A 56,513-nucleotide genomic window follows, 5' to 3' on the forward strand; every position below is an offset into this window, starting at 1 on the left:
CGCGGACGAGCGTCATCGACGGATCGACGCGATCGAGCACGGTCGGCGCATACAGCGCGCCGCGGCGAATGTTGCCGGTGAGCAGGCGCGCGCCATGCGCGAGCGCGTCGGCGACGCGCGCTTCGAACAGCCGCGCCGCCGCATCGTCGATCACCGTGCCCATTTCGTTCGTCGGATCGAACGGATCGCCGTACCGCCACGCGCGCGTCTTCTCGACGAGCGCCTCGGTAAACGCCGGCGCGATCGAGCGCTGCACGAGAATGCGCTTGACCGCCGTACAGCGCTGCCCCGAATTCCGGTACGAGCCGAGCGCCGCGAGCGACGCCGCGCGTTCGGCATCGGCATCGTCGAGCACGATCAGCGGATCGTTGCCGCCGAGCTCGAGCACGACGCGCCGGTAGCCGGCCTTCGCCGCGATCGCCTTGCCGATCGCCACGCCACCCGTAAACGTGATCAGCGAGGCCTGCGCGTGCGTGACGAGTTCGTCGGCGATCTCGCGCGGGTCGCCGGTCAGCACCTGCAGCATCGGTTCGGGCAACCCGGCTTCGTACAATAGGTCCGCGAGATAGAACGCCGACAGCGGCACCTTCTCCGACGGCTTCACGATCACGCGATTGTTGGTCGCGATCGCCGGCGCGATCTTGTGCGCGACCTGATTCATCGGGTGATTGAACGGCGTGATCGCGACGATGACGCCCTCGAGCGGCTGTCGCTGCGAGAACACGCGCCGCGCCTTGCCGTGCGGCGTCAGATCGCACGAGAAGCTCTGCGCGTCGTCGCGCAGCGCCTCGACCGCCGCGAACTTCAGCACGTCGGCGACGCGGCCGATCTCGTAGCGCGAGTCCTGCTTCGACAGGCCCGACTCCAGCGTGATCAGATCGGCCCCCTCTTCCGCACGTTCGCGCAGCAGCGCGGCCGCCCGCTCGAGAATCTGCGAGCGTTCGTAGCGCGTGAGCGTCGGTCGGTAAGCGACGGCATAGTCGAACGCGGCGCGCACGTCGTCGACGCTCGCGAGCGGCGCGGTGCCGACGCGCGTGCCGGTATACGGGTCCCTCACGTCGAACGTGCGCTCACGCGGCGCGCGCGTGCCGCACCAGCGCAGCGCCTCGGCGCGAAACGCGGGGTGGTCCTGTCGCGGATGGGCCATCATCGCGCGACCCGGTTCAGCACGAAATCGAACACGTCGAAATTTCGCGGACGGCGCTCGACGTCGCGCCGCACGATCCGACGGTTGAACAGCAGCGGCACTTCCTGCTCCGACACACCGCCGTGCGAACGCAGCGGCACGGTCAGCCCCGACAGGTCGTGGTCGCGCTCACGCGTGCCGAGCGTCGTGTCGCGGCGCGCGATCACGACGAGGTCGCCGATCCGGTCGGCCGGCAGCGAGAAGCGTGCGACGGCTTCCGCGTTGTCGAGCACGCATTCGACGCCGTCCAGGCCGCCGACACGCCACATCGCGTCGGTGCGATTGATGGCGGGCGCCAGATAGACGGTCGCGAACGACCCAAGCGCGCCGTGATGCACGACATACGGATCGGTGATCGGCAGGATCACGCGTGCGGCACGCGCGCCGAACCAGCCGTCGAGCGCATCCTGCAGATAAACGACGTTCGGCCGGCCCGTCGCCGGATCGTGCTTCGCGTTCATCCCGTGATCGGCCGTGACGCCGATTGCCCAGCCGAGCGCGTCGAGTTGCGCGAGATAGCGGTCGGTCATCGCATAGAACGCATTCGCGCCGACACTGCCGGGCGCGCACTTGTGCTGCACATAGTCGGTCGTCGACAGATACATCAGATCGATCTGGCGCGTCTGCGCGAGCCGCACGCCGGCGGCGAACACGAATTCGGACAGTGCGGCGCTATAGACGTCCGGCGACGGCAGCCCGACCCAGTCGAGCACGTCCGCTATGCCGTTTTCCGCGAGATTCGCCTGCGCGGCCTTCTCCGCCGAAAAGCACACGCCGTTCAGCTGCCAGCCGAGCAGCCGGCGCAGCTTGTCCTTCGCGGTGACGACGGCCACGCGCGCACCGGCGTCCGATGCGGCCGCGAGCAGCGTGCCCGCGCGCAGATAGGCCGGGTCGTTCATCATGACCTCGGCGCCGCGCCCGCCGTCGGCGTCCGGATCCCAGAAATAGTTGCCGCAGATCCCGTGTACCGAAGGCGGCACGCCGCAGACGATCGATACGTTGTTCGGGTTCGTGAAGGTCGGCACGACGCAGTCGGCGCGCCATGCGCTGCCTTCGGCGATCATCCGGCCGATGAACGGCGCAACGCCGGCGTCCACCGCGCGCACCAGATCGTCGTACCCGCAGCCGTCGATGCAGACGACTGCCGTCGGCTCGGACGGCAGGCGGTAGCGGCGGCCGTTGACGTCGACGAACCGACCGGCGAGATCCGCCGGCGCGCCGCACCCGGCGGGCGCCGCACCCGGCGCGCGCAACGCGAACGCGGCGTTCATGCGGCGCTCCGCGTGCCGCGCGGTACGCGCGCGGCGATCAGCAGCAGCGCCGCGAGCGACGCGCCGAGCATCAGCAGCGACAGCGCCGACGCAGGCAGGTAATAGCCGCGCTCGACCTGACCGATCACGACGATCGGCACGGTCGCGAAGCCGGGCGGATAGACGGTCAGCGTCGCACCGAGCTCGCCGAGCGACAGCGCGAAGCCGAGCGCGAGGCTCGCGCGCAGCGCCGGCACGAGCTGCGGCAGCAGCACGCGGCGCAGCACCATCGCGGGCGGTGCGCCGAGACTGGCGGCGGCTTCGCGCAGCACCGTCAGCTCCGGACGCAGCGCCGCAGCCGCGCAGCGATAACAGAACGGCAGAATCAGCGCGAGCTGCACCAGCACGACGATCGCCGCCGAGCTCGACAGATCGACGGGCTTCTGGTGATACGCGATCAGCACCGCGAGCCCGAGCACGACGCTCGGTACGCCGTTCGGCACCATCACGAGCGCATCGACGACCGCGCCGATCCCGCGCCGGTCGCGCCCTTCCAGCGCGAGCGCGAGCCACAGCCCGAGCAGCGTGCCGAGCGCCGCTACGCCGAAGCCGATCTCGAGACTCGTCAGCAGCGCGTCGTATTCCGGCGATCCGAGCCGCGCGAACCAGCGCAGGCTGTAGCCGGCCGGCAGGATCGTGCCGGACCACTGGGTCGCCACGCTCGACAGCGCGACGACGATCACCGGCAGCACGAACAGCCAGAAGCAGGCGAATGCAGCGAGCGCGAGCGCGGCGCGCGCCGCATGTTTGAGCAGCGCATCGCGCCAGTCGGCGCGGCGCCGCGGCACCGCGTGCGCGACGTGGATTTCAGCGGACATCGTTTCCTCCCGTCGCACGACGGTTCACGCGGCGATAGACGGCATAGAGCGCAAGCGACAACGCAAGCATCGCGACCGCGCCGGCCGAGGCGGTCGGCAGGTCGAGATCGACGGTCGCGCTGCTGTAGATCGCGACCGGCAGCGTGACGAGCCTTGCGCTGCCGAGCACGAGCAGAATCCCGAATTCGTTCAGCGTCAGCAGGAAGCACAGCACGGTGCCGGCCGCGATGCCGGGCCACGCGATCGGCAGCACGACGCGACGCGCGAGCATCCAGCCGGACGCGCCGAGGCTGCGCGCCGCTTCGATCAGCCGCAGGTCGAGCGTCGCGAGCGACGCGAGCGTCGGACGTACCACGAACGGCGTATAGAACACCGTCTGCGCGAGGATCACGCCGCCGATGCCGAACAGGAAATCGAGCGGCGGCGCCTCGAGATGGAACAGCTGCTGCAGCGCGATGCTGACCGAGCCCTGCGAGCCGTACAGGAAGATCAGCGTGAACGCGACGAGGAACGACGGGAACGCGACATAGAGCTCCAGGAATCGCGTCACGAGTGCCGCGCCGGGGAACGGCCTGAAAAACAGCAGCGCGGCCAGCATCACGCCGAGCAGCGATGCGGTGCCGGCGCTCGCGAACAGCACGCCGAGCGTCGTCAGCAGCACCTGGCGCGTGTCGGGGTTGCCGAAGAAAGTCCGGTACGCGGCGAAACTCAGCCCGTGATCGCCGGACAGGCTCAGCAGCACGAGCCGCACCAGCGGATAGACGACGAGCGGGCCGAGCACGACGATCGCAAGCGCGAGCAAATGGAAATCGGCGATGCGCTTGCGGCGCTTCGCCGCGGCCGCGTGCGCGGCGGCCGACGCGCGCACTTGCGGCGGCAGTCCGGCTTCAGGGGTCGATAAGGACGACATCGTCTGCCTCGCAATGCAGGGAAACGCGCGCGCCGCGCGTCGGCGCCGCCGCACGGCCGCGTTGCATCGTCACGCGCACCGGTTCGTCCGGCGCGGCGTCGAGCACGACCGCGATCGACAGGTCCGCGCCCTGCCATTCGACCGACGCCACGGTGCCGTGCAGCCCACCCGCGGCAAGCGGCATCACGGTCAGGCGCTCGGGCCGTACGCAGGCGACCTTGTCGCGCGCGTCGTGGCGCGCATCGCCGAGCGGGAAAATCACGTGCGGCGGCAGCAGGTTCGCCGGGCCGAGATAGCGCGCGACATAGCCGTCGTTCGGCGCGTCGTACAGCTGTTGCGGCGTACCGAGCTGGGCGATGCGTCCGTCGCGCAGCAGCAGCGCGCGATCGGACAGCACGAGCGCATCGTCGCGGTCGTGCGTCACGCAAACGACGGTCAGATTCGGCAGCCGCTCGTGCAGCGCCTTCAGTTCGCTGCGCACCGACGCGCGCAGGTTCGCATCGAGTGCGGACAGCGGCTCGTCGAGCAGCAGCACGTCGGGCTCGATCACGAGCGCGCGGGCCAGCGCGACGCGCTGCTGCATCCCGCCCGACAGCTGCGCCGGCAGATGATGGCCGGCATCGCCGAGCTGCACGAGCTTCAGCGCGTCGGCGACGCGCCGCGTGACCTCGGGCGACGCCATCCGGCGCGCGCGCAGCCCGAATGCGACGTTCTCGAACACCGACAGGTGCGGAAACAGCGCGTAATTCTGGAACAGCAGACCGAGATTGCGCTTGTGCGGCGGCGCATCGGTCAGATCGCGGCCGGCAACGGTCAACGTGCCGGTCAGGCCGTCGGCCTTCACGAACCCGGCGATGAAGCGCAGCAGCGTCGTCTTGCCGCAGCCGCTCTTGCCGAGCACGGTCAGAAATTCGCCGGCGCCGATCGACAGCGACAGATCCTCGAGCACCGTGCGCGCGCCGTAGCGCACGCTCAGATGCTCGATCTGCACGCCGCCCGGCGCGCCGGACCGCAGCGTCGTGCGCGGCTCGGCGGCGCCGAATGCGCCGGGATGGGTCAGGGCGGTATCCACCAGGGTCATCCTCTTGCTCACGGGAACGGGCAGCGCGCGCCGCTCACTTCGGCTTCACGACGTCGAGCGGCTTGCCCGAGCTGCCGATCACATCCTTCTTCCAGCGCTCGAGCCACACCGGCTTCTTCGCCATCACCTGGTTCCAGTCGACCGGAATCAGCTTCACGCCCGCAATCGCCTTTTTCACCGCCTCGCCGTTCTTGCCGGTCAGCGGCACGTCGGTGCGGCCCGGAATGCCGTACATGTCCGGCACCTTCGACTGCACGTCGGTCGACATCAGATAGTCGATCAGCTTCTTGCCGGCGTCCTGGTTCGGGCCGCCCTTGATCAGACCGATGCCGTACGGGAGCTGGAACGTCGTCGGCTGGTCGCCTTCCTTCGCCGCGAGAAAGATCGGCTTGACCGACAGCGCGCCGTGCTCGGCGTCGTCGAGATCCATCTGCAGATCGCCGTTCGCGACCGCGATCTCGTTGCGCGACAGCAGCACGTTCAGGTAGCCCGTGCCCTTCGTGTGGAACTTCACGCTCTGCGACAGCTTCGCGAGATAGTCGAACGCCTTGTCCTCGCCCATCAGCGACGTCGTCAGGATCAGCACGGCCATCCCGTCGCCGGCCGTCGCCGGGTTCGAGTACGCGACCTTGCCCGCATAGCTCGGCGACAGCAGATCGGCAAACGTCTTCGGCTGGTTCTTCACGACTTCCGGGTTGATCGCGAACGAGAAGTAGTTGTTCACGAACGTCGCCCACGTGCCGTCCTCGGCCTTCGCGATCGCCGGCACGTTCTTGTAGTTCACGCTCTGATATGCCTGCAGCAGCCCCATCTGGCCCGCCTGCTGGATGAACGGCGGCAGCGTGACGATCACATCGGCCTTCGGCGAATTCTTCTCGATGTTCGCGCGGTTCACGACCTCGCCGCTGCCGGCCGTCACGATGTTCACGCGCACGCCTTCCTTCTTCTCGAAGGCAGGAAGCACGTCGCGATACAGGTTCTCGAGGCCGTCGGCCGTATACAGCACGACCGCGCTCGCCGCATGCGCGGGCAGCGCCGCGCCTTGCAGCAGGCCCGCCGCGCACGCGGCCAGCGCCAGCTTGCGGAACGCGCCGGCAGCGGCGCGCGTGGAATTCTGCAGTGTCATCTCACTTCTCCGTAGGCGGTACACCAAACGGCCGGGGCACGTCCGGCTCTGCTCTGCGCGCCGGCCGCGCGCCATGCGGCGGTTCCGGCCCGAGCGGTTGTCGATCGGGGGCGAGCCGGCCGATCGGCCCGCGTCGCCGCCGCGCACGGCGCTCGTGCGCGGCACCCGAAGGATCACAGCGTTCGATGACAAACCCGTGACGTGCGCCACAATTTCCACAAAATGACACATTTTGCCAATATCCTGCAAGTCGCTCAGAAATGCCGCCCGGCGTTTCGTCCGATCCTTGCTGGAGAAAACCATGTCCGATCCGATCCTGCTGACGCCCGGCCCGCTCACGACGTCCGCCACAACTCGCCACGCAATGCAACATGACTGGGGCTCGTGGGATGCCGCGTTCAACCGGCTGACGGCGAGCGTCTGTGCGGACCTCGTCGAGATCGCGCACGGCGCGGACGAATACGTCTGCGTCCCGATGCAGGGCAGCGGCACGTTCGCGGTCGAGGCCGCGCTCGGCACGCTCGTGCCGCGCGACGGCGTCGTGCTGGTGCCCGAAAACGGCGCGTACTGCACGCGCATTGTGACGATCCTGGAACGACTGGGCGTCGCCGCGATCGCGCTGCCGTTCGGCGAGGATGCGGCGGTCGACCCGGCCGCGGTCGACGCGGCGCTCGCGCGCGAGCCGCGCATCACGCACGTCGCGCTCGTGCATCTGGAAACGAGCGCCGGCATCCTGAACCCGCTCGACGCGATCGCCGCCGTGTGCCGGCGGCACGGCAAGCGGCTGATCGTCGACGCGATGAGTTCGTTCGGCGCACTGCCGATCGCGCTTGCGGGCAGCGGCATCGACGCCCTGATCTCGGCCAGCGGCAAATGCCTCGAAGGCGTGCCCGGCATGGGATTCGCGATCGTGCGGCGCGGCACGCTCGACGCGTGCGCCGGCAACGCGCGCTCGCTCGCGCTGGATCTGCACGATCAGTACGCGTATCTGCGGAGGACCGGCCAGTGGCGCTTCACGCCGCCGACGCACGTGGTCGCCGCGCTGCGTGCCGCACTCGATCAGTATCGGGCGGAAGGCGGGCAGCCTGCGCGCGGCGCGCGCTACCGCGAGAACTGCCGCACGCTGATCGAATCGATGCGAGCGCTCGGCTTCGTGCCGTTTCTCGATGCAGGCATTCAGGCGCCCGTGATCGTCACGTTCCATGCACCGGCCGATCGCGCGTATGCGTTCCGCCCGTTCTACGATGCCGTACGCGATGCGGGTTTCACCCTGTATCCGGGCAAGCTCACGCGCGTCGAGACGTTCCGCGTCGGCTGCATCGGCGCGATCGATGCCGCGGACATGCGCCGCGCCGTCGCCGCGATCGCGCATGCGATCGAGTCGCTCGGCATCGCGCTGCAACCGGCGTGAAGATATAAAAAAGCCCGGCGGCCTGGGAGGCCGCCGGGCGAATGCACGACTGCTGCGTGGAGCCGGTGCTTAGAGTTCGATCCGTTTGATGTCGCCGACGACGAAGATGTACGACAGCGCGCCGATCAGCGCGATCGCGCCAATGAACACGAGCGCGCCGACGAACGAGCCGGTCGAGGCGACGATGAAGCCGACGACGAGCGGCGTGACGATGCCCGCCAGGTTCGCCGCGAGGTTGAAGATGCCGCCCGTCACGCCGAGCAGGCCGTCCGGCGCGATGTCGGACACGAGCGTCCAGCCGAGCGCGGCCATCCCCTGCGCGAAGAACGCGACCGACATGATGGCGATCACGGCCTCGTTGCTCTGCACATAGTTCGCGAGAATGATCGTCGATGCGAGCAGCAGGCCGGCGATGATCGGCAGCTTGCGCGCGAGGTTCGCGGACTTGCCGCGACGCAGGAGCCAGTCGGAGAAGATCCCGCCGAACATCACGCCGACCGATGCGGCGATGAACGGCATCACCGCGAAGAAGCCGATCTTCAGCCAGCCCATATGGCGCTCGGTCGCAAGATAGGTCGGGAACCAGGTCAGGAAGAACACGAGCGTCGAGTTGCCGGCGAACTGGCCGAGGCAGATGCCCGCGAGCTGGCGCTTCTTGAGCAGCCGGCCGGCCATCGACCAGCTGAACGCCTTCTGCGCCGGCTTGTCGTTCTTGCGCACGCCGTGCACGAGACCGCCGCCCGCCTCGATATAGGCGAGTTCCGCGGCGTTCGCGCCCGGATGATTGCGCGGCTCGTGATAGAACTTCCACCAGACGAGCCCGAACAGGATGCCGGCCGCACCGACGACCCAGAACAGCGAACGCCAGCCGAACGCGCCCATCAGCGCGAACAGCACGGGGCTGAAGAACGCCAGGCCGATGTATTCGCCGACCGTGTAAGTGCCGGTCGCCATCGCGCGCTCGTTCTGCGGGAACCACGTCGCGACCACGCGGCTATTCGTCGGAAAGCACGGCGCCTCGCTGAGGCCGAGGCCGAGCCGGCATGCGAGCAGCGTCGCGACGCCCGGCACGAAGCCCTGCAGGAACGTGCAGAGCGACCACAGCGTCATCGACCAGTAATAGGTGACCTTGCTGCCCAAGCGGTCGAGAACGAGACCGCCCGGCACCTGCGCGACCACGTACGTCCACGAGAACGCCGAGAACATGATGCCCATCACTGCCGCGTTGATGCCGAGCTCCTTCGTCAGCTGCGGCGCCGCCACGCCGAGCACGGTGCGGTCGAGATAGTTGATCATCGTGCCGATCGCGAGCAGCGCGAGGATCTTGTAGCGCGCCGACGTGCGCCGGGCCGCGCCGGCGGCGGCCTGCGCCGGCGCGGCGCTCGTACGGGTGGGGTGCTGCATGGTCGTCTCCTGGTCTCTCTTTATGTCGATGGGTCAGCGCGCGACGAGCGACTGAAAGTGCTCGAACATCCGCTCGGCGTCGGGCGTGCGTCCGGTGAAGAGTTCGAACGCATCGACCGCCTGGTAGACGGCCATGCCGCCGCCGGGCAGCGTCGCGCAGCCCGCCGCGCGTGCCGCGCGGATCAGTTCGGTTTCGAGCGGGAAATACACGATGTCGGCCACCCACATGCCGGCGTGCAGCAGTTCGGCGGGCAGCGGCAGGCCGGGATGCTTGATCATGCCGGTCGGCGTCGCGTGGATCAGGCCGGTCGCCGCACGCATCGCGGCCGCCAGCGCATCGCCGGACGGCGTGCCGCCCGCCGTAACGCGCGCAACCGGAAAACGCTGCTGCAGTTCGCCGGCGAGCGACGCGGCACGCGTGGGGTCGACGTCGAACAACGTCAGTTCGGCCGCGCCCATCTGCAGCGCCGCATGCGCGACGGCCGCGCCCGCGCCGCCCGCGCCGAGCTGCACGACGCGCTCGAGGGACGCGCCCGGCAGCCCGCGCCGGAACGACTTCGCGAAACCGGACCAGTCGGTGTTGTGGCCGATCCGGCGGCCGTCGCGGAACAGCACCGTGTTGACCGCGCCGAGCGCACGCGCATCGTCGGACAGTTCGTCGAGGTGCTCGATCACGCGCTGCTTGCACGGATGCGTAATGTTCAGGCCGTCGTATCCCATGCGCTGCGCGGCATCGAGCAGCGCGGGCAGCGCGTCGACGCTCAGCCCGAGCGCGTCGAGATCGATACGTCGGTACACGTAGCCGAAACCCTGCCGGAATCCTTCTTCTTCATGCATCGCGGGCGACAGCGATCCGCCGATGCCCTGGCCGATCAGGCCGATCAGAAACGACGGACGATTCATCGCGCGGCTCCCCGCGCAAGAAGCGTCGCCATGCGCTGCAGCGCGAAAATGTAGCCGTCGGTGCCGCAGCCGCAGATCACGGCTTCGGCGAGCGCCGCCACGTACGAATGGTGACGGAATGCCTCGCGGCGGTGCACGTTCGAAATATGCACCTCGATCACGGGCTTCGCGATCGCGGACAGCGCATCGGCCAGCGCGACCGACGTATGCGTATAGGCGGCCGGGTTGATCACGATGCCGTGCGTGTCGTGGCGCGCGGCATGCAGCCAGTCGATCAGCTCGTGTTCGGCGTTCGACTGACGGAACTCGAGATCGAGCCCGAGCGACTCGGCCTCGGCGCGGCAGCGCTGCTCGACGTCGGCCAGCGTTTCGGCGCCGTAGATATGGGGCTCGCGGGTGCCCAGCAGATTGAGGTTCGGCCCGTTCAGCACCAGGACCTTGTGCTTGCTCATCAGGATTCTGCTCCAAAAATCGGGGCGGACCGTTGCGGCGACCGCCCCGCGACATCGGGAATGGACGCTAGTGTGCGCCCGCACATGCCGGTTGTCTTTTCGGGTTTTCGCTTATTTGTACCATCTAGTTAGTTTGTATAATTCGCTACACTCCCCCAGTAAACTCGGGATATGGCGCGCGCGGCGAATTCAACGACTGGTTCATTCAGGGTCGGTTCGGGCGCCGCCGCCCGTTCTCCGCAGGATCCGCCCATGCAGCGCTCGATCGCCACTGTTTCCCTGTCCGGCACGCTCGCCGAAAAGCTCGCCGCCATTCAGGCCGCGGGCTTCGACGGCGTCGAAATCTTCGAGAACGATCTCGTCTACTTCGACGGATCGCCGGCCGACGTCCGGCGCATGGCGGCCGATCTCGGCCTCGACATCGTGCTGTTCCAGCCGTTTCGGGATTTCGAGGGCGTGAGCGCCGCGCAGCTCGCGCGCAATCTCGACCGCGTGCGACGCAAGTTCGACGTGATGCATGCGCTCGGCACCGACCGCATTCTCGTCTGCAGCAACGTGTCGCCCGACACCATCGCCGACGATGCGCTGCTCGTCGACCAGCTCGGCGCGCTCGCGGAAGCCGCGCGCGAAGCGGGTGTCGTCGTCGCATACGAGGCGCTGGCGTGGGGCCGCGTCGTGAAGCGCTACGGGCATGCGTGGCAGCTCGTGAACGCCGTGAACAGCCCGCATCTCGGCCTCGCGCTCGACAGCTTTCACACGCTGTCGCTCGACGACTCGCCCGATGCGATCGCCGACATTCCCGGCGAGCGCATCGCGTTCGTGCAGATCGCCGACGCGCCGAAGCTCGCGATGGACGTGCTCGAATGGAGCCGCCATTACCGCTCGTTCCCCGGCCAGGGCGACTTCGACCTCGCGCGCTTCACCGCGCGCGTGATCGAATCGGGCTATACGGGGCCGCTGTCGCTCGAGATCTTCAACGACGGCTTTCGCGCGGCGCCGACCGCGATCACGGCCGCCGACGGCCATCGCTCGCTGCTGTATCTGGAAGAGCTCACGCGTGCGCAGCTCGCCGCCGACGGCCGCTCGCCCGCGGCCGATCAGCCGCTGTTCGCGCCGCCGGCGCCGCCCGCGCACGTCGGATTCCAGTTCATCGAATTCGCGGTCGACGCGCAGGCGGCGACGACCGTCGGCGACTGGCTGCGCCGGATGCGCTTCCGGCTCGCCGGCCGCCACCGCTCGAAGGACGTCACGCTGTTTCAGCACGGCGCCGCGTCGATCGTGCTGAACGCCGAGCGCGACTCGTTCGCCGATGCGTTCTTCCAGCAGCACGGGCTGTCGCTCTGCGCGTCGGCGTTCCGCGTCGACGATGCGAAAGTTGCGTTCGAACGCGCGGCGGGCTTCGGATATGCGCCGTTTTCCGGCCGCGTCGGGCCGAACGAGCGCGTGTTGCCGAGCGTGAAGGCGCCGGACGGCAGCCTCGACTATTTCGTCGACGAAGCGCCGAACGGGCCGACGCTGTACGAATCCGATTTCGTGCTGACCGACATCGACGGCCCGACCGAGGTCGGCCCGCTGAGCGGCATCGACCATGTCTGTCTCGCGCTGCCGGCCGACGCGCTCGACACGTGGATCCTGTTCTTCAAGACCGCGTTCGGGTTCGAGGCCGAGCGGAGCTGGCTCGTGCCCGACCCGTACGGGCTCGTGCGCAGCCGCGCGGTGCGCAGCGCCGACGGCTCGGTGCGGATCGCGCTGAACGCGTCGGTCGACCGGCACACGGCCGTCGCCGAATCGCTGAACCGCTACCACGGGACCGGGCTGAACCACGTCGCGTTCCGCACCGACGACATCGTGAAGGCGACCGCGGCGTTCGCCGCCGATGGCGTGTCGTTCCTGCGCATTCCGGCCAATTACTACGACGATCTCGCGGCGCGCTACGGATTGTCGGACGAGATGATCGACACGCTGAGCACGCACCATCTGCTCTACGACCGCGACGAACGGGGCGGCGAATTCCTGCACGCGTATACGGAGCTGGTCGACAACCGCTTTTCGTTCGAGCTCGTCGAGCGCCGCGGCGGATACGACGGTTACGGCGCCGCGAATGCGGCCGTGCGGCTCGCCGCGCAGGCGCAGCGGCGCAAGTAGCGCGCGGCATCGCACCGCGCATCGGGCCCGGCGGCGTTACATGCGGTAACGCGATGCTGGCGCGATCGCACGTCGCGCGGTGCCGTTTTAAGAATCGCTTAAGTCTCGGCCGGCACCATCCGCATCCAGCCCTGAAGAATTTCTCAAAAAAGGAGGACAGCGATGAGCGCCGTAGAAGCACCCGCGGGCCGCCCGGCCGCGCCCCCTGCCAAGAAGACGATGCTGCGCCGCCTGCTCAGCCATCACGAAATCGCGACGCTGCTCGTGCTGCTGCACGCGCCGATCGGCGCGAACGCGAAACCGGAATTGCCCGCGCTGCAGGAAGCGGGCCTCGTCGAGATGGTCAAGCTCGACGCCGATGCCGCGCCGAGCTTCCGCCTGACGAAAGACGGCACGGCCGTCCTCAAGGGGCTCGGCTACCGCTGAGCCGCCGCCTCTGCCGCGCCGCCGCGCGCGCTCCGTTCCCCTGCCCGATCCTGCAGCATCATCCGGTACTCCGTCGGCGTCACGCCGACGGTCGCCTTGAACTGGCGCGTAAACGCGCTGTGATCCGTATACCCGCATAACGCTGCGACGTCGGTCACCTTGTCGTGGGTGACCAGCAGCGCCGTGGCCGCATCGAGACGTGTCTTCAACAGCACCTGACGCGGCGTCAGGTGAAACACCTTGTGGAAATAGCGCTCGAGCTGCGCGACCGACATCCCCGCCATCTGCGCGAGCTGCTTCAGGTTCAGCGGCTGCACGTAGTGATCCTGGATGTGCTGGACGACGTCCGCGAGCTTGCTGTACGCCGGATGCGAACCTTCGTGCGCCTTCAGGTCGCGCGAAATGCCGGCGAGGCCGACGACCTTGCCCGACGCATCGCGCAGCGGCTCCTTGCAGGTCAGGCACCAGCCGGGCTGACGCCCCGGATACAGATGCAGCTCGAGCTGATCGGTCAACTGCTGGCCCGCGTTGATCGTCGCCATGTCCTGCTCGAAATAGCTGCGCCCGAAACGGCGCGGAAAGACTTCGTCGGTCGTCTTGCCGAGCAGGTCGCGCTTGTCCTTGTAGCCGCAGCGCAGCGCCAGCGTGCGATTGACGAGCGCGTAGCGGCCGTTGGCGTCCTTCACGAAGAACGCGACGTCGGGCAGCGCGTCGAACACCGGCTCGAGCAGGCGAAAGTGCGCGAGCATCGCGCCGAGATCGGCGTTGTCGGTCCGATACCGCAACGTATCGGACAGGCTGTGAGGCGGTACGGCAAGCGTGGGCGTCATCCCGGCATCCGTGAAACAAGTAAGCGATGGCGACGATTATAGAAGTGCGCGCGTAATGCATCGCGAGCCGACGGCGCGCGCGTGCGCGCAGCGTGGCGTGCGACGGTCGGCGCGGGCTGCCGCGCGCGGCGCACGCAACCCGCCGCGGCACTGGACGCATGCGGCCACGACGGTGCCGACGCGTGCCGCGCCGCGGCAGGCCGCCATCGTAGAAAGCCCCGCGCGCCGCGTCTTGGCCGGATTACGCACGTGAAATGACGATCTCCGCATATATCAGGGTAATCGACGATATGCCGAAATCGTCGCGGCCCGCGCACCGAACGCGCAAGACGTGCGCATTTTCGCTACCTAGACTTCGCTGCACAGTCACGAGACGACAACCGGTCGCCGCCGCGGCGCGCCGTCCGGTACGCCCGAACGGAAAGCCCGGCACGCCGATTCCGGCATAGCGGTCGACACTCGCGACATCCGGTGCGCGACGCGCGCGCGGCTTCCGGCCAGTCCGGCCGCCCGCGTCCCGCGCCCGCTGACCGCCGCAGGCCCGACGGCCGGCGGCGGCCCAACCACGCCATCAAGGGGAAGTGAAAGTGAAGCTGAAGGTATCGCACGTCGCGCTGGCTGCCGCCTGCGCATTGTCCGGCGCGCACGCCATCGCCGCCGACGTCGTCAAGATCGGTTTCGCCGCGCCGCTGACCGGCCCGCAGTCGAACTACGGCACCGACATGCAGAAAGGCGTGCAGCTCGCGATCGCCGACTTCAACGCGACCAATCCGACGATCGGCGGCAAGCCCGTCACGTTCCAGCTCGACTCGCAGGACGACCAGGCCGACCCGCGCACCGGCACGACGGTCGCGCAGCGCCTGATCGACAACAACGTGCGCGGCATCATCGGCCACTTCAACTCGGGCACGAGCATTCCGGCGTCGGATCTCTACGATCGCGCGGGCCTGCCGCAGATCTCGATGGCGACGTCGCCGCAATACACGGCGCGCGGCTACAAGACCACGTACCGGCTGCTGACGAGCGACGCGCAGGCGGGCCGCATCGTCGGGACGTACGCCGTGAAGAACCTGCACTTCAAGCGCATCGCGATCATCGACGACCGCACCGCATACGGCCAGGGCATCGCCGACGAATTCGCGAAGGCCGTGCAGGCCGCGGGCGGCACGATCGTGAAGCGCGACTTCACGAACGACAAGGCGCTCGATTTCTCCGCGATCCTGACGAACCTGAAGGGCATCAATCCGGACGCGGTGTTCTACGGCGGCGGCGACGCGCAATCGTCGCCGATGATCCGCAAGATGCGCCAGCTCGGGATGAAGTCGGCGTTCGTGACGGGCGAAATGTCGCGCTCGCCGACGTTCCTGAAGGTCGGCGGCGACGCGGCCGAAGGCGCGATCGTCTACATGGGCGGGCTGCCGAAGGAAAAGATGCCGGGCTTCGCCGGCTACGCGGCGCGCTACAAGGCACGCTTCAACGAAGACGTGATCACCTACTCGCCCTACTCGTACGACGGCACGATGGCGCTGCTGACCGCGATGAAGAACGCGAACTCGACCGATCCGAAGGTCTACACGCCGTATCTCGGCAAGGTGTCGATCAAGGGCGTGTCGGCCGATCGCATCGCGTACGACGCGAAAGGCGACCTGAAGGACGCGCCCGTCACGATCTATCGCGTCGAACACGGCGCGTTCAAGCCGGTCGACACGATCGCCGGCAACTGACGCAGGCGGACGCCATCCGTCGTCACGGCGCGCGCACGGCAGGCCCGTCGCGCGCCGCGCTCGCCCGGCGCGGCGCGGGCGCAGTCGAGGCCGCCCTCGAACCGCGCCGCCTCGCGCATTTCGCGCTCCTGTAGAATCCCCCACTCAGTTTGACGCATCGTCCCCGCCGCGCCCCATCCCGGTGCGGCGGCGCGTGTTCCGTGCTCTACCCGGCGCTCAGCACACCTTCCGACGACGCGGGCCGCGGCCGTGCGCCTGTTCACGCCAACAGCGGGCCCTGGAGACGCAGCACCGACAACTACATTCGAAAACCGATCGTCCTGACCATGCAAGCTTCCGAACTGAGCGGCGTGCCTCGCGCCGCCGAACGCGCGCTCACGCGCAGCGACTACAAAACCCTTGGCCTCGCCGCGCTCGGCGGCGCGCTCGAGTTCTACGACTTCATCATCTTCGTGTTCTTCGCGCCCGCGATCGGCCAGCTGTTCTTCCCGCACGACATTCCCGACTGGCTGCGCCAGTTGCAGACGTTCGGCATCTTCGCGGCCGGGTATCTCGCGCGTCCGCTCGGCGGCGTGATCATGGCGCACTTCGGCGACCTCGTCGGCCGCAAGCGGATGTTTACGCTCAGCGTGCTGCTGATGTCCGTGCCGACGCTGCTGATGGGCCTGCTGCCGACCTACGACACGATCGGCATCCTCGCGCCGGTGCTCCTGCTGCTGTTCCGCATCCTGCAGGGCGCGGCCGTCGGCGGCGAAGTGCCGGGCGCGTGGGTGTTCGTGTCCGAGCACGTGCCGTCGCGGCACATCGGCTATGCGTGCGGCACGCTGACCGCCGGGCTGACGGCCGGCATCCTGCTCGGCTCGCTCGTCGCCGCCGGCGTGAACAGCCGCTATTCGACCGCCGAAGTCGCCGCGTTCGCGTGGCGCATTCCGTTCCTGCTCGGCGGTGTATTCGGGCTGTTCTCCGTGTATCTGCGCCGCTGGCTGCACGAAACGCCGGTGTTCGCCGAGATGAAGGCGAAGAAGGCGCTTGCCGCCGAGATTCCGCTGAAGGCCGTGCTGCGCGATCACGGCCGCGCGGTGATCGTGTCGATGCTGCTCACGTGGATGCTGTCCGCGGCGATCGTCGTCGTGATCCTGATGACGCCCGCGCTGCTGCAGAAGCAGTTCCACCTGACGCCCGCGATCACGCTGTTCGCGAACAGCGTCGCGACGCTGTGCCTGACGGCCGGCTGCATCAGCGCCGGCTCGCTCGCCGGCTGGTTCGGCGCGAAGCGCGTGCTCGGCATCGGCGGCCTCGTGCTCGCCGCGTGCTACTACCTGCTGTTCGCACAGGTCGCCGCCGACGCGTCGACGCTGCCGCTGTACTACGGCATCGCGGGCTTCACGGTCGGCACGATCGGTGCCGTGCCGTTCGTGATGGTGAAGAGCTTCCCGCCGGTCGTGCGCTTCTCGGGCATCTCGTTCTCGTACAACGTCGCGTATGCGATCTTCGGCGGCCTGACGCCCGTGATCGTGTCGCTGATGATGAAGTGGAACCCGATGGCGCCGGTCGTGTATGTCGCGGCGATCTGCGTGCTCGGAGCGATCGCCGTGCAGTTCGCGAAGGATGCGAAGGACGTGACGGCCGCGCGCTGAGCGCGCCCAGGCGCCCGACGAACGAAGGGCCGAATTCCGCACGCGGCGGAATTCGGCCCTTTCGTCTTTGCGCCGCCGCAGCGGCGCAGCGGCGCGGTGGTGCGGTGGTGCGGCACGCAGCGCGCGGCACCCGGCGCCGCGCGAGCGGATCAGCGCAGCCCGCCGTACGACGAACTCGGCCGTCGCAAACCGTCGATGCTCGCGCCGCCCGCACCCGTCACGAACAGCAGCAGGAAGCCGCCCGCGATCGCGATGTTTTTCCAGAAGTGGATCACCATGTCGTGCTGAACCGCCGCATCGGTCGCGTCCCAGAAGTTGTGGCCGACCATTGCGGTCGCGACCGTGTAGATCGCCATCAGCAGCGCGAGCCGCTTCACGCGGTAGCCGACGATCAGCAGCAGACCGCCGAGCGCTTCGATCGCGACGACGATCGGCGCGACGAACTGCGGATACGGCACGTTCAGCCCGCGCAGATAGCCGACGAAATCGCCGTAACCGAGCAGCTTCATCACGCCGCCCCACAGAAACAACGCCGCCAGCGCCAGGCGCGCGAAAAAAATGACGCCGGAATCGACGGAACGCGTCATGCCTCTCTCCTCGTATGCAGTACGTCCGGTCGCGCGAGCGCGGCCGGGCCGCTCGGCACCGCGCGCTGCGGTGCGCGCGGCAAATGGGCCAGCATAGAGCGTCCGTGCGCGTCGTCCAAGAGTTGTAGCAAAACTTTACATGGCCGCGTGCAGCACGGCCCGCCGCGCGTGTTTAGCCGGCGTCGCTCAACAACACGCCTTTCTTGAACAGGAAGCAGCCGTAGCCGCGCAGTTCGCCGGTGACGATCACCGCGTACGCCTGCTGCGCACGTTCGTAGAACGCGAAGCGGTCGATGCCGGCGAGCGGCACCGCGCGCCCTTCCGCACGGTCGATCTCGGCCTGCACCTCGCGTTGCACCGGCGGCAGCGCGGCCGGATCGCCGACGACTTCCATGCGCCACGCGGGCGTCTCCACGAACGTGTCGAGCGGCAGCACGGACAGCACCGCGCGCACGACGCGCGCGGAATCGGCGCCGTCGATCCGCAGCGCGCGGCCGACGACCGTATGCTGTGCGACCGATTCGGCCGGAAAATTCGCATCGCAGATCGCCACTTCGTCGCCGTGGCCCATCGCGCGCAGCGTGTGGAGGATGTCGGCGTGCAGCAGCGGATCGAGGTTCTTCAGCATGTCGGGAGCTCCGGGAGCGGGAACGAACCGCATAACGTTACCCGATCCCGGCGCCCGCTGCGCATGCCGCGATGTGCGTTACGCCGCCGCAGCCGGCATTTCGTCGATGAAGCCCGTGATCGACTTCAGGCGGCCCGACGCATCGACGGTGCCGAAATCCGAGCCCTTCACGATCGCGGTACCGTCCGGCGCCTCGAGCGCCCATGAGAAGCGCAGGTGCTGGCCGAAACCGTCGACATCGGTGGTGCGGCGAAAGCGGTATGCCGGAAAGCGCTCCTGCACGGCCGCGATCATCGTGTCGATGCCCGCGTGACCGTCGCCGGCCATCAGCGGATCGCGATAGGCGGCATCGCTCGCGTACGTCGCGTCGATCAGCGCGCGGCGGCGCGCGACGTCGGGCTCGTTCCACGCATCGAAGTAGCGGTCGATCAGGTCGGTATGGACGGATTGGGCACTGGTGTTCATGCGAGACTCCTGGTCGGATGGATGGGAGACGATGCCGCGAACGTTTCGTGTCCGCGTGTCGCTATCGTCGCCGGCGTCGCGCGGGCCGTCGATTACGTGCGAGGTAAGCGATTCGCGATGCGCGCACACGGCACGCGACGAACGACGCGGCGCCCCGAAACGACAACGGGCGCCCGAAGGCGCCCGCATCGTTCGACCGAGATAGCCGCGCGTCAGGTCACCGGCGCCGGATTGAACAGCACGAGCGCATTCGCGAGCTTCCATTGCTCGGCCCACGTGCGGCGCTTGCCGCTCGCGACGTCGAGCATCATGTGGAACAGCTCCCAGCCGACGTCCTCGATCGTCGCCGCGCCGGTCGCGATGCGGCCCGCGTCGAGATCCATCAGGTCGTGCCAGCGGCGCGCGAGATCGCTGCGCGTCGCGACCTTGATCACCGGCACCTGCGCGAGCCCGTACGGCGTGCCGCGGCCCGTCGTGAACACGTGCAGGTTCATGCCGGCCGCGAGCTGCAGCGTGCCGCAGATGAAGTCGCTCGCGGGCGTCGCCGTGTAGAGCAGCCCCTTTTGCCGGGCACGCTCGCCCGGTCGCACGACGCCGGCGATCGGCGCGCTGCCCGATTTCACGATCGAGCCCATCGCCTTCTCGACGATATTCGACAGGCCGCCCTTCTTGTTGCCCGGCGTCGTGTTCGCGCTGCGGTCGACGCGGCCGCGCTGCAGATAGCGGTCGTACCAGTCCATCTCGCGGATGATCTCGCGCGCGACGTCCTCGTTCGCCGCGCGCGACGTCAGCTGCGCGACGCCGTCGCGCACTTCGGTCACTTCGGAGAACATGATCGTCGCACCCGCGCGCACGAGCAGGTCGGCCGCGAAGCCGACCGCCGGATTGGCCGTCAGCCCCGAGAACGCATCGCTGCCGCCGCACTGCACGCCGACGACGAGATCCGACGCCGGACACGTCTCGCGACGCCGGCGGTTCAGCCGCTCGAGATGCGATTCGGCCATCGTCATGATCGAATCGATCATCGACTGGAAGCCGACATGCGCGGCGTCCTGCAGACACACGACGCCGCCGTTGTCGGGCTCGCCCTCGGCCGCGACCACCGGGATCGCGCCCGGCGGCAGCAGGCGGTCCGGCTGCAGCTTCTCGCAGCCGAGGCTGACCGTCATCACCTCGCCGCCGAAGTTCGGATTCAGGCTGATGTTGCGCAGCGTGCGGATCGGGATGTCGGCATCGGGCGCGTCGATCGCGACGCCGCAGCCGTACGTGTGCTCGAGGCCGACGACGTCGTCGACGTTCGGATAGCGCGGCAGCAGTTCGGCCTTGATCCGCTTCACTGCATGCTCGACGACGCCTGCCACGCACTGCACCGTCGTCGTGATCGCGAGGATGTTGCGCGTGCCGACCGAGCCGTCCGGATTGCGGAAGCCCTCGAACGTGTAGCCTTCGAGCGGCGCCAGCGGCGGCGCGCGGCGCGTCGCGAGCGGCAGGTCGTCGAGGCCCGGCGGCTCCGGCATGCGCATCGTGCGCTCGTTGACCCAGCTGCCGCGCCGCAGGTCGGTCAGCGCGTAGCCGATCACGACGTTGTAGCGCACGATCGGATCGCCGGCCGCGAGATCGGTCAGCGCGACCTTGTGGCCCTGCGGGACGCCTTCGCGCAGCGTCAGCCCGTCGGCGAACGTCGCGCCCTCCGGCAGACCGCCGTCGTTGACGACGATCGCGACGTTGTCGTCCGGATGCACACGGATGTAGAGCGGGGATGCAGTCATCGGAATTCCTGAAAGCGGCAAGTCATATCGTTAGTCATCATACGACATTGAACACCGATCGCGCATAGTTCGTAAACCCTTATCCGGAAAGACCCTACTATTCCCCGGCGAGCAAACCGCTTGCGCCGCCTGTTCTTGCGTTGTACGATGACATACAACGACATCGCCACTATGGCTCGTATGCCGTTCCCGACGAACCCAGCACTCGCGCTAGACGGACGACCCAACCATGACCTCACCGCAAGAACTCAAACAGATCATTTCCCACGGCCTGCTGTCGTTTCCGCTGACGGACTTCGACGCCGACGGCAGCTTCCGCCCGACCACGTACGCCGAGCGTCTGGAATGGCTTGCGCCGTATGGCGCGAGCGCGCTGTTCGCCGCCGGCGGCACCGGCGAATTCTTCTCGCTCACGCAGCGCGAGTATTCGGACGTGATCCGCGTCGCGACCGAAACCTGCAAGGGCAAGGTGCCGATCCTCGCCGGCGCGGGCGGCGCGACGCGCGTCGCGATCGAATATGCGCAGGAAGCCGAGCGCCTCGGCGCGAGCGGCGTGCTGCTGATGCCGCACTATCTGACCGAAGCGAGCCAGGAAGGGATTGCCGAGCACGTCGAGCAGGTCTGCCGCGCGCTGAAGATCGGCGTCGTCGTGTACAACCGCGCGAATTCGAAGCTCAATGCGGACATGCTCGAACGCCTCGCCGATCGCTGCCCGAACCTGATCGGCTTCAAGGACGGCGTCGGCGACATCGAAAGCATGGTCACGATCCGCCGCCGCCTCGGCGAGCGCTTCGCGTATCTCGGCGGCCTGCCGACCGCCGAAGTCTATGCGGCCGCGTACAAGGCGCTCGGCGTGCCGGTGTATTCGTCGGCCGTGTTCAACTTCATCCCGAAGACGGCGATGACGTTCTACGAAGCGATCGCGAAGGACGATCACGCGACCGTCGGCCGCCTGATCGACGAGTTCTTCCTGCCGTATCTCAAGATCCGCAACCGCCGCGCGGGCTATGCGGTCAGCATCGTGAAGGCCGGCGCGAAGCTGGTCGGCCACGATGCGGGCCCGGTGCGCGCGCCGCTCGTCGATCTGACCGAAGAAGAAGTCGCGCAGCTCGATGTGCTGATCAAGAAGATGGGCCCGCAGTAAGAACGACGCGGCCGGCGGCGGCGCCATCGCGGCGCGGCGGCCGGCCCGCTCGCATCGACGATGCCGCGCGGCTCGACGAGCCGGCGCGGCCGTCACATCCGCCCGATGGCGCCGAGGATCCGGTAACGCGCGTCGCTCAGCTTGCGCTTCGCCTCCTCGATTCCCTTTTGTTCGGCCGGCGCGCGCCCGCGCGTGGTCGACGTCGCATCCAGAATCTGTTTCAGCACGTCGCGGTCGACGACCGCATCGAACAGCCGCCCGACCGTGAACTGCGCGTACTGCTTCGCGGTCGCGAGGTGCGCGTTCGCCTGCGTGAGCGCTTCGCCTCGCTGTGCGCCGTCGCGTGCGTCGATGCTGCGGCGGTGCTTCATCGCGAACACGACCGCCTGCATGTCGAGCCGGAAGCGGTCGACGACCGTGCCGAAAATCAGCGAGTGGGTATCGTGGCCCGAGAAGGGCCGGCCGCGATTGATCGTCAGGTCGAATTCGTTGCCGCCGAGTTCGCGCTGCATCGCGAACAGTTCGTCGGCCAGTACGCGCCCTTCGCTGTATTCGCCGATCTGCGTGCGGACGAGTTTGGCGACGTCGCCGATCGTTTTCGGCAGGCCGGTTGCGAACAGGTGGTCGCCGCGTTTGCTGATGTTCATGCGTTCGGGTCCCTCGTTGTTTTTGGGTGAGCTCTCAGGTTCGCCTTTGCGGTTTGGGGCCGGGAGGCTTCGGTAATGTAGAGGAAAGTGGGGGTGGGGGGAAGGTGGGTTGGGCGATCGGCTAAACCGCCGGCCCCTCAGGCGGCTCTTCCCGAATCGCAACAGCGATCGAGCTTCCGACGATTGCGATTATCCCGAGGACCGGCACGAGGTCTAACGTCTCGCCCCATACGACGAATCCGAAAAGCGTTGCCCAGATGATGCTTGTGTAGGTGTAAGGGGCGAGTGTCGCCGCGTTTTCGCGCCTCACTGCGACCGTAAAGAGAAGCTGGCCGGCAGTGGCGAATATCGCGAGCAGCGCCATGATGAACAGGTCCCTGAGTGTCGGTGTCCGCCACGCAAACAATAGGGAAATACCGGTCACGACGGTCCCGAAAGTGGTAAAGAAAAGCACGGTGAGGCTCGAGTCGTCGCTCACCTTGAGCCTGCGAATCTGAATCATCGAAAGCGCGCCGCACACAGCGCTCAACAGCAGCAGACACGGGCCGATGAAAGTCGACAAGCTACCGTGTGGACGGACAACCAGAATGACGCCGATAAAGCCGACGCACGCTGCGACTGCGTTCCGCGCGATCAAGCGCTCCCCGAGGAGCAACGGGGCAAGGATAACGACAAAGATCGCCTCCGAATAAACGATTGCGACGGCCTCGCTCAACGGCAGGTAAGGCAAGCCGGCGAAGAATAGTCCGGAAGCGCCGAGTAGCGTCAGCGCGCGCGTAGTCTGTCCGCGAAGATCGATATTCTTGACACGAGCGATCAACGGCTCGCCACGAAGACTGACGAGAACGGCCGGCACGATGCCGAACAGCATGCGGAAGAACGTTACTTCGTTTGCCGGATAACCGAGCGCCACGGCTTTGCCGAGTGCGTCGACGATCGCGAAACAGAACATCGATATGAGGATCAGCGCGATCGTTTGATACTGGGCGGTACGATTGGAGACCAGAAAGTTTGAGCGCATATACGCTTCCGGTAGCCGCGGGCAGTCATTGCAGGGTGGCTAGATTGTCAGCGATTCGTCAGTGACTGTCCAACGACCGATCGCGGCCGAAAGCTGCCGCCCTCGGAGGTATCCGGAATTCCGTGTGTGAGGCGGGTTGAGATTCAGATTCCAATGTTGAATCGTTCCGGGTAAAGCAGCGCGAACTGAGTCATGGCGCGCTTCCAAAAGTGGCCGCACGCCTTGATGATCTTCCGAAGCTGCATGTGCAGCGACTCGATCGCATTGGTCGTATAGACGTCCGCCGTGTCGATCAGGTTGACGCCACGTTCCACGGCCATCGCGACAAGCCGGGTGCCCTGATCGCGGTCCAAGCCTGCAATATCGCCCCAGATGCCTGAGCCAGCACCGAACGTCATTGCGCCGAGGCTCAACCGTGAAACGCGTAGACCAGTTCTGCCCAGCGCGCCGTATTCCATCGTGTACTCCTTGTATCAACGAGAACCTGGTGCTTCGGTAGAGTGGGACTCTGAGTCCACGCGTCGCTGCCGGCTCCGATCAGATTCGACGTGACACAAGCTCGCCGACAACAGTCTCCAGTTCGACGTGCCCGCGCAAGATTTCGTCAGAATTACTTTCGAAACGGATCCAGCCTTCGTTGAAGCCGTCCAGCATGCGCATGCGAGGTAGAGGATGCTTCATGCCCTGCGTGCGGAACAGCGCTTCCCACGTGTGCCGTTCGACGACTTCCGCGCGTACCTGACGATGCAACACACTGGCGAAAGCCGCTGCGAGATCGTTAGGACTTACCCGGCGTGGACCTTCAAGCTCGACGACGCGCACGCCGTACCAAGTTTGCCGAAGCAGGTCGGCGGCAACCTGGCCTACGTCCGCAGTGGCGACCATCGGCACCGGCTTGTCGAGCGGCTGCAGGTAACTGGCAATCACGCCATCGTCGCTTGCAGACGCAACATCCCATGCGGCGTTCTCCATGAACCAGCCTGGGCGCAGGAACGTCACGGGCATCGGCATATCGCGCAGCGCCTGCTCCATCAGCGTGCGTTGAGTGAGCAGGTTGACCTCGTCGGCCTGCGCGCCGATCGTCGAGAGGCAGACGACCTTACCGGGTCGCGCCTTCAGGAGTGCGGCGGACACAGCGTCAATCACTGTGCGCGCTTCGGGAAACCCGGGCTCCGGATCGAACTCCGAAGGCGGCAGGATGAAAACGCCGGTCGCGCCTTCGAATGCGGCGGCGAGCGACGAAGAGTCTTCCATGAAAGCCGTCGCGATTTCGCACCCTCGCTCTGCCCAAGCTTCTGCCCGTGTCGCATCGCGCACGACGGCGCGCACCGGCTGACCGGCAGCCAGCAGCTCGCGGGCCAGTGCACCGCCCACCTTGCCGGTGATTCCTGTGATTGCATACATTGCTCGTTCTCCGTGTGTGGTGATATCGGTTGATCCAGTGTTGGCGTGCCGACGGTCAATCGTTCAGACGCGACGCAAACCGTCGTAAAACGCCTGCTCGACGCCCGTATAGGTCCACGGCGCGCGCATCGTAGAAAGGTGCCTGCGCGTCGCGGCTTACAACGCCACCAAGCGTCGCAAGCGCCAGCAGGCTCGATGCTCCCTTCAGGAGACGGCGACGATCTGTTTGACCTGCCATTTTGGTTTCTTCCCGAATGAATGAATCGCGGCATTGCAGTGCTCGGCGATGGCGAAAAACCGGGCCGCGACCGGTTTGCGTCGATGTCCAACGAATGCGTCGGCGAGACGTATTCTGGACAAGCACCAAACGAAACAAAATGATATGGATGTCATCAGATAAGTGACAATGGATCATTAATTTGGCATGATCAACGGACCCCGCCAGCACTGCTGCGCGGCGCAGCGTTCGCCTTCACGCGGTCGATCGCGCTCCGCCAACCGTATTAACTTGAGCAACCATGAGATCCAGTAGCGAGAAACTTTCCGGCAGCATTAGCGTGTTCGCCGCCGTAGTGGATGCGGGGACCTTTGTGGGCGCTGCGGAGGTGATAGGAATGACGCCGCCGGGCGTCAGTCGCGCGATTGCGCGGCTGGAAAAGAGGTTGAACATCCGGCTCTTCAACCGGACAACGCGCTCTGTCTCCCTGACTGAAGAGGGCCGCCGCTTTTACGAGCAGGTCATGCCCCATCTGGCCGGCCTTGAGGAAGCGGCGGCCGCTGCGGCGGGTGGCGCGTCGGCTGTGCGTGGAAAGCTGAGAATCAATCTGGATCCTGTCGTCTACCGGACCGTTCTCGGGCAGCCACTCGATGCGTTCATGGACACACACCCGGAACTCGAAATCGAGTTCATCGCGCGGGACAGTCTTGGCGACCTCGTCATGGACGGCTTCGACCTCGCCGTTAGATTCGGCGAACCGAAAGCCTCTACCCTGATCGCGAGAAAGCTGCTCGACTCCCGCATCGTGACAGTTGCAGCACCGTCGTACGTTGCACGTTGGGGACGGCCGGCAAAACCCGAGGACCTGGAAGGTCGACACCACAGATGCCTCGAATTTCGAAACCCGGAGACTGGCAAGCCGTTCCAGTGGGAATTCCATCGCAAACGAAAACGCATTGTGGTGAACACTCAGGGACGACTCACGGTCAACGACCCGGGCGCTCTGCTTAACGCATGTCTCGCCGGTTCCGGGATTGCGCAGATGTTGCTGCTCGGTGCCGAGCCCCTGATTGCCGACGGGCGGTTGATCAATCTCTTTCCCGAATGGGTAGACGAACGGTATCCGTTATACGTCTACTACGCATCCCGGCACCACGTGCCGGCAAAGACCCGCGCTTTTCTGGACTTCGTGGTGGAACTGATGCGCAATCACTAACGCGCCGGCACGCGCTGCTGCTGTTACGGCGGACCGGCGAGGCAACATCGAATGGCCCGTTACGGATCCGTTGCGGTCTCCCATGATCAGATTGCGAACGTTCACTTTTGGTCGAAAGCCACCAGCGTCAACTCCCGAAACGCTAGCTGCGCCGGCTTTCCCCGGTCGCTCGCCAGATCGCGCGCAAACATCGGTTGTCCAACCTGTCCGTTTGCCCCGCATCACGCAGCCGCCCCTCTTCCAAAGTGCGCACCCCGAGGATGAACGCGGCGCCTCAACGACGGCGCCGCCCCCACCCATCACCGCCCTCCCAACCTCCGCGAGTCCTGCACAAAGTGCTCGACCGTCCCGTCTCCATACGCCCGCTCAACCTTCGAAATGACGACGTGATACCCGCCGTACCACTTGCGGAATTGTCGTTTCGCATCGAGATGCTGCGGCGCGGACGCAAATGCCTTCAGCGACGCTTCGTCACGCCAGTAGTAGCTGGCATTCACGAGCCGCCCGTCGGCCGATCGCCAGGATTCCGCGCCGACGAAGCCCGGCAAACTCGCCGCGATGCCATCGATGATGGCGCTCAGCCGGTGGAACTCCTCGTCGACTTCACCGGGCTTGTAGATGAACGCTGCGATGTACATCGAGGATTCTCCATACGTTGCGAGTACGACACGCCGTCTGCCGCTCAGACGGGGCGAGACATCACGGCCAGCCGAACGGCCAGCAGCACGAGCAACGCCGCCAATCCGCGAGACTGCAGTTTCGCCGCGCGCGCATGGCGGCCCAGAAAGCGGCGCACCGAACCGCCGACACTGCCGAGCAGCGTGTGAAACACCGTACTGATCGCCGTCAGCACACAACCGAGCACGATCAACTGGTGGCCCACCGCGCCTTTGCCGGGGTCCGCGAACTGCGGCAGAAAAACCATGAAGAACAGCAGCGCCTTCGGATTCAGCAGGCTGTTGAGCATCGCACGCACGAACACCGAGCGCAGCGTCGCCTGGGAAGCGGCGACCTGGCCCAGCTCACCCGGTCGACGCATAGCCTTGTAGGCCATCCACAGCAGATAAGCCGCACCGGCATAGCGGATCAGGTCGAACGACGGCGGCCAGGCGGCGACCATCGCCGTCACGCCGGTCGCCGTCAGCAGCGTGAGGATCAGGTCGGCGACGCCGATACCGAGCGCCGCAGCCGCGCCGCCGCCGAGCCCGTAGGCCATGCCGTGCGCCATCACGAACGCCATGTTCGGCCCCGGAGACAAAAGCAGCGCCATCACCGCGCCGGAGAAGATCAATAAGGTCGAGGTGTCGATCATGCTGGCGGCCGTTTGCGTGAGTGGAGGTCCCAGCGTAATCTCTGCAGGCGATACAAACAAAAAATTGTTCTAGATACATCGATGGCCGAACCTCGATACAAATCCATCGTCGACGATCTGGTCGGCCACATACGGGCAGGCACGCTGCCGCCCGGCACGCAGCTCCCCACGATCCGCGCACTGATGAAGCAGCACGGCGTCGCGCTGGCGACCGCGTCGCGCGTGTACGGCGAACTCGAAGCGATGGGGCTCGTAGTCGGCGAAGTGGGAAGAGGCACCTTCGTGCGCGATACGTCGTTGCCGCGCCGACTCGGGCTCGAGCAAAATCCGGCGTGCTCCGGAACGATCGATCTGACCTTCAACTATCCGTCGCTGCCCGGGCAGGTCGAGTTGCTCCGCACGGGGTTGCGCACACTCGCCGCGTCGGGCGATCTCGATGCACTGCTGCATTCCGCGCCGCAAGGCGGACGCAGGCACGAACGGCAAACCGTCGCCAAACATTTACGCAATCGCGACATCCGCGTGCCCGGCGAACAGGTGCTGATCGTCAACGGCGCGCAGCAGGGGCTCGCCGTGACAGTCATGGCGCTACTGCAGCCCGGCGACATTCTGGCCATCGACGCGCTGACCTACCCCGGCATGAAAGCGCTGGCGCAACTGCACCGGCTCGACCTCGCGCCGCTGCCGTCATGCGTGGGCGGCGGCCCGGATCTGGATCGGCTCGACGCACTCTGCCGGCGACGCCCCGTGCGCGCACTCTATACGATGCCCACGCTGCACAATCCGCTCGGCTGGGTGATGAGCGAACCGGACCGGATTCGCCTCGCCGAACTCGCCGAACGTCACGACTTTCTCGTCATCGAGGACGGCGCCTACGCGTTCCTCGCCGAGCCCGCGCCGAAGCCGGTTTTCACGTATGCGCCCGAGCGGACGGTCTACGTATCGGGGCTGTCGAAAAGCGTCGCATCGGGATTGAGGGTGGGCTTCGTTGCGGCGCCGGCGCGCCTGATACCGCCACTCGAGCGCGCGATCCGCGTATCGACATGGAACACGCCGTCGCTCACCGTTGCACTGGCGTGCCAGTGGATCGAAAGCGGGATGGTCGACACGCTCGAGGAGCGAAAGCGCAAAGATGCGCGGCGCAGACAGTCGCTCGCGCGCCGCATCCTGCGCGGCGGCGCAATCGTCGCGCACCCGAACTCCTACTACGTGTGGCTCGAATTGCCCGACGACCTGCGCGCCGATCGCGTCGCGGCCGATCTCGAACGTGACGGTGTACTCGTGACCACGGCCGAGCCGTTCTCGACCACGCCGAATACGCGTCATGCCCTTCGCTTGGCGCTCGGTTCGCTGTCGCTGGATGCGCTCGGCGATGCTTTGCACAAGGTTCGCCGAGCCGTGATCGGCTGAAACGGTTCGCGGAATCGGATGATCGGCGACGCGTCGTACAGTTTGCGAACGTGCCGTTGTCGCTGGGAAATCGGCTGGCCGCCAATCGCCGTACGGCCAACGACGGCCACCCCGCCGAACTCGCGCAACGCGCCGCTCTCGACGATAAAAAAGCGGAACCGACCGCCGGGCCGATTCCGCCTCCTCATTTCCCGCCGTCATTCCAGCGGCCGACCGCCCACCGAAACGACGCGTTCAGCACATCACTCCGCCTTCCCGTCCCGCAGCCGCGGAATCGAAAGCGGATTGTCCTGCTGCAGCGCTTCGGGCAACAGATCGTCCGGGAAGTCCTGATAGCACACCGGCCGCAGGAAGCGGTCGATCGCGGTCGCGCCGACCGACGTGAACGCCGCGTTCGACGTCGCCGGGAACGGGCCGCCGTGCACCATCGCGTCGCACACCTCGACGCCGGTCGGGAAACCGTTCACGAGCAGACGACCGGCCTTGCGTTCGAGGATCGGCAGCAGACGGCGCGCGAGCGGCTTGTCGTCGGCGTCCATCTGCAGCGTGGCCGTGAGCTGGCCTTCGAGCGCGTCGAGCACGCGCGCGACCTCGTCGAAGTCGCGGCAACGCACGATCAGCGACGACGGCCCGAACACCTCGTGACCGAACGCCGGCTCGGACAGGAATGCCTGCGCGCCGACTTCGTACAGCGCGCCGCCCGCCTGGCATTCGGTCTGCGCCGGTTCGCCCGCGCCGATCTCGCGCACGCCCGGCAGTTCGGCGAGCGTGCCGCGGCCGTTGCGATACGCGTCCGCGATGCCGCGCGTCAGCATCACGCCGGCCGGCTTCTTCGCGAGCGCCTGCGCGGCGGCCGCCTCGAAGCGGTCGAGCTCGGGGCCGTCGATCGCGAGCACGAGGCCCGGGTTCGTACAGAACTGGCCGACGCCGAGCGTCAGCGATTCGACGAAGCCGGTCGCGATCGTGTCGCCGCGTGCGGCAAGCGCGGCCGGGAACAGCACGACGGGGTTGATGCTGCTCATTTCCGCGTAGACGGGAATCGGCTGCGGCCGCGCGTTCGCGAGCTGCACGAGCGCCATGCCGCCTTGCCGCGAGCCGGTGAAGCCGACCGCCTGAATCGCCGGATGGTTGACGAGCGCCGTGCCGACCACGCGGCCCGGCCCGACCAGCAGCGAAAACACGCCGGCCGGCATCCCGCACTTCTCGACCGCCGCGCGGATCGCGCGGCCGACGAGCTCCGACGTGCCGAGGTGTGCCTCGTGCCCCTTCACGATCACCGGGCAGCCGGCCGCCAGCGCCGACGCGGTGTCGCCGCCCGCGACCGAAAACGCGAGCGGGAAATTGCTCGCGCCGAACACCGCGACGGGGCCGAGCGGAATCTTCTGCAGCCGCAGGTCCGAGCGCGGCAGCGGCGTGCGCGTCGGCTGCGCGGGATCGATCGACGCGGCGAGAAAGCGGCCGTCGCGCACGACGCGCGCAAACAGACGAAGCTGGCCGACGGTGCGCGCGCGTTCGCCCTGCAGCCGCGCGGCAGGCAGCCCCGTTTCCGCGTGGGCGCGCTCGATCAGCGCGTCGCCGAGCGCGACGATCTCGTCGGCGATCGCCTCGAGAAACGCCGCGCGCGCCGCGAGCGGCTGCGCGCGATAGGCGTCGAACGCGCCGCGCGCGAGTTCGCACGCGCGATCGACGTCGGCCTGCGTCGCGATGCCGAAGGCCGGCACATCGATCGGCGCGTCCTTCGACGGGTCGAATGCGTACAAGGTGCCGGCCGAGCCGGTCACCGCGTCGGCGCCGATCAGCATCTCTCCTGTCAGTTGCATGGGTGTGCTCCGTGGGTTCGGTGGGATCGAACATTGTAGCGCAACAGATACGATGTCTGCCGACGTAGGCGTGCTTTCCTTGTCGTCCGAAGCCGGCCTGCGAAAGGCGGGCCGCACGCGATCGCATGACGCGCACCACGGAGATACGATGACTAGCAGTCGGATAACCAAGGGGAAACCCGAACTTTGCACGCCAGCATGCGGCCCCTACACTGCTCACCATGTCATATGACGACGTACATTTAAAGTGACGAATCAGACTCGCTCTCGCGACCTCCCGATCGACCTCGCGCGCACCGAACGCCGAACCGCGGTGCGCTACTGGATCCTGGCGATGCTGTTCGTCGTCACGACGCTGAACTATGCGGACCGCGCGACGCTGTCGATCACCGGCACGCCGATCCGCCAGGCGTTCGGCATCGATCCGGTGACGATGGGCTATATCTTCTCCGCGTTCAGCTGGGCGTACGTGCTCGCGCAATTGCCGAGCGGCTGGCTGCTCGACCGGTTCGGCGCGCGGCGCGTGTATGCGGCAAGCATCTTCCTGTGGTCGGCGTTCACGCTGCTGCAGAGCACGATCGGCCTCGGCGGCAGCGCGGCATTCGCCGTCGTCGCGCTGTTCGCGATGCGCTTCGCGGTCGGCATCGCGGAGGCGCCCGCGTTTCCGGCGAACGCGAAGGTCGTCGCGAGCTGGTTCCCGACCGCCGAGCGCGGCACCGCGTCGGCAATCTTCAACGCCGCGCAGTATTTCGCGGCGGTCGTGTTCTCGCCGCTGATGGCGTGGCTCACGCACGCGTACGGCTGGCATCATGTCTATCTGTGGCTCGGCCTCGCCGGCATCGCGCTCGCGCTGCTGTGGCTGCGCGTCGTGAAGGACCCGGCCGACCATCCGGCCGTGAACCGCGCGGAGCTCGAGCATATCGAGCAGGGCGGCGGCGTCGTACGCGCGGCCGCGCGCCGCGACGGCACGCGCACCGAGGGCTCGCGCGTCGCCGGCTGGTACTACGTGCGCCAGCTGCTGTCGAACCGGATGCTGATCGGCGTCTATATCGGTCAGTACTGCGTGAACGTGCTGACCTACTTCTTCCTCACGTGGTTTCCGATCTACCTCGTGCAGGCACGCGGGATGTCGCTGCTGAAGGCCGGCTTCATGACGTCGCTGCCGGCGATCTGCGGCTTCCTCGGCGGCGTGCTCGGCGGGATGCTGTCGGACGCGCTGATCCGCCGCGGCGTGTCGCTGACGCTCGCGCGCAAGATCCCGATCGTCGGCGGGATGCTGCTGTCGATGGCGATCATCGGCTGCAACTACGTCGACAGCGAAGCGCTCGTGATCGTGCTGATGGCCGTGTCGTTCTTCGGCAAGGGGATCGGCTCGCTCGGCTGGGCGGTGGTCGCGGATACCGCGCCGAAAGAGGCGATCGGCCTGTCGGGCAGCCTGTTCAACATGTTCGGCAACACGGCCGGCATCGTGGCACCGATCGCGATCGGCTACCTCGTCGGCGCGAGCGGCTCGTTCAACGGCGCGCTCGTGTTCGTCGGCCTGAACGCGCTCGTCACCGTGTTCAGCTATCTCGTGATCGTGAAGGACATCCGGCGCGTCGAGTTGCGCCATCGGGCGGCCTGAGCGCGCGTCGCGTCAGGCGGCGGGCCGACCGGCGCTTAGCCATCGCTCGGCCGTCTCCCGTACGCCACCGCATCGCCCGCCCTGCACCGCGACGCTTACTTCGCAGGTAATGCCCGCCGCGCACCGGATTGCTTATCATCCGGTGCATGAACCCGACCGCCGCCCTCCACTCGATCCCCCCGTCCGCCGGCCGTGCGTCCGGCGTCGGCCCGCTGCTGCGCACGTGGCGCCAACGGCGACGTCTGAGCCAGATGGCGCTCGCGCTCGAAGCCGACGTGTCCGCGCGCCATCTGAGCTTCGTCGAATCGGGCCGCGCGCAGCCGAGCCGCGAGATGGTGCTGCATCTGGCCGAGCGTCTCGACGTGCCGCTGCGCGAACGCAACGCGCTGCTCGTCGCGGCCGGCTACGCGCCGCTGTTTCGCGAACGGCCGTTCTCCGATCCGCAGCTCGACGCCGCACGCCATGCGGTCGAAGCGGTGCTGCGCGGTCACGAGCCGTATCCGGCGCTCGCGGTCGATCGTCACTGGACGCTGCTGGCCGCGAACCGCATGCTCGGCGCGCTGGTCGCGCAGGCCGATCCGGCATTGCTGCAGCCGCCCGTCAATGTCCTGCGGCTGAGTCTTCATCCGGATGGTCTCGCGTCGCAGATCGTCAATTGGCAGGAATGGCGCGCGCACATCCTGCATCGCCTGCAACGGCAGATCGACGCGAGCGGCGATCGCACGCTGCATACGCTGCGCGACGAACTCGCCGCGTATCCGGCACCGCCGGGTGCGCCCGACGACACGCACACGTGCACCGACTATGCGGATATCGCGGTGCCGCTGCGCCTGCGCACCGCGGCCGGCGAACTGACGTTCTTCAGCACGACGACCGTGTTCGGTACGCCGGTCGACGTGACGCTGTCGGAACTGGCAATCGAGGCGTTTTTCCCGGCGAACGCGCAGACGGCCGACGCGATGCGCACACTGGCCGACGCCCTCCCCGCGACCTGACGCGCGCGCGACGGCGTCGATCGTGTCGTCACGTATAGAGCGACGCCTGCGGCAGCGTGCCCGTCAGCGCGAACCGGCCGACGTCCCGCAGCCGATAGTCGAGCGGATCGTGCAGCGTATGCGTACGCGCGTTGCGCCAGAAGCGGTCGAGCGCGAGCGACGCGCCCGTCGCGCGGGCGCCGCATGCGTCGAACAACGCTTCGCCGTTCGCGAGCGCCGCACGCTGCGCGACGATCTTCGCTTCCGATACGGCGAGCGCGACTTCCGCACGCGCATCGGCACTCAGCGTGTCGTGCTGCACCCATGCATGCTGCAGCGCACGTGCCGCGCGGTCGGCAAGCGATGCCGCAGCCACTGCCTGCACGCGCATGTCGCCGAAACGCTGCAGCGTATACGGATCGTCGCTCGCATGCGCGACGTCCGCGTGAATCCACGGCCGCCCATGCTGCCGCACGTAATCGCGTGCGGCCTCGAGCGCGCCTTCGGCGAGCCCAACGAACAGGTTCGTCAGCACGAGCTGCGACACCAGCGTGCGCAGCGTCGCACGCGGCGTCGGCGGCGACTCGGAGCGGTGCAGCACTTCGTCGGGCGCGAGCGTCACCGCGTCGAAACGCACGCTGCCGCTGTCGGTCTGACGCTGGCCGATCGGATCCCAATCGTCGTTGACTGTGATGCCGTCGCGATCGGTCGGCACGACGCCGAACACGGTGCGCCCGGTGTCGCGATCGTGCGCGGACACCGTCATGCGCTGCGAGCCGCGCGTGCCCGAGCAAAACCCCTTCACGCCGTCGAGCCGGTAGCCGCCGTCGGGCGTCGCGGTCGCGACGAGCCGCGTGTCGAGCGGATTGACGGCATTGCCCCACCACCAGCGATGCTCGACCGTGCCGCGCAGATAGCGTTCGCGCTGCGCGGCGTTGCCCCACACGTCGATGCTGACGACCTGCAGGCACTGGAACCCGACCAGATGCGCGAGCGCGCTGTCGACGCGCGCGATCTGCCGAATCGCATCGTAGATCGCGGGCCACTCGGCGCCGCGCCCGCCGAATGCGCGCGGCACCGCGAGCGTCAGCAAGCCGGCGTCGGCGAGCCACTGCTTCTCGCGCGCCGCATGCCCGCCCGCGCGGTCGCGTACGGCCGCCGTGTCGCGCAACGCGTCGATCGTGCGTGCGAGCGCATCGCGGTCGATCGCGGACGAATCGTCGTCGCGCGCAAGCGTCGCCGGGCCGCGTGGATCGTTCATGCGACGACTTCCCGATCGTGTTCCTGACCGACGCTATCGCGCGACAACGGCACGAGCGCGTCGAGACGACGGCCCGTCAGCCGCGACAGCATTTCGCGCCGCCAGTCGTCGTAGATCGCGCGGTAGTCGGCGATATCGGCGCCGAACACGTGCGCGGTGTGCGCGTATTCGTCGTGCAGATAGCCGTCGAGGCGCGCCTGCATCTGCTCGTCGGCCGCGATCACGCGATCGATCAGCGCATCGCGCTCCGCCGCAGGCAGCGCGGCCAGCGTCGCGAACCACCAGTTGACGATCTGTACGCGATGCCATTCCTCGTCCGGCCGGATCCGGTTCTCGCCGTGCTCGCGCATCGCGCCGTCCGCGATGCGGCCGGTCTTGCGCTGAATCCACAGCTTCGCGAGGATGTGCAGCTCGTAATGCCATTCGAAGGCGAGAAAGCCGGCGAGGTCGCGCACCGCGAGATCGCCGATGCGCGCCCAGTGCGCGGCGACGAGCCGGTCGACGTCCGGCAGCGGATCGCGACCGGTCAGCTCGGTCACGCGTTCGCGGCCGAGCGCTGCATGCGCGCCGTCGTCGCCGAGCTGGCGCGACAGGATCAGCTGAAAGTGCGGATCGTCGCGAAACAGCGTATCGATCGCCTTCGCGACGACCTGCACGATGACCAGGTCGTGCGACGCCATCTTCGTGTAGTAGTCGGCGACGGCGGCCACTTCGTCCGCCGTGCGCGGTTCGCGCGGCGCCGCCGCGAGCTTGTCCGGGAAGTCGGGACGATGACGTCGCGCGACGTCGACGAATAGCGCTTCCTCGAATTGTCCGTTCCATTCGCGCGGTGCGCCGATGGGCAAAGTCATGATGATTCGGTCTCTCAGGATCGTTGATGAAGCGGGCAGGCGCGCGCGGCGCCGTTCAAGCGCGCCGGGTCACGCGTCGGACCAGGCGGTCGCCCGTGAATTGCACGGCCGAGACGAGCGCGATCAGGATCACGATCACGGTCGCCATCACGGCGGTGTCGAAACGCTGGTAGCCGTAGCGGATCGCGAGATCGCCGAGCCCGCCCGCGCCGACGGCGCCGGCCATCGCGGTCGAACCGATCAACGCGACGACGGTGATCGTGAAGCCGCCGAGCATGCCGGGCAGCGCTTCGGGCAACAGCACGTGCCACACGATGTGACGCCGCTTCGCGCCCATCGCGAGCGCGGCTTCGATGAGCCCGCGATCGACTTCGCGCAGGCTCACTTCGGCGATCCGCGCGAAGAACGGAATCGCGGCGATCGACAGCGGTACGACGGCCGCCCACACGCCGATCGTCGTGCCGATCAGCACGCGCGTAAACGGCAGCAGCGCAACCAGCAGGATGATGAACGGCGTCGAGCGGAACACGTTTACGAGCGCGCCGAGTACGGCGTTGACGCCGCGCCGTTCGTAGATGCCGCCGGGCGCGGTCGTCACGAGGATCACCGCGAGCGGAATGCCGAGCAGCGCGGCGATCGCGGCCGACGCGGCGACCATCGACAGCGTGTCGCGGATCGCGTCGAGCAGTTCGGGCCACCACAGTTCAAACATAGCCGAGCACCTCCGCGTGATTCGCATGCCGGCGCGCGCGTTCGAGCAGCGCGGCGACCGCGCCGGCGTGTGCCGTCGACGGGCCGGCGTCGTCCGCACGCGGCGTCGCGGCGATCACGAGACGCCCCTGCGCATGGCCCTGGATGCGTTCGATGCCGCCGTGCAGGAACCGCACGGAACCGCCGAGCGCCGCCGCGAGCGCGCCGACGTCGGGCTCGCCGCCGCTCTCGCCCGTATAGCGGACGTCGAGCACGATCTGCGCGCCGTCGGGCAGCGCGGCCTCGTCGTGCAGCGGCTGCACGCGCGCCGCGAGCTCGGCCGGCAGGTCGTGCACGAGCGTGCTGAGCAGCGCGCGCGTCGCGCCGTGCCGCGGATCGCCGAACACGCGCCACACGGGGCCCGTCTCCACGACTTCGCCCTGCTCGATCACCGCGACCGTGTCGCACACCGCGCGGATCACTTCCATTTCATGCGTGATCAGCACGATCGTCAGCCCGAGGCGGCGGTTGATGTCCGCCAGCAGCGCGAGAATCGACTGCGTGGTTTCGGGATCGAGCGCCGACGTCGCTTCGTCGCACAGCAGCACCTCGGGGTCGTGCACCAGCGCGCGCGCAATGCCGACGCGCTGCTTCTGGCCGCCCGACAGGCTCGCCGGATAGGCGTCGCGCTTCGCGGCAAGCCCGACCAGTTCGAGCAGCGCTTCGGCCTTGCGCGTGCGCTCGGCCTTCGGCACGCCGGCGATCTTCAGCGGCAGCGCGACGTTCTCGAATACCGTCTTCGCGGACAGCAGGTTGAAGTGCTGAAACACCATCCCGGTCCGGCGGCGCAGCGCGACGAGGCCGTCCTCGTCGAGCGTGCCGACGTCGACGCCCTGCACGCGCACGCGCCCCGAACTCGGGCGCTCGAGCCCGTTCATCAGCCGCAGCAGCGTCGATTTGCCGGCGCCGCTGCGGCCGATGATGCCGAACACCTCGCCGCGCCGCACGTCGAGCGTCACGTCACGCAGCGCGGCGGCCTGCCCGCGCGGCGAGGCAAATACCTTGCCGACGTGCTCGAGCGAGACGGCCGCGCCGCTCGTCGCCTCAGCCGACTGCACGCGCGCCTGGGCGTGCGCGCCGGCCTGCGCGGCCGCTGCATCGATGAATCCCAGCGTATCGAACCAATGCGTCATCGCTTGCTCCCGTAATCGTCATGCATGCGCGGATTCGCGCGCGGCGGCCGGCCGGTGCTGCGCGCCCGTATGCCACGCCGGCAGCCGCGCGCCCGCGCCGAACAGCTTTTCGCGCAGCGTCGGCGCGGGATCGTAGTCTTCCTTGTAGACGCCGCGGTTCTGCAGCTCGGGCACGACCCAGTCGACGAAATCCTCGAACGATTCAGGCATCACCGTGCGCGTCAGGTTGAAGCCGTCGATGCCGGTCTCGTCGATCCACGACTGCAGCTCGTCGGCGACCTGCGACGGCGAACCGACGATCGGCGCATAGCGGCCGCCGAGCGACATCTGCTCGAGCATGCGGCGCACGGTCCACGCGCCGCTCGTGCTCTTGCGCGAGATCGCGTCGACGGCCGACTGGATCGAGTCGGTCTTCACATACGAGATCGGCTCGTCGAGGCCGTACTTCGCGAAGTCGATGCCGGTCGAGCTCGCGAAATGCGCGAGTCCCGCTTCCGGGCTCGCATAGCGCCGGTACTCGTCGAACTTCTCGCGCGCGAGCCGTTCGGTCTCGGCCGTGACGACGCTCACGCCCGCGAAGATGCGGATCGATGCCGGATCGCGGCCCTGCCGCGCGGCCGCCGCGCGGATGTCGAGCGCCGCCGCGCGCGCCGCGGCCTTGCTCTGGCCGTTGACGAACACGCACTCCGCATGACGGCCTGCGAACTCGACGCCGCGCGCGGACGATCCGGCCTGATAGAGCACCGGCGTGCGCTGCGGCGACGGCTCGCTCAGGTGGATCGCATCGATCGAATAGAACGGCCCGTCGTGCTTCACGCGCCGCACCTTGTCGGGCCGCGCGAACACGCGTGCGCGCGCGTCGCGGATCACCGCGTCGTCGTCCCAGCTCTGCTCCCACAACTTGTAGACGACGTCCATATAGTCGTCCGCGCGCTCGTAGCGGTCGTCGTGGCCGATCTGTCGCGCCAGCCCCATCCCGCGCGCGGCGCTGTCGAGATAACCGGTCACGATGTTCCAGCCGATGCGGCCTTTGGTCAGATGATCGAGCGTCGACATCCGGCGCGCGAACAGATACGGCGGCTCGTACGTGAGATTCGAGGTCACGCCGAAGCCGAGATGCCGCGTGACCTGCGCCATCGCCGGCACGAGCAGCAGCGGATCGTTGACCGGCACCTGCACCGATTCGCGCAGCGCGACCTCGGGGCCGCCGCCGAACACGTCGTACACGCCGACGATGTCCGCGAGAAAGATGCCGTCGAACTTGCCGCGCTCGAGCGTCTTCGCGAGATCGGTCCAGTAGTCCAGATCGGTGTAATGCGCGGAGCGGTCGCGCGGATGCGTCCACAGCCCGTGATTGATGTGCCCGACGCAGTTCATGTTGAACGCGTTGAGCAGGATCTTCTTGCGATTCGCCATATGCGCCTCCGTCACCATGCGACCGCGTACAGCGAGCCGAACGCGTTATCGAGCGCCTTGCGCACCGCCGGCGAATGCTGGTAGATCGCGATGAACTTGCGGATGCGCGGATCGTTGACGCTGTCGGGGCGCACGACCCACTGAATCGCGAAGTTCTTGTTCTCGGTGCCGTCGAACAGCAGCGCGCTGTTCGGGTCCGTCGTGCCGGCAAGCTTGATGAAGCTCGGATAGCCCTGCGCGAGATCGACGTCGTCGAGCGAACGCGCGAGCTGCGACGCCTCGAGCTGCACGATCTTCAGATGCTTCGGGTTCGCGACGATGTCGCGCGTGGTCGCGCGATAGTCGACGCCCGGTTTCAGCGTGATGAGCCCCGCGCGCTGCAGCAGCAGCAAGCCGCGGCCGCCGTTGACCGGATCGTTCGCGATCGCGACCTTCGCGCCGTCCTTGAGCTCGCCGAAGCTTTTCACCTTCTTCGAATAGAGGCCGATCTTCATGATCGTGCCGGGCGCGATCGCGACGAAGTCGTAGCCGCCCTGCTTCTTCGCGTTCTCGAGAAACGGGATGTGCTGGAAGTAGTTGACGTCGATGTCCTTGTTCGCGAGTGCCGCGTTCGGCGTATTCCAGTCGGTGAATTCGATGATCTTCACGTCGAGACCCTGCGCCTTCGCCTCCTTCGCGGCGACCTTCAGCGCATCGATCTGCGGACTCGTCGCGATGCCGACCTTCAGCGGCGCGGAATCGGCGTGCGCGCCGTTCGGCAGCGCGATGCCGAGCGACGCGGCGAACAGCGCAGTCGCGAACAGCCGGGCGGTGCGCGCGACCCGCGCAGCGACGAAGCGGACGGACAAAACGGCATGCGGCATGGGAACCACTCTCCTGTGCAACGAGGAATCGACGAATGCGCGACGCCGCGGCGAACGCGCAGGCGTTCTCCGGACAGTCGCGGTATCGGAAAAGGATCAGCCGATGATAGAGAGCGGCACGGGGGCGGTCTACGAAGCGATTGTGCGAAGAAAATCGCATCCGGCGATATGGCGCGCGAACCGGCGTGCGGCGCGGGCGGCGGCGCACCTGGCCGAAATCTCGGCCTGCCGCCGGCGCGTTTTCCGAAATCTCGGAACGGCCCGTCGAGGCGGCTTTCTTCAGACGACACTAACGTCTTTTAAATCAATGCGTTATGTGCGCATCGCGAGACGCAATCCTGGCACGGCCGTTGCGTAATAGAGCGCACACGATGCCGCGCACCGGCGTCGGCATGCCAACATCAGGAGACACGTCTTGCAGACCTCAATCCCTACCCCGTCCCATCCGGAATCGGTCGTCGACGCCGGTTCGGCCGCGCGCACGCGCTTCTGGCCCGAAGGCTGGTGGAAGCTGATGGAAATCCGCATCGGCATCATTCCGCTGCCGGTCTACCTCATCCTGTTCGCGCTGATCGTCGGCTTCGCGGTGACGGGCAAGGTGCCCGGCGAAATCTCGATGGCGATCGCGGTGCTCGCGTTCTTCGGCTTCACCTGCGCGGAACTCGGCAAGCGTCTGCCGCTGCTGCGCAATATCGGCGCGGCCGCGATCTTCGCGACCTTCGTGCCGTCCGCGCTCACCTACTATCACGTGCTGCCGAAGCCGGTACTGAACCTGACCGTCGAATTCACGAAGTCGACGAACTTCCTGTACCTGTTCATCGCATCGATCATCGTCGGCAGCATCCTGAGCATGGATCGCCGCGTGCTGATCCAGGGCTTCCTGAAGATCTTCGTGCCGCTCGCGCTCGGCTCGGTCGCCGCGGCGATCGTCGGCACGGCCGTCGGCACCGCGCTCGGCCTCGGCGCGCGCCACACGCTGCTGTACATCGTCGTGCCGATCATGGCGGGCGGCGTCGGCGAAGGCGCGATCCCGCTGTCGATCGGCTATTCGGAAATCCTGCATCTGCCGCAAGGCGAGATGTTCGCGATGGTGCTGCCGTCGGTGATGCTCGGCAGCCTCACCGCGATCATTCTGTCGGGCGCGCTCGACATGCTCGGCAAGCGCCTGCCGCATCTGACCGGCAACGGCCGCCTGCAGGTCGGCGAAACCGGCGACATGTCGCCGGAACACGAGGAAAAGCGCGGCCTCGTCGACGTGACGCATATCGCGGGCGCCGGCATCACCGCGATCACGCTGTACCTCGTCGGGCTGATGGCGCACAAGCTGTTCGGCCTACCGGCGCCGGTCGCGATGCTGTTCCTCGCGGTGCTCGTGAAGCTCGCGCGCGCCGTGTCGCCGCCGCTCCAGGAAGGCGCGTTCGTCGTCTACAAGTTCTTCTCGACTGCCGTCACGTATCCGCTGCTGTTCGCGATCGGCGTCGCGATGACGCCGTGGGACAAGCTGACCGCCGCGTTCACGCTCGTCAACGTCGTGACGATCGTCGCGACCGTCGCGACGCTGATGGGCACCGGTTTCGTGGTCGGCCGCCTGTTGAAGATGTACCCTATCGACACCGCAATCGTGAACGCCTGCCACAGCGGGCAAGGCGGCACCGGCGACGTCGCGATCCTGACCGCCGCGAACCGGATGCAGCTGATGCCGTTCGCGCAGATCGCCACCCGCATCGGCGGCGCGATCGTCGTCACGGTCACGCTGATCCTGCTCGCGCACTTCGGATGACGCACGGCCGCGCGCATCGTCGCGCACGCCGCGTCGCACGCGCCGCCGCCGGGCCGACCGGCGCGCGGCGCGTGTCGTTGAGGACGGCCAGTTGGACGGCCAGTTGGACGGCCAGTTGGACGGCCGGTTGGACGGCCGATGCGGCAACCGATTGCGGGCTTCGATGAGGGCGAACGTGCAGAAGAGCTTCAAGGGAATCCCGTGGTGGGGCTGGGCGTCGGCGGCCGTGCTGTATGTCGGCGTCGCGGGCGCGGTCGTCGATTTCGCGTGGGAACGCGCGATCGACGCGCTCGAGGAAGCCGGCGCGCATCGGCTCGACCTCTACGCATCGAGCCTGAAGAGCGAACTCGGCCGCTTCGAGATCCTGCCCGCACTGGTCGCGCGGCAGGACAGCGTGCGTGCGTTGCTGAAGGCGTCGCCGCAACAGGCGCGCGACCTGCTGCATCCGGTCGACGTCTATCTCGAAGCCGTGAACCGCGACGCAGGCAGCGGCGCGGTCGACGTAATCGATCTGCGCGGCGACGTGATCGCCGCGAGCAACTGGAACGAGCCGGTCAGCTTCGTCGGCACGAACGTGTCGTACCGGCCGTATTTCAAGGATGCGCTCGCGCGCGGCAGCGGCCGCTTCTTCGGGATCGGCACGAACACCGGCGTGCCGGGCGTCTATTTCGCGAGCGCGGTGCGCGACGGCGGTACGCCGATCGGCGTCGCGGCCGCGAAAATCAGCGTCGATCCGCTCGAATCCGCGTGGCGCGCGCCCGGTGTCGCGGCGATGGTCGTCGACGGCAACGGCGTCGTCGTGATCTCGACCGAACCCGCATGGAAATTCACGGCACTGCGCCCGATCACCGCGCAGCAGCAGCGCGATATCCAGGCGTCGCGCCAGTATGCGGGCCGCACCGTCGACGCGCTGCCGTACCGCCGCATCGGCGAGCACAGCGCGGCGGCGTGGTTCGGCACGCTTCCCGATCCGCATCGCGCGGGGCGCACCGTGCGCTACCTCGTGATGTCGCGTCCCGCGCCGCAGGCCGGCGATTCGCTGATGGTGCTGCTCGACACCGCCGGCGCGCGCCGCCAGCAGCAGACGGCCTTCGTGTTCGTGACAGGTGCGTTCCTGATCGTCGCACTGCTGGTCGGTTATGCAATCCAGCGGCGCCGGGCGATCGCCGCGCGGCTGAACGCGCAGGACGCGCTGCGCCGCGCGAACGATCGGCTCGAGCTAACCGTCGCGCAGCGCACCGCGGCGCTCACCGAGGCGAACGAGCGGATGCAGCGCGAGATCGTCGAGCGCGAGCGCACCGAGCAGCGGCTACGCGATTCGCAGCAGGAAGTCGTGCACGCCGGCAAGCTCGCCGTGCTCGGGCAGATGGCGGCCGGCCTCACGCACGAGCTGAACCAGCCGCTCGTCGCGATCCGCACGCTGTGCGACAACGCGCGCACGTTCTTCGAGCGCAATCAGCCGGCGCAAGCGTTCGCGAATCTCGAGCGGATCGGCAAGCTCGTCGACGGGATGGCCGTGCTCACCGGCGAACTGAAGACGTTCGCGCGCAAGCCCGACGTCGAGCGCGTCGCGGTGTCGCTGAACGAAGCCGTCGCGCATGCGCGGCTGATCTACGATGCGCGGCTGCGCGACGAAGGCGTTCAGCTCGACGTGAACATTCCGGCCGGCACGACGGTATCAGCCGAATCGAGCCAGCTGCAGCAGGTGATCGTGAACCTGCTCGGCAACGCGCTCGATGCCGTTCACGATGCGCCGGTGCGCCGCATCGCCATTGCCGCCGACGCCCCGGACGCGCACGGGCGCGTACGCTTCAGCGTGACGGATTCCGGCGCCGGCATCGCACCCGACGTGCTGCCGCACCTGTTCGAGCCGTTCGTCACGACGAAGCCGCGCGGCCAGGGCCTCGGACTCGGGCTAGCGATCACGTCGCGGATCGTCGAAGGATTCGGCGCGAAGATCGCCGCGACGAATCGTGACGGCGGCGGTGCGCAGTTCACCATCGAATTCGCGGCGGCCACGCCGCAAAGGACAGAACATGGAAGATGAAATCCGCGTGCTGGTCGTCGAGGACGATGAAAACGTCCGGATCGGCGTCGAGCAGGCCGTCGCGCTGGCCGGGTTTCCGGTGCAGGCGTTCGCGTCGGCGGCCGACGCGCTTGCGCAGGTCGCGCCCGGCGCGCCGGTCGTGATCGTGTCGGACGTGCGGATGCCCGGCATCGACGGGCTGCAGCTGCTCGAACGCGTGATGGCCGTCGATGCGCAGATTCCCGTCGTGCTGATCAGCGGCCACGCCGACATCTCGACGGCGGTCGGCGCGATGCACGATGGCGCGTACGACTTCATCGAGAAGCCGTTTTCGTCGGACCTGATCGCGGGCCGCGTCGCGCGCGCGGTCGAGAAGCGCCGCCTCACGCTCGAGGTGCAGGGGCTGCGCGCGGTACTGAACAACTGGCAGGGAATCGAAGCGCTCGTGCTCGGCAAGTCGCCCGCGATGGCCGACGTACGCAAGAAGATCCTGCGACTCGCCGATACGTCGGTGTCGGTGCTGATCACCGGCGAGACCGGCACCGGCAAGGAGCTGATCGCGCGCAGCCTGCACGATTTCGGTGGCCGGCGCGATGCGCATTTCGTCGCGCTGAACTGCGGCGGGCTGCCCGAGCAGATCTTCGAGAGCGAGCTGTTCGGCCACGAGGCCGGCGCGTTTACCGGCGCGATCAAGAAGCGGATCGGCAAGATCGAATGGGCGCAGGGCGGCACGCTGTTTCTCGACGAGATCGAGACGATGCCGATTCCGCTACAGATCAAGATGCTGCGCGTGCTGCAGGAACGCGTGGTCGAGCGGCTCGGCGCGAACGAGCTGATTCCGGTCGACTGCCGCGTGATCGCCGCGTCGAAGGCCGATCTCGCCGAACTCGCCGCGGACGGACGGTTCCGCGCCGATCTGCTGTACCGGCTGAACGTCGCGCAGATCGAGCTGCCGCCGCTGCGCGAGCGGCGCGAGGACGTGCCGCTGCTGTTCGAGCATTTCGTGCTCGCGGCCGCGCGGCGCTTCGGCCAGCCGGCGCCGGTGGTCACCGCCGCGCAGGTGTCCGAACTGATGACGCACGCATGGCCCGGCAACGTACGCGAACTGCAGAACGTCGCGGATCGCTTCGTGCTCGGGCTGACCGGCGACAGCCTGCTGTCGGGCGACGGCCCGCGCCCGACGAGCGGCACGCTCGCCGAACAGCTCGCGTATTTCGAGCGGATGCTGATCGAGGACATGCTGAGGCGTCACCACGGGAACGTCGCGGACGCGAGCATCGCGCTCGGGATGCCGAAGAAAACGCTCTATCACAAGCTGCGCCACCTCCGGATTCCCGCGCGCGGCGACGCGGCGGCCGATGGCGGCGAATGACGCGAACGAGGACACGCACCGGCATGGATCGCATCGACATCACCGAGCACGGCCGCATCGACGGCTACCTGATCCGCGGCATCACGCACGCGCGGAAAACCTTCCGACCGAGCGACTGGCCCGAGCGCCTCGCGGGCGTCATCACGCTGTTCGTCGGCGAACGGCGGCCCGGTTATCCGGGTGCGCTGTCGCGGCTCGCGATGCCGGTCGTCGACGGCGGCGTCAAATGCCTGTTCGTGTCGGGCGAATTGCGCGCCGTGTGCGTGGATGCGTTCGACTTCGCGATGCAGTTCGCGGCGGATAACGATCTGCCTGTCGAGGTGAAGACGGCGCCGGTGTTGGCGGTGCGGTGATTCATGCGAAACCCGGCATAACGATCGCGGGGGTATTTCATCCGTTATCGGTGCGACTGATCGATCAGGTCACGTAGGTGGCGAGATGAAACAGAATTGCCAACAGGGTCACGACGACGAACGCGATGCACCATTTGCGTAATGACCAACGTCTGTAGGCAATAGCATTGAGCACTGCACACGCGATCGATGGCCATAGAAGAATGAAGAGCATCGTCGCGACCAAGCCAGCGTGAGATGCGCAGGACTCGCCGCAACCGACTGCCGGGCGTGACGGCTTGGCCCAGTCCTGGCGGTTGAAAACATAGAACGATGCCCCCGTCACGAGAAGTCCCCATACGAAGCCTAGAAGGGCGCAAGCCATACGCTTCATCTTACTTCCCAAAACAAAATCTGTGGCGGTTCAGCCAGCTCCGATATCGAGTTCTCGTTCTCGCCGGGACGAAGCCCGGACCGTAGGTCTGACTGCCCCCGCGGAAAGCCGCAATCGTAACGCCGCTGCTCGCCTGTATATCTCGATATGACTGGATATCTCGATCCGCACTGTCACCGTCGCGGCCAGGCACCGGGTCGACACCTTCATGGACCGGCTGAACGTCGGCACGCCGATGGCCGTAAGCCGATCGCCTACCCTCTTGTTCCGACAAGGCTTTGCGCCCGATCCATCAACAAAATTGATCGTCACGATGAAAATTATGCGTTTTGCTTGCAGCTCGCCCTGAGGCATAGTTGCGTCGTGTTGACGCACCTTCGAGTCTTTCAGTCATGAACATGCGAATCGAGCCTTCGGTGCTCGCGAACCCCGACCTGCAATTTGCGACGCTTTCGTCGGGCATCAGCCTGCCGTATGTCGAGCGGGGCAGCGGCGCGCCGATGGTGTTCGTTCATGGTTCGCTGTGCGATTACCGCTACTGGGATCCGCAGCTCGCCGCGCTGTCGGCCCACTATCGCTGCATTGCGCCGAGCCTCAGCCACTACTGGCCGGCCGTCGAAGCCGGCATCCAGGACGAGTTCGGCTGGCAGAACCACGTCGACGAGCTTGCCGAATTCATCGACGCACTCGATCTCGGCCCCGTGCATCTCGTCGGCCACTCGCGCGGCGGCAGCGTCGCGTTCAACGTCGCGCGCCAGCATCCGCACCTCGTCGAATCGCTGACGCTCGCCGATCCGGGTGGCCCGCTGCAACGCGACGGCGTGCGAGAAGAGGCGAAGCTGCCGGCGGCCGCCATGGCGCTACGGGCGAAGGCGGTGGAGCTGATCGGCAGCGGCAGCGTCGAGGCGGGCCTCGAAATGTTCGTCGATTCGGTGAGCCTGCCCGGTGCGTGGAAGAAGAGCACGCCGCGCTTCCGCGCGATGGCGATCGACAACGCAAGCACGCTGCCGAAGCAGCTGCGCGATCCGCTGCCCGCGTATTCGGCGAGCACCGCGGGCGATATCGCCTGCCGCACGCTGCTGATCGACGGCCAGCGCAGCCCGAAGATGTTCCGCAACAACGTCGAGGCGCTGTCGCAATGGATCCCCAACGCGCAACGGCAGACCGTCGCCGGCGCGTCGCACGGGATGAACGCGGCAAGCCCGGCCGTGTTCAACCGCTTCGTGCACGAGTTCGTCGCGGCTTAAGCGCGCCGTCGTGTCGGGCGGCTTCGGGGCCGCCTTGCCGTGATCCTCGCCAAGGACGACGCGGGGACCGCCCGCGTCGCGTCTTCATCATCCGGCGTGCATCGCCGACGCCTCCGTTTCGCCATACACGCAGCGCGCGGCTTCAAGCCGCCGGCTCGCCGTTGCGCGTCACCGCATCCGGCAGGCCGAACACGCAATCGAACGACCAGTTGTACACGAACGTGAAGATCGGGAAGAACACGATCAGCACGGCGTCGAACAGGAACGCCTGGAGCAGCGATACATCGAGCCACCACGCGATCAGCGGAATCAGGAAGGTCACGAGCGCGACCTGGAATCCGACCGCATGCACGACGCGGCGACCGACCGTGCGCGTCGTCGCCGCGCGCCGCCGCTCCCACGCCTCGAACGCAAGGTTGTAGACGAAATTGACGGTGACGCCCGTCGTCGAGATCATGACGCCGAGCAGACCGCTCGTCTCCACGCTCGCGCCGCTCAACGCGCCGAGCACCGTCGACGCGATCAGGATCCCGAGCGCCTCGAACATCACGACGTAAACTACGCGTCTCTTCCAGCCCTGCATGAATCGCTCCCTTCGAATCGAACAAGGTGGCGAGACTAGCAGCGCGTCCCCCGCCTGCAAAAGTCATGTCCTTTCAATTTTTCTGACAGGAGGCATCGCATGCTGACCAGCGACCACATCGACATGCTGCTGACCGTCATCGACAAGGGCTCGTTCTCGGCGGCCGCGCGGGCGCTCGGCCGCACGCCGTCGGCGATCAGCATGGCCATTGCGAATCTCGAGGCCGAGCTCGACCTCGTGCTGTTCGACCGCGGCACGCGCGAACCGACACCAACGGCCGCAATGGCCGCGCTGCTGCCCGATGCGCGCGCGATTGCCGAGCGGCTGCACGCGCTGCGCGCGCATGCGCAGCATCTGTCGGAAGGCGTCGAGGACACGCTGCGGCTCGGTCTCGCCGCGGAAGTCGACGGCGCGCCCGTCGCACGCGCGCTCGCGGCAGTCTCCGCGACATATCCGGCGCTAGCGGTCAGCATCGTCACGGCGCCGCAGGACGCGATCGTCGATGCACTGCATCGCGGCGCCGTCGATCTGTGCGTCGCGTACGGCGGGGTCGATCTTCATCCGCAGGAACAGATCCACGCGCTGTGGACCGAGACGCTCGTCGCGGTCGCCACGCCGACTCATCCGCTGATCGCCGAAGCCGCGCATCCGGAAGCGATCGAGCAGCTGTCGGGCTTCCGGCAGATCGTGATCGCCGATCCAGACCGGCCGCTGACCGACGTGCGCCCCGTGATCGGCAACCGCACGTGGAAAGTGACCGACATGGCAACCGCGATCGCGCTCGTCAAGGCCGGGCACGGGTGGGCAAACTTGCCGGAATCGGCGATCGGCGCGCATGTCGCCGCGCGCGAACTGGTGCCGCTGCGCTTCGCGAACATCCGCAACGGGCTGCCACTGCCGGTGTATTTGCGCAGGCCGAAGCATACGGGGCTCGGCAAGGCGGCAGGAGAACTGCTGCGGGCGTTGCAGGGTACCGCCGACCGTCCGTAGCGGTGGCGGCAAAAAGCCGCTGCAGCCGCCATTACGGGGCGGTCACGCCGCCCGGCGCGCACACGTCGTCAGGTAAGTATCCAGTAAGCATCGCGGCCTACAGTGGGTTCGCTCGCACGAAGCCGTCGCGGCATCGAATCGCATGTCATGAATCGCTCGCCAGATCGGACGAAAGGAGAACGCGTGATCAGCCGGCCAGCCATGAGGGACGTCTGCGCGCTTGCGCCGAACGGAAGCCGCGTAAGCTGGCATCCGCCGCACAAGTGGAAAAGGCAGCCCGTCGCACCATCGTTCGCCGCGGTATCGATCGAGCACTACATCGCCGGCGCAACGGAAATCGTCGATCTGGAGACGACCGGCCCGATCCTGGCCATGTACCTGCGGGCGCCGGCGACGCTCGAACTGCGAACGACCGATGGCCGGTGGACACGGGCCCGCATCCACGGGCCGCTGGCTTACGTTCCGCCCGGCTTTTCGTTTTCCGGCCGGTGGTCCGATGAAATCGAATGGATCAGCGTCCACTTCGAACCGTCATGGCTGTCGCGGACGGGACTGCAAAGCGACGTGTGGTTTGCGTCGGCAACGCTCCGGATGGACGTAATCGACGACCTGCTCGCGCAAATCGTCCGCAGCCTCCATGAAGATGCCGTCGCGGGGATGCCGCAGGGGCCGACCTACGCGGAGGCGCTCGGATGCGCCGCGCTGCACCGCATGCTGCATCTGGAGTCGCGGCCACAGGCGAAGCAATATGCGCGTGCCGGCATGATGCACAAGGCCGGCGAATACATCAGGGACCATTTCCGCGGCCCCCTGACGCTGACGATGGTGGCCGATGCCGTCGGCTATCCGGGCGATCTCTATTCGTTCATTCGGAGCTTCAGAAAGGCCAACGGACTGACGCCGCACCAGTACATCATCGAGAATCGCCTTCAAGCGGCCCGCCGTCTGATCGAGCGAGGAGAATGCGACGTGACGGAAGCCGCGCTCGACTGTGGCTTCTCGTCGGCCAGCCACTTTTCGGCGACATTTCGCAAGCGATGGGGTGTGTCGCCGTCCGCACTCAAGCCGCGCGCCGCCACCGCTACGCCAGCGGAAGCGAGAGAATCCACAGGCCGGTGATCGTCAATGCGATCGTCAGCACCAGCAGCGGCAACTGGCCGACGGTCGACCTTCCTGCCCGACTGCCGCTCCGGGCGGCAATCGCGTGCGTGAGCATCACGCTCACGACGTGCCCCGCGAGAATCAACAGCACCTGCGCATGCCAGATGTATCCGACGTCGATGAGCGCCTGAGTCGCAGACACTTCATCGGCCGCGGCGGCCATCGGCAGTAGATTCCACCCGAGCCCCAGCGGATCGGACACGAGCCGGACGATCTGCCGCCCTTGATCCCAGAACAGCGTGAAGTAATGACAGACGTTATAGAAAAACGCGATCGGCAGCAGTATCAGGCAGAACTGCCGCGAGAAAAACGCCCCGCCCGAAGACGACCGCGTACAGGTCGCGCCCGCGGTGCAGCAGCCGAGGAACACCAGGTAGTACGCGATGCCGATGGTCGCGAACGCCAGCCATTGCCACGTCAGCAGAATTTCCGCTGAAAAGGCGTAGTGCCCGCCAATCGACGGAAACAGATCGACGACGTGTGGATAGATGCTGCGCCAGAAGAACCCGTTCCACGTAGCCGTATCGCGCAACCCGTCGTAAGCGGTAGACGACAGCATGAACGACAGCATCGCGACGATGCCGGTATCCGCCAGCCCGTCGCGCGACATGTCGGCAATCGGGTTTCTCCATTCCACGATCACGTGACCGCGGGCTGCCCGACGCCATTTCAGCGGCGACAGCCTCGCGCATAGCCTGCACAGCACGCCGAACGTATCGCCGTGGGCAAGCCAGCGCTCGCGACCGAAGCAGAACGCACCGGTCAGCGCATACAAGACATACACGACGAGGAACAGACCGACGTCGCGCGGCCGTCCCGCCCCGAACAGTTCCAGCGCAATGAGCGCGATGTAGCCGCCCAACGCGGGCCATGAAGCGACGCGTGGCGGATAGCGATAGCGCCCGCGTTCCAGCACGGGCAAACAGCGTGAGGCGGCCCGCAACAGCAGCGCAAGCGGATTGGTGAACGCATAAACGTCGCCCAGTATCGCGCTGACATACAAAGCACCCAGATAGAACCAGATCCAGAAACCCGACATCGCAGGATTCAGGAACGGATTCGCGGTTCCCGCGATGCCGGCAACGACGAGGAGCGCGACGAATACCGCGCTCGCGATTTGTCCTGCGTTCATGAGCGACGCCGGAATTCGCAGCGCTTTCGCCCGGGTTTCCGGTTGCCGTCCCGGCTCGGGGGCGCGCGCACCCGACGCAAACGCGAGGATCATGAAAGACACGATCAGCGTGCCCGTCGCCGCATACGCATACAGCCACAACGGCACCGGGAGGTAGTACGGGATGTTCCACGCATGCGCGTTCGCTCCGGTTGGCATGCACAGGGCAATCGATGCGAGCGCGGCGCTCAACCGTCCCTTTCCGCACGATGCGGAGCGTCCGACGCGGCCGTGCGCGCGCGCCGATTCATGCGCGATGTCGTCACACATTTCGACGTTTTCCCGATCAGTAGTCGGCGGACGAGACCCACCCCGTCACCTTCCAGCCGATTCCATTGCGCTTCTCCGACACGATCCCGAGGGTGTCGTACGGCGAGTCGAGCAATTTGACGAGTGCAACGGCGCGCAGGTTGCCATCGCTCGAGCGCGGCAGCGCAAATATCAGGAAAGGCAGGACGGGCGACGGTTTCTCGCCCTCGACGATCAACGGCAGCACGGCATCGTTCAGTGACGTGAACACCTGGAACGATGCGCGGTTGCGCGCAGGCGAGGACGAATGCGCCGTAGAACGAGGCAGACCTTCGCCGGCCAGATACGCACCATGATCCCTCAGCCTCCATCCGACGAGCGCGTCGACCAGCGCATTGTCGGGCTTCTGCCCGCGCGCGGCCGAAATCGCGGGCAACCAGCGCTTGTCGACCGGCGACGTCGTGACCCAGTCGCTGAAAAAGCCCGTGTAGAAATCGACGATGTCCTTGTCGACGCCGGGCTGCACCGCCGACGGCAGCGGCACGGGCAGGTCGCGCCGCCCGCGCCATCGTACGGCTTTCCACGCAGGCCCGTCAGGCAGACTGATGCCGTCGAGAAACGACGTATCGGCGATACCGTTCGCGACGAACCAGTCGGATTTGGCGCGCTTCGTTCGTGCGGCGATGAACCCGGGAAGCCGTTGCCGCACCTGATCCCACGGTACGGCCCGCCGCGCCGCTCCATTGATATTCGGATACCTCGTCATCTGAAGATAGGTCGCCTGCGCCATCGACTCCACGTCGGCCGCCCGACGCCAGGTCAGTTCGGCCGCGTGGCTCGACGGCGTGGGTTGATCGAGTGGAGCGGCCATCGCGAGGCCGGCATCGCACATGATTCCGTCGCGGCTCCAGTCCGGAACGGATGGCACACCGCGATGCGCCCACGAATCCTGCCAGCCATGAAGCGCGCGTCCGAATTCGCCCAGCATGAACGCGGCCTTGCCGCCGCCCGCCTTGACGAGCGCCGCGTCGATGGGCGCGAGCGCCGCCGGCCCCCCGGGCGCGACTGCTCTTGCCTGCGCATCGGCCGGCACGGTCCGTGTGCCCGGATAGTGCCGAGCCTGCGCATCGACGGCATCGGGAAGAAAGCGCGACAGGCACGCGTACTGCAGCGGAGACGTCATGTACTCGATCGACCCTGCATCGATGCGCTGATCCGCGAGTGCAATGGCCTCGGCGTCGGGCGGCGCGAAGCCGGCCTGCCGTGCGAGCCACAGCGTGAGGCCAAAGTGCACGTCGGCTTCGAAACCGGCACACCTCAGCGGCATCGCGAGCGCGATCGCGCAAACCAGCCAGCCACCGTGAAAGCGCATCAATTTCCGATCTCCGTTGCCTTCGTGCTTTCCGGGAACGGCCAACTGCCGTTCTCGAACGACAGCACAAGCATGCCGTTGTCCTGGCACGCGGTGGTCAGCAGATGGCGGTCGAAATCGAAATCGAGACGCGACGCGCACCAGTCCGGCCCGCCCGCACGGTACTGGCCGAACATGAGGTGCGCGGAGCCCGCGCCGGGCGACTTCACGGAAGCCGGGTTGTAGTACGCGATCTCCTTCGGCTTCGACGGATCGCGGATGTCGAACACGCGAATGCCGGAGTTGAAGTAACTGCACGCGAGCGCCGTCGCGTTTTGCCGGTTATCGACGCTGCAGTAGTGCGCGCCGTACGTGAACGTGGTCAGGCCTGCGATATCGGGAATGACCTTGCTGCAGTTCGCGATCGCGTGCGTTTCGAGCCGGAGCTCCGACACCAGCCGGGGCGCGGCTTCGTTGGACATGTCGTAGATGTGCCCCATCGGGAATGGCGCCACGCCGGCGTTGCACGCGGCCTTGACGGCCGTTGCGCCCGGGTCCTGGAGCCCGCCGCCCCCGCCCTCGTCGACTTCGATCAGATACGGTTTGCCTGCCACGGCGAACGAGATCGTATGCTGCGCAATGCTCCCGTTTCGCACCGGCACGGTCGCGATGCGGTGCATCTTCGCGTTGGGACGCCGGCTCTGCACTTCGCTGGTGTCGACGACGAAAAAGCCGTTGTCGCCGGTCGCGTTGGCATCGTTCAGCGGCGGCGCGCCCATGCCGACGGCCGCGCCGCCGTTCCCCGACGCAACGAAGTATGCGCGCGTCCCGTCCTGGCTCACCGACAGGCCGTGCGAAAAGCTGCCCATGCCGAGCTCCGGCAGACTGATCGCGGAAATCATCTTCGGCCGGGTCGGCACGGTCAGGTCGATCGCGTAGTAGCTTTTCGTGAAGGCGCCGCCGACGTAATACGTGAGCCCGTCGGGTGAAAATCCGCCTTCGTGACCGAGCGACTTGGTCGTCGGTACGATACCGCCGTCCTCGCCCGTGCCGACGGGCACGCTGGCCAGCAACTGCGGACGCGTGCAATCCGAAGCGATGTCGTACAGGTCGATCTCCGGACCGCCGCCGCCGCCCAGGCCGTTGTCGGCAGCGAGGATCCCGCGCGCGACGTTCACTCGCAGCGATTCCCACGGATCGATCATCGACGTCGAGGTCAGCGAAGTCACCCGCACCGGCTGCGCCGGGTGGGTGATGTCGATCACCGGCACGCCCGGGTTCACGCGTGGCGGCGCATCGGGATTGGCGAACAGCGCGCTGGCGCCCATCGTCGCGTGATAGAAGCAGGTCTGACCTTTCCTGTCGGTATAGGTGGCGGCCGACCACGACGCACCTTCGCCCTGAACCTGGCTGACGCGCTTGAGGTTGCAGCTGAAGCCGCCGAATCCGGCTTGTCGTAACGCGGCGGGAACCTGCCCTTGCAGCGCGGTCTCCGGCGTATCGCCCGGGCTGCAGCTCGGCACACGCGGGACGACATAGTCGGCCACGGACACGCCGGGCGCGGCGGCCGACGTGTCGTCGGCTTCCCCGCCGCAACCGGCCAGCACGAACATGCAGAGCGACAGCGCGAACGCTGTGCGAATCGGTAGTTGCATCGTTGTCTCCTTCGGTGTTGTTTGTCGTGATGAAAATGCGCGACGGTCACGGCGCCGGATAGATTTCGATCACGGCGACTTCGATCGTGTCGCCTGTCCGGCTGTGGAAATGCAGCGAGAAACGCCCGGTGATGCCGATCGGGAGAATGTCCAGCGACTGCGCACCGCCGGACGCGCATGCCGCCAACGCGCCCGGGATTTCGTGCACCATCAGGACGCCGGTTTCCGTCGCATGCACGTCGATATGCACGGGCACGCCTTCGCGTATCGCGATCACCGGCCGCTCCCACGGCGCCCTGCCGCGATCCACGTAGACGGAGAAATGCCGTTGCTCCGGCGGTGCCGGCGATGCGCGCGGCACATGCCTGGCGACGCCGTACGCCAGCAACAGCGCCAATGCGATCGCGATCCATGCCGGCGCGCGCCTGCGCCACGGCCGCGGCCCTTCCTCGATGCTCGTGCTTCGTTCCATCGGCACTTGCGCCACGCGATGTGGCTCCGTCAAACCGCCCGCCCATCGGGTGGATTCGATATCGATGGATGGTAGTGAGCGGTGCCGCGGCGAGATATCGGCTTATTGCGGACTGTCGAGAAATTGCGTACCGAGTAACCCCAGTGGCGGCGACGGACGACGCACGGTGCCGACCTCGTTTCGGCGGATGGGGTGGCCGGAAAAGGTACCGGAGCCCGGCAGGAGGGCTTGCCCGGAAGCGCGCCGAGGACGGCGGGATTCAGCGTGTCGGCCACGCGCGGAACGCGTGGCCGAGCGTATCGCCGCCGCGGTTGGCCGATACGTGGTCGCGCTTGCCGAGCGGACGTACGGCGGAGCGCGAGCGGCATGCATAAAAAAACCCGATCCGCGTCACCAGGGATCGGGTTCTTCCGGCTTTCATCTGCCTTCGTCAATCGAATGTCGGTGTCGGCGATGTGTGGCGACCGCCCCACCACCGGCACCGGCGGCCATCTCACCGCACGGCGACGTCCTGCGTGCCCGTCGCCGCATCGCCGACCGCCGTCGACGCCGGCATATCCCCCCAGCCGCCGCCCAGCGCACGGATCAGGTTCACCGTCGACACCGCCTGCGCACCCGTCAACTGATTCGCCTGCAGCTGCGACTGCAGCACCGAGCGCTCGCTGTCGATCACGTCGAGATACGCGACTTCACCTTCCTGATACTGCGTCCGCGACAGCGTCGCCGCACGGCGCGACGCATTGACGGCCGCATTCTGCGCGCGGATCTGATCGTCGAGCAGCCGCAGATCGGCGAGATTGTCCTCGACCTCGCGGAACGCGACGAGCACCTGCTGCCGATAGTTCGCGACCTGTTCGTCGTACTGCGCGCGCGCCTGCTGCACACCGGCCGCGCGGCGTCCGCCGTCGAACAGCGGCAGCGTCAGCGCGGTGCCCGCGAACGGGCCGAGCAGGAACGTGCGGCTCGACCACAGGAACAGGTTGCCGAGCGTCGACGCTTCATAGCCGAACGATCCGGTGATGTCGAGCTTCGGGAAATACGCGGACTTCGCGAGCCCGATCCGTGCGTTCGCAGCCGCCATCGCACGCTCGGCCGCCGCGACGTCCGGACGGCGTTCGAGCAGCGCGGACGGCAATCCCGGCGGAATCTTCACCGCGACCGGCACGAGCGGCGTTTCCTTGAACGCGAAATCGGCCGGCGCCTTGCCGAGCAGAATGGCGAGCGCATGCTCGGACGCCGCGCGGCGGCGCGCGACGCCGACCGCATCGGCCTGCGCCGACGCAAGCTCGTTCTTCGCACGCGACACGTCGAGCTCGCTGATGTCGCCTTCGTTGAACCGGCGCTGCACGAGCTTCAGCGCCTCCTCGCGCAGTTCCACCGTGCGGCGGTACAAGTCCTGATCCGAATCGAGCTGGCGCAGTTCGAAGTAGTTCTGCGCGACGTCGGCCTGCAGCGCGAGCTGCACCGAACGGAACAGCGCTTCGCTTTGCGCCTGATCGGCGCGCGACGCCTCGACGTTGCGGCTCACGCGGCCGAACAGGTCGGCCTCGTACGACACGGTGCCCTGCGCGCGCCACAGCGTCGCGTTGGTCGGCCCCGTGCCCTGCGGCTGGAACTGCGACGCCGACGAAAGCCCTTCGCGCGTCGGCCCGAAGCCGACGCCGACCTGCGGGAACCACTGCGAGCGCGCGGTGCGCGTCGCGGCGCGCGCCTCCTCGACGCGTGCGGCCGCGGCCTTCAGGTTCTGGTTCGCGGCGAGCGCCTGTTCCTCGAGCGCGTCGAGCACGGGATCGCCGAACACCTTCCACCATTCGCCGCGATGCGCGCCATCGGCGGGCTCGGCCGGCTTCCACGT

Annotated in this window: 51 protein-coding genes and 2 pseudogenes (2 of these 53 cut by a window edge); 18 read left to right on the top strand and 35 right to left on the bottom strand. The window is 67.2% G+C overall.

Translation table 11 applies throughout. The features are described 5' to 3' along the window. The 6 genes in view from phnY to phnS are tightly spaced (at most 34 nt apart) and all read right to left on the bottom strand, a layout consistent with a single transcriptional unit that may run on beyond the window. Window positions 1-1,150, bottom strand: the 5' portion of a protein-coding gene (gene phnY, locus NP80_RS11940; protein ID WP_006406897.1) for a phosphonoacetaldehyde dehydrogenase. 305 nt of this gene lie to the left of the window's left edge; only the first 1,150 of its 1,455 coding nucleotides appear in the window; the start codon lies at window positions 1,148-1,150; the stop codon falls past the left edge of the window. Next, on the bottom strand, window positions 1,147-2,457 hold the full coding sequence (gene phnA, locus NP80_RS11945; RefSeq protein ID WP_006406896.1) for a phosphonoacetate hydrolase: 1,311 nt from the start codon (window positions 2,455-2,457) through the stop codon (window positions 1,147-1,149). The genes phnY and phnA overlap by 4 nt, the downstream gene beginning before the upstream one ends. Continuing rightward, complete coding sequence (phnV, locus tag NP80_RS11950; RefSeq protein ID WP_006397206.1) at window positions 2,454-3,314, bottom strand: 2-aminoethylphosphonate ABC transport system, membrane component PhnV; 861 nt, start codon at window positions 3,312-3,314, stop codon at window positions 2,454-2,456. Before phnV ends, phnA begins: the two co-directional genes overlap by 4 nt. Then, window positions 3,304-4,224: a 2-aminoethylphosphonate ABC transporter permease subunit gene (gene phnU, locus NP80_RS11955; protein ID WP_006409537.1), complete on the bottom strand. Its 921-nt coding sequence runs from the start codon at window positions 4,222-4,224 to the stop codon at window positions 3,304-3,306. Before phnU ends, phnV begins: the two co-directional genes overlap by 11 nt. Then, window positions 4,202-5,305, bottom strand: a complete 1,104-nt coding sequence (gene phnT, locus NP80_RS11960) for a 2-aminoethylphosphonate ABC transport system ATP-binding subunit PhnT (protein ID WP_035489174.1) — start codon at window positions 5,303-5,305, stop codon at window positions 4,202-4,204. The genes phnU and phnT overlap by 23 nt, the downstream gene beginning before the upstream one ends. A 34-nt stretch (window positions 5,306-5,339) precedes the next feature. Beyond that, window positions 5,340-6,431, bottom strand: a complete 1,092-nt coding sequence (phnS, locus tag NP80_RS11965) for a 2-aminoethylphosphonate ABC transporter substrate-binding protein (RefSeq protein ID WP_006406893.1) — start codon at window positions 6,429-6,431, stop codon at window positions 5,340-5,342. A 301-nt stretch (window positions 6,432-6,732) separates the two neighbouring features. Here phnS and NP80_RS11970 point away from each other — a divergent pair, with 301 nt between their 5' ends. After that, the gene (locus tag NP80_RS11970; RefSeq protein WP_006406891.1) at window positions 6,733-7,842 is read left to right on the top strand and encodes a 2-aminoethylphosphonate--pyruvate transaminase; all 1,110 of its coding nucleotides are present in this window, start codon (window positions 6,733-6,735) and stop codon (window positions 7,840-7,842) included. A gap of 69 nt (window positions 7,843-7,911) precedes the next feature. Here NP80_RS11970 and NP80_RS11975 read toward each other — a convergent pair whose 3' ends face one another. The 3 genes from NP80_RS11975 to aroQ are packed head-to-tail and all read right to left on the bottom strand — an operon-like array spanning window position 7,912 to window position 10,601. Then, window positions 7,912-9,246 (bottom strand): MFS transporter, encoded by a 1,335-nt coding sequence (locus NP80_RS11975; protein ID WP_006409534.1) that lies wholly within the window; start codon window positions 9,244-9,246, stop codon window positions 7,912-7,914. Between the two features lie 33 nt (window positions 9,247-9,279). Continuing rightward, window positions 9,280-10,149, bottom strand: a complete 870-nt coding sequence (locus NP80_RS11980; RefSeq protein ID WP_006406889.1) for a shikimate dehydrogenase — start codon at window positions 10,147-10,149, stop codon at window positions 9,280-9,282. Beyond that, entirely contained in the window at window positions 10,146-10,601 is a 456-nt protein-coding gene (aroQ, locus tag NP80_RS11985; protein ID WP_006406888.1) for a type II 3-dehydroquinate dehydratase, read from the bottom strand. Before aroQ ends, NP80_RS11980 begins: the two co-directional genes overlap by 4 nt. A gap of 252 nt (window positions 10,602-10,853) precedes the next feature. On the opposite strand from aroQ, the gene NP80_RS11990 reads away from it, so the two are divergent. After that, a complete protein-coding gene (locus NP80_RS11990) occupies window positions 10,854-12,746 on the top strand; it encodes a bifunctional sugar phosphate isomerase/epimerase/4-hydroxyphenylpyruvate dioxygenase family protein (protein ID WP_035946295.1) in 1,893 nt (630 codons plus the stop codon). 162 nt (window positions 12,747-12,908) lie between these two features. Further along, on the top strand, window positions 12,909-13,172 hold the full coding sequence (locus tag NP80_RS11995; protein ID WP_006397215.1) for a hypothetical protein: 264 nt from the start codon (window positions 12,909-12,911) through the stop codon (window positions 13,170-13,172). Here the strand turns inward: NP80_RS11995 and NP80_RS12000 are convergent. Then, window positions 13,163-14,002, bottom strand: coding sequence for an AraC family transcriptional regulator (locus NP80_RS12000; RefSeq protein WP_006406885.1), 840 nt, complete (start codon window positions 14,000-14,002; stop codon window positions 13,163-13,165). The genes NP80_RS11995 and NP80_RS12000 overlap by 10 nt on opposite strands. Window positions 14,003-14,589: 587 nt before the next feature. Between NP80_RS12000 and NP80_RS12010 the strand changes: the two genes are divergently transcribed. Together NP80_RS12010 and NP80_RS12015 are read left to right on the top strand one after the other, a co-directional pair. After that, window positions 14,590-15,726, top strand: a complete 1,137-nt coding sequence (locus tag NP80_RS12010; RefSeq protein WP_006406882.1) for a branched-chain amino acid ABC transporter substrate-binding protein — start codon at window positions 14,590-14,592, stop codon at window positions 15,724-15,726. A gap of 326 nt (window positions 15,727-16,052) precedes the next feature. Then, on the top strand, window positions 16,053-17,363 hold the full coding sequence (locus tag NP80_RS12015; RefSeq protein ID WP_035947486.1) for an MFS transporter: 1,311 nt from the start codon (window positions 16,053-16,055) through the stop codon (window positions 17,361-17,363). Between the two features lie 149 nt (window positions 17,364-17,512). Here the strand turns inward: NP80_RS12015 and NP80_RS12020 are convergent, their stop codons facing one another. The 4 genes from NP80_RS12020 to garD all read right to left on the bottom strand — a co-directional run bounded on the left by NP80_RS12020 (window position 17,513) and on the right by garD (window position 20,812). Beyond that, complete coding sequence (locus tag NP80_RS12020) at window positions 17,513-17,950, bottom strand: DoxX family protein (RefSeq protein ID WP_006410925.1); 438 nt, start codon at window positions 17,948-17,950, stop codon at window positions 17,513-17,515. A 172-nt stretch (window positions 17,951-18,122) separates the two neighbouring features. Next, window positions 18,123-18,578 carry an RbsD/FucU family protein gene (locus tag NP80_RS12025; RefSeq protein WP_006410921.1) on the bottom strand — a complete coding sequence of 152 codons (456 nt, stop codon included), beginning with the start codon at window positions 18,576-18,578 and terminating at the stop codon, window positions 18,123-18,125. Between the two features lie 78 nt (window positions 18,579-18,656). Further along, window positions 18,657-19,043, bottom strand: coding sequence for a nuclear transport factor 2 family protein (locus NP80_RS12030; protein WP_006406878.1), 387 nt, complete (start codon window positions 19,041-19,043; stop codon window positions 18,657-18,659). A gap of 212 nt (window positions 19,044-19,255) precedes the next feature. Further along, window positions 19,256-20,812 (bottom strand): galactarate dehydratase, encoded by a 1,557-nt coding sequence (gene garD / locus NP80_RS12035; RefSeq protein ID WP_006406877.1) that lies wholly within the window; start codon window positions 20,810-20,812, stop codon window positions 19,256-19,258. Between the two features lie 229 nt (window positions 20,813-21,041). Between garD and kdgD the strand changes: the two genes are divergently transcribed. Further along, window positions 21,042-21,956 (top strand): 5-dehydro-4-deoxyglucarate dehydratase, encoded by a 915-nt coding sequence (kdgD, locus tag NP80_RS12040; RefSeq protein ID WP_006397225.1) that lies wholly within the window; start codon window positions 21,042-21,044, stop codon window positions 21,954-21,956. Window positions 21,957-22,048: 92 nt separating this feature from the next. On the opposite strand, the gene NP80_RS12045 is transcribed toward kdgD, so the two are convergent. The 5 genes and pseudogenes from NP80_RS12045 to NP80_RS12060 form a co-directional block, all read right to left on the bottom strand. Next, the gene (locus NP80_RS12045) at window positions 22,049-22,603 is read right to left on the bottom strand and encodes a hypothetical protein (protein WP_006410915.1); all 555 of its coding nucleotides are present in this window, start codon (window positions 22,601-22,603) and stop codon (window positions 22,049-22,051) included. 121 nt (window positions 22,604-22,724) lie between these two features. Continuing rightward, complete coding sequence (locus NP80_RS12050; RefSeq protein ID WP_006406875.1) at window positions 22,725-23,624, bottom strand: DMT family transporter; 900 nt, start codon at window positions 23,622-23,624, stop codon at window positions 22,725-22,727. Between the two features lie 143 nt (window positions 23,625-23,767). Continuing rightward, window positions 23,768-23,902, bottom strand: a pseudogene (locus NP80_RS31525) (IS256 family transposase); the annotation flags it as partial. Then, window positions 23,903-24,082: pseudogene (locus NP80_RS31905) on the bottom strand (aldo/keto reductase); the annotation flags it as partial. It lies immediately after the preceding pseudogene. 79 nt (window positions 24,083-24,161) lie between these two features. Continuing rightward, window positions 24,162-25,028: an NmrA family NAD(P)-binding protein gene (locus NP80_RS12060; protein ID WP_006410919.1), complete on the bottom strand. Its 867-nt coding sequence runs from the start codon at window positions 25,026-25,028 to the stop codon at window positions 24,162-24,164. A 518-nt stretch (window positions 25,029-25,546) separates the two neighbouring features. Here NP80_RS12060 and NP80_RS12065 point away from each other — a divergent pair. Then, on the top strand, window positions 25,547-26,461 hold the full coding sequence (locus NP80_RS12065) for a LysR family transcriptional regulator (protein ID WP_006410912.1): 915 nt from the start codon (window positions 25,547-25,549) through the stop codon (window positions 26,459-26,461). A gap of 299 nt (window positions 26,462-26,760) precedes the next feature. Here the strand turns inward: NP80_RS12065 and NP80_RS12070 are convergent, their stop codons facing one another. Beyond that, window positions 26,761-27,099 carry an antibiotic biosynthesis monooxygenase family protein gene (locus tag NP80_RS12070; protein ID WP_006410924.1) on the bottom strand — a complete coding sequence of 113 codons (339 nt, stop codon included), beginning with the start codon at window positions 27,097-27,099 and terminating at the stop codon, window positions 26,761-26,763. Window positions 27,100-27,143: 44 nt separating this feature from the next. Beyond that, window positions 27,144-27,773: a LysE family translocator gene (locus NP80_RS12075; protein ID WP_035947483.1), complete on the bottom strand. Its 630-nt coding sequence runs from the start codon at window positions 27,771-27,773 to the stop codon at window positions 27,144-27,146. Between the two features lie 81 nt (window positions 27,774-27,854). Between NP80_RS12075 and NP80_RS12080 the strand changes: the two genes are divergently transcribed. Continuing rightward, window positions 27,855-29,183, top strand: coding sequence for an aminotransferase-like domain-containing protein (locus tag NP80_RS12080; protein ID WP_006410933.1), 1,329 nt, complete (start codon window positions 27,855-27,857; stop codon window positions 29,181-29,183). Window positions 29,184-29,425: 242 nt separating this feature from the next. On the opposite strand, the gene NP80_RS12085 is transcribed toward NP80_RS12080, so the two are convergent. Beyond that, window positions 29,426-31,003: an aldehyde dehydrogenase (NADP(+)) gene (locus NP80_RS12085; protein WP_006410932.1), complete on the bottom strand. Its 1,578-nt coding sequence runs from the start codon at window positions 31,001-31,003 to the stop codon at window positions 29,426-29,428. A 247-nt stretch (window positions 31,004-31,250) separates the two neighbouring features. Here NP80_RS12085 and NP80_RS12090 point away from each other — a divergent pair, with 247 nt between their 5' ends. After that, the gene (locus NP80_RS12090; RefSeq protein ID WP_006410929.1) at window positions 31,251-32,627 is read left to right on the top strand and encodes an MFS transporter; all 1,377 of its coding nucleotides are present in this window, start codon (window positions 31,251-31,253) and stop codon (window positions 32,625-32,627) included. Window positions 32,628-32,773: 146 nt separating this feature from the next. Next, a complete protein-coding gene (locus tag NP80_RS12095) occupies window positions 32,774-33,622 on the top strand; it encodes a helix-turn-helix domain-containing protein (protein ID WP_035947481.1) in 849 nt (282 codons plus the stop codon). A gap of 28 nt (window positions 33,623-33,650) precedes the next feature. On the opposite strand, the gene NP80_RS12100 is transcribed toward NP80_RS12095, so the two are convergent. The 6 genes from NP80_RS12100 to NP80_RS12125 are packed head-to-tail and all read right to left on the bottom strand — an operon-like array spanning window position 33,651 to window position 39,875. After that, on the bottom strand, window positions 33,651-34,862 hold the full coding sequence (locus NP80_RS12100) for an acyl-CoA dehydrogenase family protein (RefSeq protein WP_006410926.1): 1,212 nt from the start codon (window positions 34,860-34,862) through the stop codon (window positions 33,651-33,653). Next, a complete protein-coding gene (locus NP80_RS12105; protein ID WP_006410913.1) occupies window positions 34,859-35,713 on the bottom strand; it encodes a hypothetical protein in 855 nt (284 codons plus the stop codon). Before NP80_RS12105 ends, NP80_RS12100 begins: the two co-directional genes overlap by 4 nt. Window positions 35,714-35,768: 55 nt before the next feature. Beyond that, window positions 35,769-36,425, bottom strand: coding sequence for a methionine ABC transporter permease (locus tag NP80_RS12110; RefSeq protein ID WP_006410928.1), 657 nt, complete (start codon window positions 36,423-36,425; stop codon window positions 35,769-35,771). Next, on the bottom strand, window positions 36,418-37,596 hold the full coding sequence (locus NP80_RS12115; RefSeq protein WP_006410930.1) for a methionine ABC transporter ATP-binding protein: 1,179 nt from the start codon (window positions 37,594-37,596) through the stop codon (window positions 36,418-36,420). The genes NP80_RS12110 and NP80_RS12115 overlap by 8 nt, the downstream gene beginning before the upstream one ends. A gap of 18 nt (window positions 37,597-37,614) precedes the next feature. Continuing rightward, complete coding sequence (locus NP80_RS12120; protein WP_006410931.1) at window positions 37,615-39,012, bottom strand: LLM class flavin-dependent oxidoreductase; 1,398 nt, start codon at window positions 39,010-39,012, stop codon at window positions 37,615-37,617. A gap of 11 nt (window positions 39,013-39,023) precedes the next feature. Beyond that, the gene (locus tag NP80_RS12125; protein WP_006410923.1) at window positions 39,024-39,875 is read right to left on the bottom strand and encodes a MetQ/NlpA family ABC transporter substrate-binding protein; all 852 of its coding nucleotides are present in this window, start codon (window positions 39,873-39,875) and stop codon (window positions 39,024-39,026) included. Between NP80_RS12125 and NP80_RS31765 the strand changes: the two genes are divergently transcribed. The 5 genes from NP80_RS31765 (at window position 39,874) to NP80_RS12145 (ending at window position 45,406) form a co-directional block, all read left to right on the top strand. Next, a complete protein-coding gene (locus NP80_RS31765) occupies window positions 39,874-40,233 on the top strand; it encodes a hypothetical protein (protein WP_157160125.1) in 360 nt (119 codons plus the stop codon). The two genes, NP80_RS12125 and NP80_RS31765, sit on opposite strands and share 2 nt — an antisense overlap. Before the next feature lie 57 nt (window positions 40,234-40,290). Beyond that, window positions 40,291-41,655: a 2-hydroxycarboxylate transporter family protein gene (locus NP80_RS12130; RefSeq protein ID WP_006406856.1), complete on the top strand. Its 1,365-nt coding sequence runs from the start codon at window positions 40,291-40,293 to the stop codon at window positions 41,653-41,655. 163 nt (window positions 41,656-41,818) lie between these two features. Next, the gene (locus NP80_RS12135) at window positions 41,819-43,702 is read left to right on the top strand and encodes a sensor histidine kinase (RefSeq protein WP_006406854.1); all 1,884 of its coding nucleotides are present in this window, start codon (window positions 41,819-41,821) and stop codon (window positions 43,700-43,702) included. Continuing rightward, complete coding sequence (locus NP80_RS12140) at window positions 43,692-45,053, top strand: sigma-54-dependent transcriptional regulator (protein ID WP_006410934.1); 1,362 nt, start codon at window positions 43,692-43,694, stop codon at window positions 45,051-45,053. Before NP80_RS12135 ends, NP80_RS12140 begins: the two co-directional genes overlap by 11 nt. Before the next feature lie 23 nt (window positions 45,054-45,076). Continuing rightward, window positions 45,077-45,406, top strand: coding sequence for a DUF3579 domain-containing protein (locus tag NP80_RS12145; protein WP_006411194.1), 330 nt, complete (start codon window positions 45,077-45,079; stop codon window positions 45,404-45,406). Between the two features lie 64 nt (window positions 45,407-45,470). Here the strand turns inward: NP80_RS12145 and NP80_RS29470 are convergent, their stop codons facing one another. After that, on the bottom strand, window positions 45,471-45,779 hold the full coding sequence (locus NP80_RS29470) for a hypothetical protein (RefSeq protein WP_060139831.1): 309 nt from the start codon (window positions 45,777-45,779) through the stop codon (window positions 45,471-45,473). Window positions 45,780-46,171: 392 nt separating this feature from the next. On the opposite strand from NP80_RS29470, the gene NP80_RS12150 reads away from it, so the two are divergent. Then, entirely contained in the window at window positions 46,172-47,026 is an 855-nt protein-coding gene (locus NP80_RS12150; protein WP_006411195.1) for an alpha/beta fold hydrolase, read from the top strand. 142 nt (window positions 47,027-47,168) lie between these two features. Here NP80_RS12150 and NP80_RS12155 read toward each other — a convergent pair whose 3' ends face one another. After that, window positions 47,169-47,609 carry a PACE efflux transporter gene (locus NP80_RS12155; RefSeq protein WP_006406847.1) on the bottom strand — a complete coding sequence of 147 codons (441 nt, stop codon included), beginning with the start codon at window positions 47,607-47,609 and terminating at the stop codon, window positions 47,169-47,171. A 99-nt stretch (window positions 47,610-47,708) separates the two neighbouring features. Here NP80_RS12155 and NP80_RS12160 point away from each other — a divergent pair, with 99 nt between their 5' ends. Both NP80_RS12160 and NP80_RS12165 read left to right on the top strand, forming a co-directional pair. Beyond that, window positions 47,709-48,599 (top strand): LysR family transcriptional regulator, encoded by an 891-nt coding sequence (locus NP80_RS12160; protein WP_006411200.1) that lies wholly within the window; start codon window positions 47,709-47,711, stop codon window positions 48,597-48,599. A gap of 147 nt (window positions 48,600-48,746) precedes the next feature. Further along, a complete protein-coding gene (locus NP80_RS12165; protein ID WP_223852683.1) occupies window positions 48,747-49,718 on the top strand; it encodes a helix-turn-helix transcriptional regulator in 972 nt (323 codons plus the stop codon). Here the strand turns inward: NP80_RS12165 and NP80_RS12170 are convergent. From NP80_RS12170 to opcM, 5 genes are all read right to left on the bottom strand, one after another. After that, window positions 49,681-51,201 carry a hypothetical protein gene (locus NP80_RS12170; protein WP_035947702.1) on the bottom strand — a complete coding sequence of 507 codons (1,521 nt, stop codon included), beginning with the start codon at window positions 51,199-51,201 and terminating at the stop codon, window positions 49,681-49,683. The two genes, NP80_RS12165 and NP80_RS12170, sit on opposite strands and share 38 nt — an antisense overlap. A gap of 16 nt (window positions 51,202-51,217) precedes the next feature. After that, window positions 51,218-52,552 carry a hypothetical protein gene (locus tag NP80_RS12175; RefSeq protein ID WP_006406843.1) on the bottom strand — a complete coding sequence of 445 codons (1,335 nt, stop codon included), beginning with the start codon at window positions 52,550-52,552 and terminating at the stop codon, window positions 51,218-51,220. Next, complete coding sequence (locus NP80_RS12180; RefSeq protein ID WP_035947705.1) at window positions 52,552-54,186, bottom strand: LVIVD repeat-containing protein; 1,635 nt, start codon at window positions 54,184-54,186, stop codon at window positions 52,552-52,554. The genes NP80_RS12175 and NP80_RS12180 overlap by 1 nt, the downstream gene beginning before the upstream one ends. A gap of 46 nt (window positions 54,187-54,232) precedes the next feature. Beyond that, complete coding sequence (locus tag NP80_RS12185) at window positions 54,233-54,658, bottom strand: hypothetical protein (RefSeq protein ID WP_170933559.1); 426 nt, start codon at window positions 54,656-54,658, stop codon at window positions 54,233-54,235. 493 nt (window positions 54,659-55,151) lie between these two features. Beyond that, on the bottom strand, window positions 55,152-56,513 hold the 3' portion of the coding sequence (gene opcM / locus NP80_RS12190; protein WP_006406839.1) for a multidrug efflux transporter outer membrane subunit OpcM. Its footprint extends 180 nt past the window's final position; the window shows 1,362 of its 1,542 coding nt (coding positions 181-1,542); the start codon falls outside the window, past its right edge; its stop codon occupies window positions 55,152-55,154.

The sequence above is a fragment of the Burkholderia multivorans ATCC BAA-247 genome (assembly GCF_000959525.1).
In the GTDB taxonomy this organism is placed as follows: domain Bacteria; phylum Pseudomonadota; class Gammaproteobacteria; order Burkholderiales; family Burkholderiaceae; genus Burkholderia; species Burkholderia multivorans.

Coding starts and splice junctions, on each gene's coding strand:
- NP80_RS12120 (WP_006410931.1), bottom strand. CDS start 39,012: ATGGCGAATCGCAAGAAGATCCTGCTCAACGCGTTCAACATGAACTGC.
- NP80_RS12020 (WP_006410925.1), bottom strand. CDS start 17,950: ATGACGCGTTCCGTCGATTCCGGCGTCATTTTTTTCGCGCGCCTGGCG.
- NP80_RS12030 (WP_006406878.1), bottom strand. CDS start 19,043: ATGAACACCAGTGCCCAATCCGTCCATACCGACCTGATCGACCGCTAC.
- NP80_RS12175 (WP_006406843.1), bottom strand. CDS start 52,552: ATGCGCTTTCACGGTGGCTGGCTGGTTTGCGCGATCGCGCTCGCGATG.
- phnA (WP_006406896.1), bottom strand. CDS start 2,457: ATGAACGCCGCGTTCGCGTTGCGCGCGCCGGGTGCGGCGCCCGCCGGG.
- kdgD (WP_006397225.1), top strand. CDS start 21,042: ATGACCTCACCGCAAGAACTCAAACAGATCATTTCCCACGGCCTGCTG.
- NP80_RS12050 (WP_006406875.1), bottom strand. CDS start 23,624: ATGCGCTCAAACTTTCTGGTCTCCAATCGTACCGCCCAGTATCAAACG.
- NP80_RS12125 (WP_006410923.1), bottom strand. CDS start 39,875: ATGCCGCATGCCGTTTTGTCCGTCCGCTTCGTCGCTGCGCGGGTCGCG.
- NP80_RS12110 (WP_006410928.1), bottom strand. CDS start 36,425: ATGTTTGAACTGTGGTGGCCCGAACTGCTCGACGCGATCCGCGACACG.
- NP80_RS12185 (WP_170933559.1), bottom strand. CDS start 54,658: ATGGAACGAAGCACGAGCATCGAGGAAGGGCCGCGGCCGTGGCGCAGG.
- NP80_RS12105 (WP_006410913.1), bottom strand. CDS start 35,713: ATGACTTTGCCCATCGGCGCACCGCGCGAATGGAACGGACAATTCGAG.
- NP80_RS12170 (WP_035947702.1), bottom strand. CDS start 51,201: ATGTGTGACGACATCGCGCATGAATCGGCGCGCGCGCACGGCCGCGTC.
- NP80_RS11970 (WP_006406891.1), top strand. CDS start 6,733: ATGTCCGATCCGATCCTGCTGACGCCCGGCCCGCTCACGACGTCCGCC.
- NP80_RS12165 (WP_223852683.1), top strand. CDS start 48,747: ATGAATCGCTCGCCAGATCGGACGAAAGGAGAACGCGTGATCAGCCGG.
- NP80_RS12150 (WP_006411195.1), top strand. CDS start 46,172: ATGAACATGCGAATCGAGCCTTCGGTGCTCGCGAACCCCGACCTGCAA.
- NP80_RS12160 (WP_006411200.1), top strand. CDS start 47,709: ATGCTGACCAGCGACCACATCGACATGCTGCTGACCGTCATCGACAAG.
- NP80_RS12025 (WP_006410921.1), bottom strand. CDS start 18,578: ATGCTGAAGAACCTCGATCCGCTGCTGCACGCCGACATCCTCCACACG.
- NP80_RS11995 (WP_006397215.1), top strand. CDS start 12,909: ATGAGCGCCGTAGAAGCACCCGCGGGCCGCCCGGCCGCGCCCCCTGCC.
- NP80_RS12060 (WP_006410919.1), bottom strand. CDS start 25,028: ATGTATGCAATCACAGGAATCACCGGCAAGGTGGGCGGTGCACTGGCC.
- phnV (WP_006397206.1), bottom strand. CDS start 3,314: ATGTCCGCTGAAATCCACGTCGCGCACGCGGTGCCGCGGCGCCGCGCC.
- NP80_RS12115 (WP_006410930.1), bottom strand. CDS start 37,596: ATGACGCATTGGTTCGATACGCTGGGATTCATCGATGCAGCGGCCGCG.
- NP80_RS12080 (WP_006410933.1), top strand. CDS start 27,855: ATGGCCGAACCTCGATACAAATCCATCGTCGACGATCTGGTCGGCCAC.
- NP80_RS12100 (WP_006410926.1), bottom strand. CDS start 34,862: ATGAACGATCCACGCGGCCCGGCGACGCTTGCGCGCGACGACGATTCG.
- phnT (WP_035489174.1), bottom strand. CDS start 5,305: ATGACCCTGGTGGATACCGCCCTGACCCATCCCGGCGCATTCGGCGCC.
- NP80_RS12070 (WP_006410924.1), bottom strand. CDS start 27,099: ATGTACATCGCAGCGTTCATCTACAAGCCCGGTGAAGTCGACGAGGAG.
- NP80_RS12155 (WP_006406847.1), bottom strand. CDS start 47,609: ATGCAGGGCTGGAAGAGACGCGTAGTTTACGTCGTGATGTTCGAGGCG.
- NP80_RS12145 (WP_006411194.1), top strand. CDS start 45,077: ATGGATCGCATCGACATCACCGAGCACGGCCGCATCGACGGCTACCTG.
- garD (WP_006406877.1), bottom strand. CDS start 20,812: ATGACTGCATCCCCGCTCTACATCCGTGTGCATCCGGACGACAACGTC.
- NP80_RS12065 (WP_006410912.1), top strand. CDS start 25,547: ATGAGATCCAGTAGCGAGAAACTTTCCGGCAGCATTAGCGTGTTCGCC.
- NP80_RS12140 (WP_006410934.1), top strand. CDS start 43,692: ATGGAAGATGAAATCCGCGTGCTGGTCGTCGAGGACGATGAAAACGTC.
- NP80_RS11980 (WP_006406889.1), bottom strand. CDS start 10,149: ATGAATCGTCCGTCGTTTCTGATCGGCCTGATCGGCCAGGGCATCGGC.
- NP80_RS29470 (WP_060139831.1), bottom strand. CDS start 45,779: ATGAAGCGTATGGCTTGCGCCCTTCTAGGCTTCGTATGGGGACTTCTC.
- NP80_RS11975 (WP_006409534.1), bottom strand. CDS start 9,246: ATGCAGCACCCCACCCGTACGAGCGCCGCGCCGGCGCAGGCCGCCGCC.
- NP80_RS12045 (WP_006410915.1), bottom strand. CDS start 22,603: ATGAACATCAGCAAACGCGGCGACCACCTGTTCGCAACCGGCCTGCCG.
- phnU (WP_006409537.1), bottom strand. CDS start 4,224: ATGTCGTCCTTATCGACCCCTGAAGCCGGACTGCCGCCGCAAGTGCGC.
- NP80_RS12085 (WP_006410932.1), bottom strand. CDS start 31,003: ATGCAACTGACAGGAGAGATGCTGATCGGCGCCGACGCGGTGACCGGC.
- NP80_RS11990 (WP_035946295.1), top strand. CDS start 10,854: ATGCAGCGCTCGATCGCCACTGTTTCCCTGTCCGGCACGCTCGCCGAA.
- aroQ (WP_006406888.1), bottom strand. CDS start 10,601: ATGAGCAAGCACAAGGTCCTGGTGCTGAACGGGCCGAACCTCAATCTG.
- NP80_RS12180 (WP_035947705.1), bottom strand. CDS start 54,186: ATGCAACTACCGATTCGCACAGCGTTCGCGCTGTCGCTCTGCATGTTC.
- phnS (WP_006406893.1), bottom strand. CDS start 6,431: ATGACACTGCAGAATTCCACGCGCGCCGCTGCCGGCGCGTTCCGCAAG.
- NP80_RS12075 (WP_035947483.1), bottom strand. CDS start 27,773: ATGATCGACACCTCGACCTTATTGATCTTCTCCGGCGCGGTGATGGCG.
- NP80_RS12000 (WP_006406885.1), bottom strand. CDS start 14,002: ATGACGCCCACGCTTGCCGTACCGCCTCACAGCCTGTCCGATACGTTG.
- NP80_RS12095 (WP_035947481.1), top strand. CDS start 32,774: ATGAACCCGACCGCCGCCCTCCACTCGATCCCCCCGTCCGCCGGCCGT.
- NP80_RS12015 (WP_035947486.1), top strand. CDS start 16,053: ATGCAAGCTTCCGAACTGAGCGGCGTGCCTCGCGCCGCCGAACGCGCG.
- NP80_RS31765 (WP_157160125.1), top strand. CDS start 39,874: ATGGGAACCACTCTCCTGTGCAACGAGGAATCGACGAATGCGCGACGC.
- NP80_RS12135 (WP_006406854.1), top strand. CDS start 41,819: ATGAGGGCGAACGTGCAGAAGAGCTTCAAGGGAATCCCGTGGTGGGGC.